The following is a 57,671-nucleotide window of genomic DNA, read 5'->3' as shown; positions in this document are numbered from 1 at the left end:
TCGTAATCGATTCCTTTTAGATTTTTAACAAATGCATCAGCAACTACAACCTCAGCATTCGAACCGCCCTGCGTACGGCCGTTGTCGTTACCGCTTCTGCCTTCAGGCATATAACCGTCTCTTTTGTAAATGTTCAGCATTGCGTTTACAATTTCGGCTTCACGCTTAGGATCTATCAAAGTAATAAGCGGACTTGAACTTCTGAAAGTGTCCCAAATACAATAAAAATCATCGTAATAAGGTTCATCATTTGTCCATAAAGGATTTTCTCCCGTTCTGTCTACGGGTGCGAGCATAGTGTGGTACAAACCGGTGTAAAACATTTTTTTGTGCTCTATAGAAGTATCCGGCGAAAGCGTAATGCGGTTTAATAACTGTTCCCATTTATTTTCTAAACCAGTTAAAACAGTGCTGAAATCCCAATGCGGAATTTCGATATCCATATTATTTTTTGCTTTTAATTCACTTAAAAAAGAAATTCCGATCTTAACATTTAATTCCTGCTTCCCTTCTTTTCCAAAAGAAAGCAACGCTGCCGTTTTTTTTCCTGAATCAAATTGAGAAGACTGATCTGCATAAAATTTTCCGTCTTTCCAAGTCACATATTTTGCAATTGGCTGATCAAAAGCGGCCCAGAAATAAACGGTATATGCACGCCCATTATTCCAGCCTCCGCGGATTCGGCTATAGCCTCTGACTTCATAATCCGAAACAACTTCTATTTGAGAACCAACAAACTGCTGTGCTTCTCTTCCGTCTGGTTCAGGCGATTCTCCCAAGAAAAAACCCGGATCGATTTTTAATTCTTTGGAAGCATTTCTTGGATACGTAATTCGGTAAAAAGATGCTTTTTCAGCTGTTGTTATCTCCGTTTTTATCTGATTTTCTTTGAAAACTGTTTCATAATAGCCCAATTTCACATTTTCTTCGGCTCTATGCGATGTTTGATCTAACTTATCCAAAGCTCCGGAAAAAGGCATGATCTGGATATTGCCATATTTTGGACCGCCGCCGGTTCCGCTGACATGAATCTGGCTGAAACCCGTTACTTCTTTTGGCAATGCAAGCCAGCCGCTGTTTGAATTTACCGTACAGTCCGGACTTGGTTTTACCATCCCGTAAGGATATGAAGGGCCAACAAAAACCCTGCCCACTCCTTCTGACCCAATCATAGGATCTACATAATTGTGAAGCTGGTTTTGGGCATTACTATTTTGAATAAAAAATAGTGATATCCCTAACATTAAAACTTTGGTACACATTTTTACTTGCATATTTTTTTCTTTGCAGTTTTTTTAATCTATTAACTCCTTATCCTTTTTTAGAAACATATAGAAACATAGAATTATAGCATTTGAAAAGAATTTGATTAGTATCTTATTTCACATAATGAATATGTAAAAAGCTGTGGTATTTCTATTCATTCTTTAAATCGTTAGCTATAAATCTATGTATCAAAATGTAATTTCATTTTTATCTAACAAAAATTACATACTATGAGTAAAATTTAGTGACAATCTTCTAATTAACTCAGTACAACATTTACTGTTTTGGCTTATCCGACATCTCTAAAATTAATTTTCCGCCGCTTGTAATATCACTATGAGTAATACTAAACTTTTCTACAGCTGTATTGCTGCGAGTTATTTTGTTTATATAAATATTCTCTGGATTATTGTTTTTGGCTTCAATAACAAAATTTCTGCCAGAATAATATTTTGGTTTCAATTGAATTGTCACTTTGTTAAAGATTGGGCTTCCTATCTGGTATTCAGGATTTGCATCTGTCCCTCCGTTCATCTGAAATAAACCTATTTTTAGAAGCACATTCAGACTTCCCATCAAACCTTGATCTTCGTCCCCATTGTAACCAGTGCTTGGCGATAAACCACTGAAAGTTTCCTTTACTACATTTCTAGTCCAATACTGCGTTAAATCAGGTCTTCCAAGGAGATTAAAAACAAACGATGTCTGTATCGACGGCTGATTTCCAAAATTGATTGGAATTTGGCTAAACTCTGGATGCAGTTCGGCATCATGCGAAGTTCCGGAGGTAAACTTTAATTTTTGGGCAGCTTCAAATTGAGTGTTTAATTTTTCAGCCGCTTTTTCTTTTCCGCCCATCAAATCTGCTAGACCACTTATATCGTGAGGTACAAACCAAGTTGACTGTGCACCATTCGATTCTATAAATCCGGTTTCATATTTATACGGATCATAATTTGCGAGCCATTCGCCATTCACATTTTTTGGGCGCATCCATCCAGCTGTTTTATCAAAAACATTTTGGTAGTTTTTGGATCTGTCCATAAAATATTTATAATCCTCATCGTGATTTAATTTCTTAGCCAATTGTGCCAAAGTCCAATCCTGATAAGCATATTCTAATGTCTGGCTGGCACCGTCCTGATGACTGCCGAAATTACCGTCCGGCAGAGGGTAAGGTACAAAACCTTTTTCCATATAATATTTCAATCCGCCGCCAATGCTTGTATTATGCTCATATCCTGCTTTTCCCATAATCCCATTTAACATGTGATTTTTTTTCAATGCCTGATAAATAGATTCCAAATCATCTTTTACCAGTCCTTTTTGAATAGCACTAACTATAAAAGGCGTTGCCGAAGCTCCCGTCATAACATAAGTATCATTTCCTCCGGAAGGACCACGGGGAATCATGCCGCCGTCTTTGTAATACTGCATTAATGAATGAACAAATTCGTCCATTATTTCAGGATAAACAAGTCCCCAAAGGGTATTTATTGTCCATTGGGCACCCCAGAACGCATCAGAATTGTACTGATTGAATTTTGGTTTTCCATCAGCATCGAGAGGCAATTGCCCGATTCTGAATTTTTCTCCTGTATTATCTGGATATGCTCCATTGGCATCACTGATCATTTTTCGTCCCTGCAGCGCGTGCCAAAGATCTGTGTAAAATCTTCGCTGATCAGTTTCTGTTCCGCCTTCAATTTTTATTCTGCCCAACAGATTATTCCATTCGGTTTTTGATTCTGTAACTGCTTTATCAAAATCCCAATGAGGCAATTCTTCTTGAATATTAATAGCCGCGTTTTCAAGCGAAGTATAAGAAATCCCCGCTTTCATTAATACCACTTTATCTGATTTACCAAAATTCACCAAATAATTACCTGTAGCTCCATCTTTCTCTACCGAAGCAATCGGTGTTTTGAACATGATTTTAAAAAATACCGTTACTGGTTTTGGTCTTCTAAAATTGGTGCTCATTATTAATGATCCTGAAAGCTCATAATCATTGTTCTTTTCTAATGTTCCGTCTGTATTGTCACATGGTCCTAAAACTGTATTTAGGTTAAAAAGAATTGCTTTCTGAGCATTTTCGGGAAATGTATATTTGTGAAAACCTACTCTTTTGGTGCTTGTCAATTCCGAAGTTATCTGATATCTGTCAAGTACCAAAGAATGATATCCGGGCGTTATTTTTTCGGTATCATGGCTGAATTTTGAATAAAAATCTTTGAAAATATTTTTTTTACTTTCGCCAATGATAGTTACCGGCATTACCGAAAGTCCGGAAAGCTGCCATTCATGAATATGACTGAAGCCTTTTATGGTGTCACTTGTGTATTTGTAGCCGCCTCCCCAATCGCCTTTAATTTCCGTATCGGGACTTAAATTCACCATACCGAACGGACGGCTTGCAGAAGAAAAGAAAAACCACCGCGAGTTCTCAGTATCGAGCAAAGGATACACCTTATCCACCAGCTGATCTTTTAACTGATCCTTTGGAAGAGAAGCTGTTTTTTCCGTTTTACATGATACTAACAAAACGAGAGCTAAACTTATTACTATGTTACCGATTTTTAAAATTTTCTTTAGTCTCATATATTCTATGTGTATTGACTGGGCATATATTGTTTATGCTTCATGGCTCTAACTTACCAATTACAATTCTAAAAGATGCTATATTTTGGAAACTTCTCATTCAAAAGCTAAAACATTTTTTAGAACAAAGTCTAAACCAAACTTTTAATAAAAAAAGGAGAAGAAATATAATCTTCTTCTCCTTTTTATGAAATAAAATCTATCAGCAATCTGATTTTAAATTAATTAATATCCTGGATTCTGGTCTAAAGAAGGATTTAAAGCCTTAGCATAAGTTGGAATCGGGAAAATACGGCGATAAGTGTCCGCATTTGTTTTGAATCCCCATTTACCTTCATACTTACCAAAACGGATCATATCGTTTCTATGCCATGCTTCCCAAGCGAATTCACGGCATCTTTCTTTGTAAAGATCTTCTAAAGCTACACTTGTCCATGCTGCAGAAGTAGAACGATTAGTACGTACATTATTCACCAATGTAAGAGCTGTTTGTCCTAATGTTGGATTACCTCCGCGAAGAATTGCTTCTGCTTTCATCAACAGAACATCTGAATAGCGTAAAAACGGCACGTCATTATTTTGGTTACGGCTGGTTGATGTATTGTCAGGATAAAATTTAATATTTCTATAACCCATGTTCCAGGCAATTTCATCATTTCCGCAGTCAAACAAAGCAGGATTCTGACGAAGAACAATGTTTGGAGTTAAATCAACCTGATAAGTATATGCAGCACCGCCATCTGCTCCTGTATAAAACTGATCATATCCTTTCTTAGTAGTAGTAACTTTCACTGGAGTCACACCATCATTCAAGAATTGTAAGCCAGTCAGCCATTGTTTGTTACGAATATCATTTACATCATCAAAATTGGCATAAAATTCAGGCAGAGTACTTCTAGGTGCACTTGGCGTAAAAGGAAGACCAAACTTAGCTCTTTCAGAACGAGGGACATCATAACGCGCATGATACATTTGTCCATTGAAACCAACTGTTGTAGCTGAAGGATCAAAAGGTACAGCAAAAATAAATTCTTTCATTGCAGGACCATTATTAGGATAAAACATCTGAAGATAAGTGCTTCTAGGCTCAACGGCATACAATCCAGAATTAATTACCGCATCACAAGCAGCAATACAATCATTGTAACGCTGTGTTCCTGTATAAACCTCAGCATTCAAGTATAATTTGGCAAGCATAGCATTGGCTGTCTGTTTATTTGGTCTGCCGTATGTTGTAATACCAGATGCAGGATTTAAATTAGGAACTGCTTTTTTCAATTCTTTTTCTATGAAATTGAAAACTTCAGTTCGGCTGGATCTTGCTTTAGAGCTAAATTCCCCATATACCGTGTCCAGCGGTACACCGCCATAAGAATCCATCAGCATAAAATAAGAAATAGCACGCATTGTTTTTAATTCGGCAATCATTGTTGATTTTTCTGAACCGGCCGGCATTGTTTTATCTAAAATTGAAATGGTCTGATTGCTCGTTCCGATAACAGCTTCTGCCCAGCCCCAAGGACCAACTCCATTGTCTGCAGTCCAATCATGGTAATGCTGGCAGGCATAACCTCTATTATCAAACCAGTTCCCGCCACGTGCAGGCATAATGGCTTCATCGGTAGTTATAGACTGTGACCACCACCAGGAAAATGCAAAATCTCCGCGAAAGGCAGTATATACTGCACCAGAAGCTTGAATATATTGTGCTGAATTCTGAGGGAATACATCTGGTGTAAGCTGCGTCGTAATTGGCACATCAAGATTTTCGCAAGAACTTAATAAGCCAACCATAAGTATTGGAAGTCCTAAATATTTTAATATATTTTTCATAGTTTTTACAATTTAGTTTTTAGAATATCACATTCAAACCAAACAAAAAGGTTCTGGTTTTTGGATAAAAGTTATTTGAATCTACACCCGGAGCTGTTCCTCCTTGTTCTACTTCAGGATCAATTCCAGAATACTTAGTAATAACAAACAGATTATTTACTGTTTCATACAAGCGGATTTTTTTGATGTATTTACCAACTTTACCAAAATCATATCCAAGAGTCATATTGTCTAATCGGATGTAACTGCCGTCTTCTATAAAACGAGTCGAATATTTATAAGCATTAAGGTCATTTGGTGATTCATCTGCAGCATCTACTAGAATGTTATTAGTCATTGCAGTACTTGGTCTGAATAAATCAGCACGAGTTGCGTTGAAAATTTTATTACCAAATACCCCACGGAAAAATATGTTCAAATCAAATCTTTTGTATGTGAAATTATTATCCCATCCCATCAAAAATTTAGGCTGTGCACTTCCTGCATAATGGTAATCTACACCAATCTGCGGGTTTGTTGTTAAAGTTCCGTCTTTGGCAACATACTGAGAAACACCCGCTGCATTTTTTCCTGCATATTGAAGCGTAAAGAACTGTCCAAGAGGTTTTCCTTCTTTGAAAATCTGCAAAGTACTTCCTGTTTGTCCGCCACCGTCTGGCTGTACTCTTCGTATTGAATCTCCTCCAATAAAATATGGATTTGTCAATTTAGTAATTTTATTTTTGTTGCGTGAATAATTCAAACTTGTTGTCCAGCTAAATTTTTCAGTTCTAATTGGAGTACTGCTCAAAGCAACCTCAACACCTTTGTTTGTCATATTACCGCCGTTTGCAACAATTGATCCTACTGGAACAAGTACTGGATTTACAGAATAATTATAAATCATATCCGTAGTTTTCTTGCTATACAAATCAACAGAACCTGACAATATACCTTTTAATACTGTAAAATCAACACCAATATTTGCAGTAGCTGTTTTTTCCCAATTCAAATCTGGATTAGCCGCCTGATTTGGTCCATAAGCACCAGATTGCTGTCCGTTATAATAGAATGTTCCTAAACTTCCTGAAATAAATTGAGCAGTATAAGCGTTGAATCCAGAAGAGTTTCCTGTTTCACCCCAGCTTCCGCGAAGTTTCAAATCAGTAAAAAACTTTTGATTCTGCATGAAATTTTCTTTTTCAATTCTCCATGCACCACCTACAGAAGGGAAATAACCCCATTGATTATTGATTCCAAATACTGATCCGCCGTCTCTTCTTATAGATCCTTGTAAAAGGTATTTATCTTTATAATTGTAATTCAAACGTGCAAATTCAGAAATCAAACGTTTTTTCTGATACGCTCTGCTATCTCCAAAATCAACTCTGTAACCAGAAACTGAAGCATAGTTACCTAAAGCAAGGTTGTTATAGCTAACATCATCTACAGGGAAATTTGTGTTTGTTGCCTGAAATCCGTCACCCAAAACATCTTCCTGCCATGAATACCCCACAACAGCTTTGATTTTGTGATTACCAAAAGTTTTATCCCAATTCAAGAAACTTTCAATAATAGTATTATTTGTTTGGTATGAATTTCTTAAAGCTGCTCCATTTACTCCAAAATTCACCAATGAACGTGTATACGGTGGATCTGGGTTATTGTAAAAATTGGCACTATTATATTTTGAATAATAGCTGTCATAAAACTCACCATGCAGTGAATTTAACTGCTGATAAGAAAGATTTAAGTTATAAGAAAATCCAAAAGGAAGTTTTACCTCAGTAGTGAAACTACCAACAAAATTATTTGCTTTCGTATCATCAACACCATGATTAATCATCGCAACAGGATTGAAATAACCTGTTTGAATGAAGTTTTCAAAATAAGTTCCGTCTGCATTTCTTACCGGTGAAACTGGAAGGTGGCTAATTGATTGTAAAAGTACCACGTTACGCTGAGGGACGTTATTGTAAACACTATTCGAATTGGTTACATTCAAACCAAATTTAACATGATCATCGAAAGCATTTTGTTCTATCGCTAAGTGTGCAATTGTTCTTGAAAAGTTATTCCCAATAAGAACTCCTTCTTTGTCCATATAGCTTACACTTGCAAAATAGTTACCATGCTCACCGCCGCCGCTTAATGAAAGGTTATGGCTCATTGAATTAGCATATCCAGGTCTAAGGATTTCTTTCTGCCAATCTGTATTTGCTCCTTTATCATTTTCAGGGGTAAAACTTAAATTATTTTTAGTCGTAAATGCTCTTAACTGATCTGCATTCATCATGTCAATCTGGTTTGAAACCTTTTCGAAACCAAAATAATTGCTGTAATTAACCTGAGTTTTATCTTTGCTTCCTCTTTTTGTTGTTACCATAATAACCCCATTGGCAGCACGATTACCATAAATAGCTGTTGCAGCCGCATCTTTCAATACATCAACAGTAACAATATCCTCTGGCGAAATAATTGAAATATCAACACCAGGAATACCATCTACAACATAAAAAGGTCCTTGAGAACTGTTTAATGTTGAAGCCCCGCGCAAAACCACTGAAGATGTTTTTGTAGGATCACCGCTAACCGAAACATTCAAACCTGCAACTTTACCCTGCAGTAATTGACCAACGTCTGCAATTACACCATTATTTAACTGATCAGCTTTTACAGAAGAAACAGCTGTCGTTAAATTTTTACGTGTTCCTTTTCCATACCCAACTACTACAACCTGTTCTAAATTAGTTGAAGTAGAAGTTAATCTAATTGTGTACTTTGATTTGGCTCCGTCTAATTTGACACGTTGTTCTACAAAACCAACAAAAGAAACAACCAAAACAGCATTTTTATCTGAAACAGATATTTTGAATGTCCCGTCAAAATCTGTCATAGCACTATTTGTGCCACCATTCTCAAGTACATTTGCTCCCGGAAGCGGCATACCCTTCTCGTCCAAAACCGAACCTGTAATTTCTGTTTTTTGTGCCCAGCTGTTAAATGACAAGGTCACAAAAAATGCGAATAATAAAATTTTAAGTTTTTCCATATTAGATTTAAATTAGTTATTTGGTTAATTGTTTGTCAAAATTAATATTAATGATTTATCAGAAGAATGGACAGATTATTCATAAATATGGATGTTTTTAATAAACCCAATGACAATAAGGGATGAGAAGCAAGTTTTTATTTTATTATATGCTTAAAACCTTACTAATATATCCATCTTACGAAGGCTTCCATTGCTGCATAATGTGCTAATCCAAGCTGATGGTATATTGCAGCCGTCTCTCTGTTGCGGTCTTCGGCACGCTGCCAAAATTCCCTGCTGTCTGAACCTTGAAAAACCACTCCGTCTTTTTGTGACTGATGTTTAAAAATGGCTTTTCTTTTTTCGAGCACCTGATCTGGTCCCATCGGAACCGCCATTTCAATTTCATCTATTCCCCATTCCTGCCATGCGCCTCTGTACAGCCAAACCCAGCAGTCTTTCATATATTCTTTTTCTTTTAGTCTTTTCACTGCTTCAAAAACTGCGTCCAAACATACTTTATGAGTTCCATGCGGATCTGCCAGATCTCCTGCAGCATAAATTTGATGAGGCTTTATTTTCTCAATCAAATCCATCGTTTTTTGAATATCTTCTTCTCCTAATGGTTTTTTCTCTATCGTTCCAGTTTCATAAAACGGAAGTTCCATAAAATGAATCTGATTATCCGGCAATCCTACAAAATGACAGGTGGCTTGTGCTTCTCCTTTTCGGATAAGGCCTTTTATGTTTCTGACTTCCGGAATATCGGTTTCGCTGTTTTTTTTATTCTGAATAAACTGAACTGATTTTTTGTAAATATCATCCGCCTCACTGCCCGCAATTCCAAATTTTACATTGTAATCACATACAAAATTGGCAAAACGCAGTGCTTCATCATCAGCTACTGCAATGTTTCCAGATGTCTGATAACCTATATGCACTTCGTGTCCTTGTTCATGCAGACGCTTAAAGGTGCCGCCCATACTTATAATATCATCATCCGGATGAGGACTAAAAATAAGAACTCTTTTCTGCGCTGGTTCTGCCCGCTCAGGACGCTTACTGTCATCTGCATTAGGTTTGCCTCCCGGCCACCCGGTAATGGTATTCTGAAGTTTATTGAAAATTCCAATATTAATATCATAAGCAGGACCTAAGTCTGCAAGCAGATCACTCATTCCGTTTTCAATATAATCAGCATCAGTCAGCATTAATATTGGTTTTTTCAAATGCTGCGCCAGCCCCAAAACCGCTTTTCGGATAAGAGTATCTGTCCAGACTACATTTTCAACCAGCCAAGGCGTATTAATACGTGTCAGTTTTGAAGCTGCAGATTTGTCTAAAACAAAAGTGGTATTATTATGCTCCTGCAGAAAAGTTGCCGGAATCTGATTAGTCACTGGTCCTTCAACAGAGTCTTTGATAATGTTTGATTTACCTTCACCCCAAGCCAGCAGTATAACTCTTTTGGCCTCCATAATCTTTTTTACACCTAGAGTAATTGCTGTTCTTGGTGTATTATCTAAACCCGAAAAGTCTTTGCTTGCTGCCACACGAGTAATATGATCTAAAGCAACTAAACGCGTTTTTGAATTTTGAAGCGAACCTGACTCATTGAATCCAATATGCCCGTTGCCCCCTATTCCCAAAACCTGCAGATCAATACCTCCCAAAGCTTCGATCTTACTTTCATAATTACTGCAGTAATCCCCAATTGCTTCCTTCGATAAAGTTCCGTCTGGAACATGCACATTTTCCGGAAGAATGTCTACCTGATCAAAAAGTAATTCATGCATAAACCGCACATAACTGTTTATTGAATCGGGTTCCATAGGGTAATATTCATCTAAATTGAATGATACTACATTTTTAAAACTCAAACCTTCTTCTTTATGAAGGCGCACCAGTTCCGCATATAAGCTTTTTGGACTGGATCCTGTAGCAAGTCCCAATATGCATAATTGATTTTGGGATTGCTTTTCTCTTATCAAATCAGCTATTTCTTTAGCCACCGATTTGGAACCTATTACCGAATTTTCATAAACTACAGTTCCAATATTTTCAAATCGTTTTTCAAAACTTGTCGCTTTGTCTATTTCACTTTTTAACATTGCTTTTATTTTTATTTATTGATAGATATTAATGATGACATACTAATGCATTTCTTTGTTTTCAGTCCACTTTACTTCCCATTGTTTTATGGCTTCTCTTTCTTTCGTTTCATCAAACGGAATGTTATTGGCTGATGATTTTCTTAAATCCTGTAAAAACATTTTCCATCTTGACCAATAAAAGGATGCATACATACCGCGCCACGATCTTGATGCATAATCATTCAGGTGTCCTTCTCCACCCCAAAGCGTTATTAATGTTTTTGCATTTTTTATATACAATTTGGATTCATCAGGAGTGTTTCCGTAATCAGAAGCCGATTTCACCCAATTATTTAAGCTGTTCAAAGGCTGTCCCAAAAGCATATTATCAATATCCAAAGCATACTTTTCGATTTTTTTAAACAATTCATCGCCTTTTTTTATGTCTTTTGACTGATAAGCTTTGACGCATTCCATCAGCTGTTCATCAATAATAAGTGAATAATAATGTCTGGATGCATCCAGCAGATCATAATTATAAAGGCTCTCTTTACTGAAGTTTTTAGCTTCTTTTTTCAGAATATCCAAAGCCTGTTTCAGCTTTTCCTTATCTCCTGGATTTCCTTTAAATTCTGTAATTTTTAATGTAGGTCTTTTAAAAAAAAGATAAGCTCCTGCCCAGTCATTCCACCAGCGCGTTTCCCAGTATTTAGTGCTGTAAACGGACTCTAACAGCAATTGCCAAGCCTGAAAAACAGGAGCAGAAGTTTTTTTGCCGTATCTGGCTTTTAGATACTGATGCATCCAGTCATTTACAGATTCTTTACCCTGTGACCAAGGAAGGTCATAAATGTATTCGTAAACTATTGAGTTATTGTTTAATCCTTCCGGCATTACTCCGTAGCCGGCAACATTGCCTTTATTTGGATTTTTCAATAAGCTTGTCAGCTCGTTTCTGTAGAAATTTAAATCCCCGTAAACTGGATTGGATCCCCCATAATTATGCACATATCCATAGGTCCATTGCTTTCCATAAAAAGCCTCTTGATTTTCCCATACTTTATATCGGTCATTTGCATAATCCTGAATCATTAAACGACCGTTTGGCACTTTGCTTAAGAAAGCCTTAGTAGCTTCTTTAGTCCAAAATTCTTTATTGTCCCCAAAAAGCCATCCCTGCATAACCCAGGTTGCTTTTGGAGCAGCTTCATTTATGGTTTCAAAAATGGTTTTTCCATAATCTGACAGTTCCTCGTTTTTATGCTCTTTTGAAACTGGCGGTGTTATTTCATTAAATGAATCGGCTAGATAGAAATCAGCCTCTCCATAAACTTTTGTGTAAATTTCTATAAAACGCTTACCAACTTCTTTAAACAAAGGATCTTTAGAATCCAATAAATAAGTACTTTCAAAACCTCCTCCTGACCAGGAATTTAATTCACTAATCTTTGAATTTGGGTGTTTTTCTGCGAATGCTTTAGGTACGTAGCCGCTAAAAGCAGGCACAACAGGATGCATTCCTAATGCCTTCATTCTTTGCAGTATCTGTTTTTGAACGCTTTCTTTTTTATTTATCCAGTCTTGTGGCAGCGGTCCTTCCAGACCATTGATATTTCCCATTCGCTGCCAAGGCAAAAATGCAGGTCCTGCAAAGTGCGCCTGTAACTGACTGTCTGTTAACCCATATTCTTTCCACAACAGCTGCCATACTGCTTCCTGCCCTTCCAATGCTGTAGGCAGATTAATACCATGAAAAGCCATCCAGTCTATTTCCTGTTCCCAGCGTTTCCAGTCCCACCATGGAGTAGTGTATCCAAAAGTACAGGCATTTAAATATTCCCTGTATTTAAAAGGTGTAGACTGTTTTTTTGAATATTTTGGCCAGCTCTTAGGCAAATCGATTCTGTTTCCCTCCCAGCTGACTAAAACTGCTCCAATATCTCTAAGAAAATTATAAGCAGCATAACAAATCACAACATTCGAAGAGGCAGTAATTCTAACTCGGTTTGCTGCTGTTGTTTCCACTTCAAACCAATCTGTTTCATTGGAGTCTTTTTTTTCAGCAATAATTAAGTCAAATTCATTTGCCCGTTTTCCAATAAGTCTTTCCAGTACTGCCGATGCGGTTTTGGTTTCCTTATCGTTTTTACAGTATCCGTTAGTTACAAATAAAAGAAAAACAAGAAAAGAAGCTGCGCTTTTCATAAATCTATTAATACTCAAGGTCATTTTTGTCATTTTACTGTAATTTTAGTTTCTTATATATTTATTTGTTTTGATAATTTTAAAAATACATCTCCATATAGATTTATAGAAACTTAAAACTATCGTTGAATTTGCTAAACTTTTCCAATGCCAAAAATCACATTAGCTTTAGTAACAATTTGTTATTAATACCCGCTTTTATGGCATTTTATTTAAGGATAAAATTATAAATTATTGATTTTTTAATAATGGACGTATCATTCAAAACTATAGACAGACTGCCCAAAATGAAACAGGAAATCAGCATAATCAATACTGCTTCTGGATTATGCTTCTGAAAAACAAAGAGTAGAATTACTTAGAGAAAACGGTTTCAGAATCTTTCTTAAAAAATAAGTGATACTGACAGTTGAACAAAACATACGGCAAAAAAAAAGACCGTTCAATCTGAACAGTCTCTTTATAATATCTAAAAAATAACTTAGGATTTAAACAATCCCTCTTTGTGGGCATTGTATAAAACCAAATCATAAGGAACTAATTTGGGCGCTACTTTTTCTGAAGCAGCATCGAATGTAATTTTGTTATGTTTTCTGAACAAATAAATCTCTTTCAGGCAATTTGATAAACTCTGATGTATAAAACTTGTAAAAATTGGCAGAGGCTTATCTCCTTTCAATAAATCTATCTGATAATTCGAACTGCTTTTTGACAGATTGTTTCCAATGATTCTTAAAGTAAATATTGATGGAACTCCGTTTTGCTCTCCTTGATACTGTACTATCATAATTCTATAATTAAAATGTGGATAAATTAAAATTAATCTTTTCAGCTTCTATTTCAGCTGAATTCTCAATAAAATTAGATAAAAAAAAGAAACTGATATAATATTGAGCTGTAAATTATCAAATTTATAACATTAAGCTATTATTAAAACAACTTCACTTTTCATTTAAGGAGTAAAATTTAAACTTAATTGAAATTACCTCAGCTGTAAAAAACGAAAAACCCTGTAATGTATGAAGTTACAGGGTAAATCTAACTAAGTGTAATTAAAACAAACAATCTTCTTAATCTCTTTACTCTTACGGGATGATTTTATCCTTTTATAGGTAAAGAAATTACATTTCCTATTTCGTTTCTCATGGTCATATTTAATTTATCTAACAGCGATAATTTATTGGATACCTGACCTGAAAACAGATTATAGGATATATTTAATTTTTTTAAACGAGTTAATTTTTCTAATTCTGCAGGCACCTGCCCTTTAAAGTCATTATCAAAAAGATTCAGATTTTCTAACAATACCAGATTCCCAATCGAAGGACTTAATTTTCCAGTGAATCTATTAGTATATAAAGAAAGTGTTCGCAAAGATTTTAACTCGTAAAAAGAAACCGGCAGCGAACCTTGGAAAGAGTTCTCATATAAAGATAAACTCTCAAGCGCAGACAGTTTTCCTATCTGCTGTGGCAGCTCACCAGAAAAGATATTACGGTCAAGCATTAATACTTTTAAATTTGGAAGCGTACAGATAGAAACAGGGATAAAACCAGTCATCTTATTAAAAGAAAGATCTAATACCTCTAAAGCTTTCATGTTACCAATGTTGAGCGGTATTTCGCCATTCAATAAATTGGTGCCTAAATTTAATTCCTGTAAATTCAGTAAAGTAGTAATTTCTACGGGTATACGCCCTGTTAAATTATTGTTTTTCAAATTTATCGAAACCACTTTATCATCAACGACTTTTACTCCATACCATTTATCAATCGGTAAAGAAAGATCCCATTTATTAATCCATTTAGCTCCATTGGTAGCTTGGTTTAATTTTATAAGGACTTCTTTTTCTGCTTTTGAAAAATTTGCAAAAGAAGAGAATGAAAAGAATACAGTAAAAATTAGCAGCGTAATTTTATTACTCATTTACTCGGTTTAAAAATTAGTTGCTCCAAAAATAATTAAAAACTTCGCCAACAAACAAAAAAAATCGACTAATTAACACAAAAAAAATGTTAACAGTAATAAATCCTACAAAAAAAAGTGCAGTATTTTCAAAAAATGAATTACTGCACTTACAAAAAAAAAAATCAAGTAAAATTAACTAACCAAACTAACCAAGTTCAGATTTTAAGCGGGAAGTTTTCACTTCCTGTCTTGGAAATTTTAATCTCCAAAAATATTTTTTACCAGCCTTAATCTCATCAAAAGACAAGACGAACAGACTTTTTTGTGTTTAACTTTTATGCTTTATTATTTTTTATATGACTATCCGTGACTAATACCAAATCGATAAAATTGGCCACAGATTACACAGATTCTCACAGATTTCTAAAAAAATGCATGCAAAATCTGTGAGAATCTGTGTAATCAGCGGCAAAAAAAAGATTTAGTATGCTTTGCGGATAGTCATATTTTTTTAACTTCCAAAGTGTTTCTATGGATACATCCACATCCTGGGTTGTGTCATAAAACACTAATTACTGACGGACAGCAGTTTTTATACCCAATTCTTCTAAAGATTGGCCGTGCACAATGATATCCTATTCTAAAAAAAAATCCTTATTTGCCAAACAATAATAAGGCAATCAGAAGCGTGATTATAATATTGAACAGCTGAGCTGTCAAAAAAGCGTACAATGGCTTTTTGCTATTATTAGTAAACAAATCTTTGAAATTAGTTTCCAATCCAATACTGGTAAAAGCCAGCGCAAACCAAAGCCCCTGGAGATTCTTCAGACTGTCTTTAACCGTATCTCTTGTTTCGGGGGAAATCAGAAAAGAAAAAACCAAAGAAGCGACAATAAACCCAATCACAAACTTTGGAAAACGTTCCCAGATAACTCCTAAAGTTGGTTTCGCCGTAACAGCATCCGATGATTTATTCTGGGCATACGACCAATAAACGGATATCGCAAAAGCTGCTAATCCCAGTAATACATTCTGCGAAAATTTAACAATTGTGCTAATCTTCAAAGCAGTTTCTCCAACTAATGTTCCCGAAGCAACAACAGCTCCCGAAGTATCGATACTGCCACCGAGCCAGGCTCCTGTAACTTCTTCTGCAAAATTGAAGTGCTTGGCAACCATTGGCATAAAAATCATCATTGGAATGGCCGTTACCAATACCATTGAAATGACATAAGACAGTTTCTTCGAATCGCCTTTGATGGCTCCGGATGTTGCAATCGCAGCCGAAACACCGCAGATGGAAACAGCACTGGAAATCATTAAGGCTAATTCCTCATCAACTTTAAGCTTCTTACACACCCAAAAAGCAAAATACCAAACGGACAAAACTACCACTAAAGCTTGAATCAGCCCTAGAGAACCTGCCTTTAGTATATCCGAAAATATGACACCGGTTCCTAACAATACCAAACCGATTTTTACAAAAATTTCGGTTGAAAGTGCGGTGCGGAACCATTCTGGAAGCTTGAAAAAATTACCTATAGACAATCCTATAATCAGGCTGAAAATAACTGCCTCTAAATTGAGCCCCTTGATTACAGTATTACCCGCTATAATCAAGGCCGCTACTGTCAATACAAACACTATTGGAAAACCCAATAAAAATTTCTTAACCGATTTCCCAACCAAAAAAACGCCTAGTATACCAATCCCTAAAAGGTAAATAAATTGCAGAAAAAGTTCTTTTATATTCGTACCGCTGCATACATTATTCTGCAGATCGGCCCCGTTTGACCACTTGAATACAGGAACCGAAGGCAGGTAAATAAAAAGAGAAATTCCAATTATCAAAAAACCTAAAAGCACTGCTGCCCAATCTTCATGAATAGTAAATTGTTTTGTTTTTAATGTCATATCAAATTATTGTTTTCAGCTTTCGTTTTTATTATTTATCCTTCACACAGCGGAAACCTAAGTGATTGCAGGCACTTGTAGTCTCTCCTTTACCGCGGCTTCCCGCCACATAACGAATACAGTATTGATCGCTGCATAAATAAGAACCGCCTCTTTGAACATGTTTTTCTACACCCGGTTCTTCTGGGTCATAACTGGCCGAAGGCCCGGTGGGATTATCAACTGCACTGCTTTTATAATAATCGTCTCGGTATAAATCACTGCACCATTCCCATACATTTCCTTCCAGATCATAAATCCCATATGGATTTTTAGGAAACGATTTTACCGGAGCTGCTCCTGTAAAACCATCTTCGGCTGTGTTATTATCCGGAAAAGATCCCTGAAAAATATTCGCTGCCCATTTTCCGTCTGGCTTGAGTTCCGTACCCCAGTAATATTTTGCAGAAGGTCTTCCGGCTCTTGCTGCAAACTCCCATTCGGCTTCGGTTGGAAGCCTTTTTCCTGCCCATTCGGCATAAGCCTTAGCATCTAAATAACTAACCTGCACTACAGGATAATTTTCCAGCCCAGCAATACTGCTTTCTGGCCCAGCAGGATGCTGCCAGCTGGCACCCGGAACGTACTGCCACCATTGCTGTATATTATCCAAAGCCACCTTTCCTACTGGAGGCACAAATACCGCCGAACCTGGCACTAAATTCTCGAGCGGAACACCTGGATAATCATTTGGATCCAATGGTCTTTCGGCAATGGTTACATAATTAGTGGCCTTCACAAAAGCAGCAAACTGCGCATTAGTTACTTCATGCTCATCAATCCAACAGCCTTTAACACTTACTTTGTGAATAGGTTTTGCATCGGGATAATCATTGGTTCCCATGCTGAATTCGCCTCCATCAACCCAGACCATTCCTCCGGTCGAAGCTGCTGTATGCTCTTCTGAAGTTTTATTAATGGATTGCAGCAATAATGCTTTTTTGGATGTATTTACCTTACACATAGCCTTACAATCAGCTGCTGAAACAACTGCTAACGCTTTATTTTCTTGTCCATAAGCTGAAAAACCTGCAAAACTAATTGCTGCAATTACACTATATATATTTTTATTCATGATAAGTAAGCTCAAAATAATGTGAAAAGTATTCTATTCCATTTTAATTAATCAAAAACAATACATAGGCAAGGAATACCAAGTACCAATAAACCTTGCCTTTCTCCAAAAGAGACGTATTGAGTTGCCATTTTTTTTTTGATATAAGTACAATTTAAATACTACTTATACCATAGAACAAATATATATTAAAAATAGGAACTTCCAAATTTTAAATTATTTTTTATGACTTTCCTTCAACTAATACCAAACAGATTAAATTAGCCACAGATTTTTAAAAAAAACAGTAATGAAATCTGTGAGAATCTGTGTAATCAGTGGCGAAAAAAATACATGGTATTATTTGCGGACAGTCATATTATTTATTGTATAAAATTAAAACATAAATTTATAAAAAACTAAAAAACAAGTTTTTAACTACATAACAATTCATAAATTTATTCTGAATGTTATACTATATTTTTTAATGAGCCAAAGCTGCATCAACATCTTTTTTCAAGTCACCTAAGCCGTCTTTCTTAAAAACAATTTTTCCATTTTGATATAAAATCAATGTTGGAAAAATCTTTACTGTTTTCAAATCTGCGATAACCTTCGGGTTGTCTTCCAGATCAATTTCAACAATTTTCAAATTAGTCCCATTTTCTGCCCTGATAGCTTCCAAAACTGGTTTTACTTTTTTGCAGGCGCCACAATATCTTGAACCAATATCTACTAAAACAGCCTTGTTTTCAGCAATAATTTTTTTGTACTCTGTCAATGTCAATTTACTTTTTGAATTAGTATAAAAAGGTTTTCCAGATCCAATCCATGCGGCGATTCCGCCTTCAAGATCATGCACTTCCAAAAAACCATTTTTTAATAATTCTTTTGCCAGCTGACCGCTTCTTCCTGCACCGATTGAATATATAAAAACAGGTTTTGTTTTATCTAACTGAGCCGCATATTTAGCATAATTTTCTGTTTGCAAATTAAAATTAACTGCACCGTCAATGTGATTAATAGCAAACTCTTCGGTACTTCGGGCATCAATTAACTGCGGTTTCTTCTGCTCCTTAATTTTCGCATAAAAAGCATCTATCTGCAATGTAAATGGATTTTGATTTTGAGCAAAACCGACAATTGCAAAAAGCAAAACCAAAGCTGTAACCCTCTTTTTGAATTTTTTATTTTCCATAACAATTTTCTTTATGGTTCAACTGGTTCGAAGTAATTTTGACTTGCTGGAACTGATTCCTTCTTCTTTTGGGAAATAGGCAAAGCACGGACTCCATCTGCAAGCGGGCTTCCTTCAATTTTAGATTTGAATATCGGCCAAAGGAACTGTGCATACCATTCTTCGCTTTTGTATGTTTTGGTTCCATAGGATTCTGGGAATTTACGAGTGATTAAACCCGTTCCGAAAATAACATCCCAAATGAAAAACATGTTTCCAAAATTTCCTTTAAAATGTCCCACTCCATCTCCACTAGTGTCTGCGTGATGTGCATGATGTGTAGCAGGAGTTGAAATCAAACGCTCCAAAACCCATGCAATAGGATGAAGTACTTTATATTTATAAAATGGTTTGTCCCATGCTATACTGGAATGCGCTCCCAAAGTGATAAAACTTTTCACCACCAAAACAAATAAAGCTGGCAGTCCCAATCCTAAATAGGTCAAAGTGGCCGTCAAGTAAATCTGGGAGAAAAATACCGTATAAATAAAGTTTTGTCTTGACGCCATTGCCATTCCCATGTACGGAGCCGAATGGTGTGTTCTATGAAAACGCCACAAAAACGGCACTTGATGATGTAAACGATGGTACCAGTACTGCGTTAAATCATCGGCAATTGCAATCAGGAAAAAGCCTCCCCAAAAAGGAACCCAAGAAAGCGTATTTGCTAAATTCGGAATTAAATACGGCAACACTGTTAAACTAAAAAATGCTGTTACTGGCGGCAAAAGCAACTTTGGCGCAAGAAAACTAATAATGTCTATTTTTCGTTCCCTTCCAGTCCATTGATCGTCGTATAAACCTGCTGTAAATTCAACCGCTCCCAAAACGAGCATAAAAACAATCAATCCCCAAGTTCTAATGTTTTCGAACGCTGGTTTTACAAATTCTAAAAATGATGGTAATGCAATATGTGATTCTGATGCAGCACCATTATTTAATTTGAAATAAAGGTAAATTGCTAATACCGGCAAAGTATAAATCAAAAGACTGATGCTTATGTCTTTTGTTAATTTTCTTTTTAAATTTTGATCTAATGCCATGATTTCTTTATTTTAAAATATAATTTACTAGTGACAAACCGCCAGCCAAAATAAGCAGCGGGACAAAAAAGACTATCAGTCCTACGATAATCTTCTTTCCTATTATTTGAAAATCTATTAGTTTCATTTTTTTTATTTTAATGATTTGTGCATAACAATTAATCCGAATCAAAAATGAAAATAAATCACTCCTTTCTTCAGATTAGACCTAACAGGTTTTAAAAACCTGTTAGGTCTCCAGTTTTATTAATTACTGCTGCCAGCCTGAGTTGCTTTATGAATCAGTTCCTGAAGATTTTGATTTTTGTCTCCTGAAGGATTGTGTATTTTTCTTCCTAACACATCCTGCCAGTCAATTAACGGATAAACGTTGTTCTCCTTCGCCTGCTCATCGAACAGTTTTTTAAGCTCTTCCAATTTTTCAGGATACTTTTTAGCCAAATTATTGCGCTCGTTAAAATCTTCATTCAGATTGTACAACTCCCAGACATCAGCATCAAAATTACTTTGTGCCGGTGCTTGATTTTTGCTCCCAGCATTTGGGGACGTAAAGGGATTTGCATGCGATGCAGCAGCTTTCCATCCGTCTTTGTAAATAGCTCTGTTCCCAAAGATGTAATAGTACTGCACTTTATGTAACGATTCTGCTTTTGGGTCATTCAAAGAAGCATATAAAGACGAACCCTGAATAATATCCTGTTTAATTTCCTTGATTTTTTCAGGAGCTTTTATTCCAGCAATTTCCAATGTCGTAGGAAGAATGTCTGTTACGTGGCTGTATTGGTTTCTGATGCCTCCTTTTTCTTTGATTCCTTTTGGATAATGAATAATCAAAGGATTACGGGTTCCTCCTTCTGACTGTGCATCTTGTTTCCAGTTTTTGAAAGGAGCATTGGTAGCCTGTGCCCAGCCTAACGGATAATTGGTGTTCAAACCTTTTGCAGTTCCAATCTCTCCAATTTTAGCCAAATTAGACTGAAGATTCTGCTCGTCTGTAACTCCCTGAGAAAAAAGACTCTGGCTAATTGTACCTACCTGACTGCCTTCTTTACTGGCTCCGTTATCGCCAATTGCAACAAAAATCAAAGTGTTATCCAATTGATTGCTCTCTTTCAGATAATTTACCACTCTGCCAATTTCATGGTCGGTATAAGTAAGATAACCAGCATATACTTCCATAAATCTGGCATACACTTTCTTTTGGTCTGGAGATAGTTTTTTCCATTCTGAAATAATAGCATTACGTTCCGGCAATACAGCATTGGCAGGGATTACGCCCAATTTTTTTTGGTTTGCCAATACTTTTTCGCGGTAAACATCCCAGCCTTCATCGAATTTTCCTTTGTAGGCATCACTCCAAGAAGCTTCCACTTGATGCGGTGCATGAGCTGCTCCCGGTGCATAGTATAAAAAGAATGGCTTTCCAGGCGCCGCTTTTTGCTGTGTTTTGATATAACTGATAGCTTTATCTGTAATGAGTTCATTCAAATGACGACCATCTGGTTTTACGTGTGCCTGATCTTCTACTAAATCAGGATTGTACTGATCGGTCTGTGATCCTAAGAATCCAAAAAAGTGATCGAATCCTTTTCCTGTAGGCCATCTGTCAAATGGTCCTGCATCGGTGGCATCTTCATCTGGTGTCACGCCATATTTACCTACTGCAAAAGTATTGTATCCGTTTTCACGTAAAATCTCTGCAATTGTTCCTTTGTCTGATGGAATTCTTCCGTCCCAGCCTGGAAAACCAGCTGATAAGATAGTATGCGAAAAACCGCTAACGTGTACTCTTCCTGAATTTCTTCCTGTTAAAAGTGCCGCGCGTGTCGGTGCGCAGATAGCAGTCGTATGGAAATTGGTATAACGAAGTCCGTTATTTGCCAAAGCATCAAATGTCGGAGTCTGTATCAAACCTCCAAATGCACTGGAAGCTCCAAATCCCACATCATCGAGCAGAATCCAAACCACGTTTGGTGCTCCGGCTGGTGCTTTTACCGGCTCCGGCCAATATTCTTTGGACTCGGCCAATGTTTTACCAATAATGCCTTTATAATCTGCATCTGGCTTATTTTGGGAAATACCCAGCTGGGCAACTAGTAAAGCTGTAAGCAGCAATCCTTTTTGAGGAGACTTCAGCTTTGCATTGAATTTAAAATTTTTCATGTTTTATTATTTTATAGTTTATTAATAAGACCTTTTCCATGGTCTTGTTTTTTTAATAATTATTATTTTAATTCTATAGATTTAGTATGATTTTATTTTATAGCTTTCCGAATAATTAAAACAAAACTATGAATAGCTGTTATTCATTTTACCCTTCAGCAGCTTTTCTATAATTCTTCTCAGAAAACGAATTACAGAAAAAACAGTCATTAAAATAGATAAGGGTATCAGATAAATAACTGTCCAGACTAATTTCATTTTTCTATGATTTCATAGTTTATCTGGCTCACAATTTTTTATTTCTTCTAAATTTCAGAGCTGTTGATTCAAAAATTATACAGCTCTGAAATAATTTATTTGTTTGCTTTGTACAATAACTCTGCAGCCGACTGTCCTTCGGTTCCTTTCGTCTGGTGGATTTTTCTCTGGTACACATCCGACCAGTCAATTAATGGATACAGGTTGTTTTTCTTTGCCTGCTCATCAAATAATTTTTTCAGTTCCGCCAGTTTTTCAGGATATTTTTTAGCCAGATCTTTTCTTTCATTAAAATCTTCATTGATATTGTACAATTCCCAGACATCTTTGTCAAAATCTGCATTCAAAAGATTCGCTTTGGATTTATCTGCCAATGCCTCTTTTACCTCAATTGAATTTGGGTGATGCTCAGCTGCTGCTTTCCAGCCATCGTTATAAATGGATCTCGCTCCAAAAATATAATAGTGCTGGATTTTATGCGAAGAAACCACTTTGGCATCATTGAAAGAATTGTAAAACGAATAGCCCTGAATGGTATCCTGTTTAATCTCTCTAATTGTTTCAGGTGCTTTAACTCCAATAACATCAAGAGTTGTTGGCAGAATATCAATCACGTGGCTGTATTGATTTCGGATTCCGCCTTTTTCCTGAATCCCTTTTGGATAATACACTATCAATGGATTGTGCGTTCCTCCTTCGGAGTTGGCATCCTGTTTCCAAGATTTGAACGGAGTGTTAGTCGCCTGAGCCCAGCCTAATGGGTAATTAGCATACGTTTGAGGCGTCCCAATTTCACCAATCTTGTTTAAATTATTTTGGAAAACCTGCTCTTCAGTTTCACCGGCTTTATAAGTCTGTCTCTCTACAGCTCCCTGCAGCGTCCCTTCCTTACTCGCTCCATTATCACCTATCAAAACAAAGACAACCGTATTATCCAGCTGATTACTTTCTTTCAGATAATTTACCAGTCTTCCGATTTCGTAATCGGTATACGTTAAATATCCGGCATATACTTCCATGAACTTTGAATACACTTTCTTTTGATCCGGCGTTAATTTTTTCCAGTCGGCAATAAGTGAATTACGCTCAGGCAGTTCTGCATTGGCTGGAACAACTCCCAGTTTCTTTTGGTTGGCCAATGTTTTTTCGCGATAAGCATCCCAGCCATCATCAAATTTTCCTTTGTAAGCATCGCTCCACTTCGCTTCTACCTGATGCGGTGCATGAACTGCTGCTGGTGAATAATATAAAAAGAATGGTTTTCCAGGCGCTGCTTTATGCTGTCTGGTAATATAACTGATTGCTTTATCTGTAATCTGTTCGCTAAGATGTCTTCCATCTGGAGTAACATGTGCCTGATCTTCGATCAAATCTGGTTTGTACTGATCGGTTGCAGAACCCAAGAATCCAAAGAAATGTTCGAAACCTTTGCCTGTTGGCCATCTGTCAAATGGTCCTGCATCGGTGGCATCTTCATCAGGCGTTACACCATATTTGCCTACACCAAAAGTGCTGTATCCTTTGTCACGCAGAATCTCAGCAACAGTTCCATTCTTTGAAGGAATTCTTCCATCCCATCCCGGGAAACCTGCAGACATAATCGTATGTGAGAATCCGCCAACATGAACTTTATGAGAATTACTTCCTGTCAGTAATGCAGAACGTGTAGGAGCACAGATAGCTGTAGTATGGAAATTGGTATATCTCAGTCCATTATTAGCAAGACTCTCTAAAACTGGTGTATGTATCAAGCCCCCAAAAGCACTTGAAGCGCCGTAACCTACATCATCTAAAACAATCCAGACTACATTTGGAGCACCTTTTGGAGCTGTAACCGGTTCTGGCCAATATTCTTTGGATTCAGCTAATGTTTTACCGATTACTCCTTTGTAATCAGTATTGGGTTTGTTTTGCGCAAAACCAAATTGAGCAATCAGCAAAGCGGTAACCAAAAGTCCTTTCTGCGGGCTTTTGATAATGCTGTTATATTTTAAATTTTTCATTTTTATATTTTTTATTAGATTAACTTATATTCATTATAATAGGTAATCAGTATATACTATTTTATTTTATTCCAATCTTCAACACCTACTTTTATTGACCATTGCTGATGTAATTCAATCAGCGTCTGGAGCAGTTTTGGTTCTAACTTTGCCAGATTTTTTGTTTCTGTTCTATCTGCTGCCAGATTGTACAATTCCCAAGGCTGATTGTTTTCGGCTACTGCTTTCCACTGCCCTTTTCTTACTGCTTTACTGCCTTCATGTTCCCAAAACAACGCTTCATGTTCATCAGATTGCTGTCCTTCAAATTCTTTTTTTAAACTAATACCTTCTAAAGAGACGAGATTTTTCCCTTGAAAAGAATCTGGGTATTGCAAACCCGCAAACTCTAGACAAGTTGGAAAAACATCAATTAAATGGCTTACTCTATTACTTACTATACCAGCCTTAATATGCTTTGGATAATACGCTATAAAAGGGGAAGCGATACCGCCTTCGTGAGTGTTCTTTTTGAATAATTGAAAAGGCGTGTTGCTCACATTTCCCCACGGACTTTCATAGCTGTCAATCGATGCTGCCGAACCTGCAGTACCATTTTTTTGTGTAACATAATTCCAGTTTTTCACATCATCGGCACTTCCGCCATTATCAGAAAGAAAAAGAACAAGCGTATTTTCTTCTTCACCCAAAGACTTTACTTTCTGCAGGATTTCTCCAATTCCGGCATCCATTCTGTCGACCATAGCAGCGTAAATTGCCATGCGGGTATCCCATTTATGTTTTTCTTCTGCACTTAGTTTTTCCCAATCCGGCACTTTTTCAAAACGATTAGATAAGTCCCAGTTTTTATCAATTATTCCTTGTTCTTTTAATTTGTTAAAACGCTTTGCTCTCAATTTATCCCAGCCTACCAAGTATTTTCCTTTGTATTTTTCAATATCTTCCGGCAATGCCTGAATGGGCCAATGTGGTGCATTATAAGCTACATACAGAAAAAAAGGTTTTTGTTCCCTGCGCTGTTTTTCTAAAGAACTAATAGCAAAATTGGTAATTTCCTGAGTCAGATAAGTAGAAGAATCCGTGCGGATAATTTCTTTATCTCCTTTCAGAAAAGTAACTTTTCTTCCGTCGTTATACAAAGGTTCCGAGTTGAAATAACTGCTGCCATTGTTTTGTAAAGTAAAAGAATCATCAAACCCTCTATTCACCGCCCAAGCTGATGGAACCAAACCTACATGCCATTTTCCAGAAACAATTGTAGTGTATCCCGCCTGTTGGAGCGCCTGTCCAATCGTAATACAATGCTCGTTTAAATATCCCTGATACGCAGGAAATCCTTTATCCTGTACCATGTCACCAATACCTGCCTGATGTGAATACAATCCTGTGAGTAATGAAGCCCGAGAAGGACAGCATCGTCCTGCATTGTAAAACTGATTTAAAATAAGCCCGTTTTTAGCGAGCTTATTTAAATTTGGAGTTTTAATTTCTGAGCCAAAAGCACCAATATCTGAAAATCCTAGATCATCAGCCAAAATGACAATGATGTTAGGCTGCTTTTTCTGTGCAGACAGCTGCATTTGTGCAACAACCAATAGCGCAAGTATGAACAGTTTTTTAATCATTTTATTACGCATTTACGCCTTTTAATTAATAACCTGGATTTTGTGGCAGTCCTACTGGATCAATGTTTCGCTCACTCTGAGGAATCGGGTACAGATTATTTCTTTCGGAAACAGAATTTTTGGCAGTTACCTTTTTAATTTCGGTAACCAAAGTTCCCCAGCGCACTAAGTCAAACCATCTTTGTCCTTCCTGAACAAATTCTTTTTTGCGCTCTTCGCGGATAGCTTCTCTAAGTTGTGGCTCAGTAAGCCCAATTAAATCTACTGTTACATCCGGTGTCGAGATTGGTTTTCCAAAAGCTCTTCTTCTCACCTGATTCACAAGCTCATGAGCTTCCAGAGTTGCACCGTCTTTTTCGTTGATAGCTTCTGCAAGAGATAATAAAACATCAGCATAACGGATTATTGGAAAATTGATCGCGACATTTGACGGTGCAGCCAAATTGGTTAAATCCAGATATTTGCCAAAAATTGGCTTTGGAAAAGTATACAGCGTTCCAGTAGCCGGATTCAATAATTGTTTTTTATAAGTCACATCTCTTCGGGTATCACCTGCTGCATAAATGTCATAAAACAAAGCTACATCCGAAATAATATCTGCCGGTTCTGTTGCGGTAAATCCAGTAAATGAAGTCGCTTGGAAAGTACTTCCGCTGGAACCGTTTCCTGCTTGATTTGGTTCGAACTGAACAGAAAAAATATGTTCTTTTCCGTTCTTTTTAGTTTTGGTAAAAATGTCCTGAAAGTTTTCAAAAAGCGCATATCCATAGCCGCCGTTAATTACTTCTTTGGCTTTTAGAATCGTATTAGGCCAATCTTTCCTAGTCAGATATACTTTTGCCAAAATGGCTTTTGCAGCACCCGATGTAGCTCTTCCAGCATCATTGGCCGGATAAGCTGCAGGCAGGCTTTCAGCGTCTTTTAAGTCTAAAATAATCTGAGCATACACTTCTTCTACAGTGGCTCTCTTGGATTTTAAACTCTCTAATTGAATAGAAGCCGGTTCGTGCAAAACGATTGGAACCCCTCCCCAAAGACGTACAGCCTGAAAGTACAGTAAACCTCTGATGAATTTGGCTTCATTAATCAATCTAGTTTTTATAACATCTGAACCAGCGGCTCTAGGAATATTATCAATGGCTATATTGGCTCTATTGATTCCTGCATAAATTTGTCGCCAAGCCACCTGAACACGGTCTGAAGTAGCATCATGGGTTAAACTGCTCAATGCTCTTACCTGAGGATTCGTTGCCGAAACTCCCGCCGATGCATAATCCGAAGCCATATCAGTAAGGAAATAAAGATTTCTTCCAAATAAACTCTGCTCTCCCGGATCAAGGCTCAATGAAGCATAAACTGCTGTAACACTGGCAACAGCATCATCCTGAGTTTTAAAGAAATTTTCTTCGGTTATAAAAGAGGTTGGTGTTACCTCCAGATCCGTGCACGATACTAATATAACGGCACTTAATATGAATGTTGTTATTATCTTTTTCATTGTTATATTTTTTTACTTAAAAAGTTACATTTAAGCCCGTAATAAATGTTTTAGAATTTGGATAGGATCCAAAGTCAATTCCGGGATATAAATTATTCTGTTCATAGGAACTTACCTCTGGATCATAGCCTGTGTATTTAGTCCATGTAAATAAGTTCTCGGCAGATACGTATACCTTAATGCTCTTAGTTCCAATTTTTGAAGAAATGCTTTTTGGGAAAGTATATCCTAAAGTGATTAGCTTTAATCTCAGGAAAGAAGCATCTTCTACATAACGTTCCGACACAATTCCAAGCGGAGAACTTGAAGCTCTTGGGATTTCATTACTTGGATTAGCCGGTGTCCAGCGATCTAATAAAGTGGCTGCCGCATTAGTTCCAAGAGTAGAAATTTCCAATTGCTGATTTAGAGCGTTAAATATTTTACCTCCATAAGAACCTTGGAACGAAAAATTCAAATCAAAGTTGCTATAAGAAAGCGTATTACTGAAACTTCCAACAAATTTTGGCTGTGAAGTCCCAAGATCTCCTTTGTCAAGCGCAGTAATTACTCCGTCCCCGTTGGTATCTACATATTTTCTATCCCCCACTTTTGTATTGGCAAGACTGTTAATTTTTGGCTGCGTATTAACTTCTTCCTGAGTCTGGAAAATTCCGTTGGTTTTGTATCCCCAAAAAGTTCCCAGCGGTAATCCCACTTTAACAGTTACGGGCTGTTGCTGCAATAAAGAACCATTTGGCACTATCGGGAAAAATTGATCCACTCCATTACCAATTTCCAGAACTTTATTTCTGTTGGCAGAAAAAACAAAGTTAGAATTCCATGAAAACGTTTCTGTTTTTATGTTTTCGGTAATCAGACCAATTTCGATACCTTTATTCTCTACACCGCCAATATTCTGCAGCACTGTAGCAAATCCAGAAGTCAATGGAACTGGCACATTGATAAGCAGATCATTTGTCTTTTTGTAATAGGCATCAAAAACAAAATTTATTTTTCTGTCCAATAATGATAAATCTAAACCTATATTATACTGATCCGTTTTTTCCCATCTCAGATCCGGGTTGGCCAAACGGGTTGGTGCCAATCCTGTCTGCAGTGTCCCGCCAAAAGCATAATTAACAGACCCTATGGAAGCTAAGGAAAGATAATTACCAATTTCCTGATTCCCTGTAGTTCCTGCACTCAGCCTAAGTTTTGCATCACTTACTCCTTTAATATTTTTGGCAAAATCCTCTTCGGTTATGTTCCAAGAAAATCCAGCTGAAGGGAAATACCCCCAAAGTGATTCAGTACCAAATCTTGAAGACCCATCCGCACGCGCAGATACTGTCAGGTTATATCTCCCTTTATATGAATAATTTGCTCTTGCCAGCCATGATTTCAATACGCTCTCGAATGATTCAGTATAAGGCTTTACAGCCACACCATCCTGTAATGCATTGTAAGTATTGGCATCATTTACAAAAGTATTAGCTCCTGCATTCACTACTTCTCCCTGGGTATATTGAAGTGTGTATCCAGCCAAAGCAGAGAATTTATGATCTTCTCCAAAATGAGTATTGTAGTTCAAAGTATTTTCATTCAATACTGAACTTACCAGTCTGTCGCCAGAAGAAGCAAGACCTTTTGTTGGAGCACCAGTAGTAGTATTCGATGGCGCATAATAGTTTTGTTTGGTGTTAATTACGTCACCGCTGACAGCAGCTTTGGCCGTAATTTCTTTGTTGATTTTATATTCACCAAACAAACTGGTCAAAATTCTGTTGATTTTGGTTTCATTTATAGTGTTTTCCAAATCATTAATTGGGTTGGGCACATAACCGTTAACTGATGTCGCATAAGGATTATTGGTTACATTATAGCTTCCGTCATCATTTCTGATTGGAACCACCGGCGCCGTTAGCAGGATACTAACCAATGGATTGGGATTTCTGCCGGCTGCAGTACCGCCATTAGTTCCTACTCCATTCGATATTGAATTGCTATAATTGGCATTCACTCCAAATTTAAAAGCCTGAGAATAATTTCTTTCATAATTGGCACGAAGCGAAATTCGTTTAAAATCTGATCCTATTACAATTCCTTGCTGATCAAAATAACCTGATGACACTGAATATCTGGAGCGGTCATCTCCGCCTGAAAATGTTAACTGATGGTTTTGAACCGGTGCCGCCGAATTAAAAGCTGCTGACTGCCAGTCATATCCTCCTGAAGTTTTAAGAGCTTCAATCTGGGCCGCTGAAAAAGAAGGTGCCTGCCCTATACTTGCCTGAACATCATTTCGCAGGCTTGCCCATTGGTCCGCATCTAATAAATCTATCTTTTTTGAAACATTCTGAATTCCAAAATAGCCTTGATAAGAAATATTGTCCTGCCCTTTGGTTCCTTTTTTAGTTGTAATAAGCACCACGCCATTTGCTCCTCGGGAACCATAAATCGCAGTTGCAGATGCATCTTTCAATACATCAATCGACTCGATATCGGCAGGGTTGATTGTTGACAGTACATTTACTCCAGCACCTGCATAAGTAACTCCGGCCGTACCATTACTGTTGTCATTATAAATTAATACTCCATCTACAACATACAGCGGTTCATTACCTGCTGTAATTGAATTTCCTCCTCTAATACGCACACTGGAAGTTGCGCCTGGACGGCCTGAACTTTGGGTTACAACAACACCTGGAATTGCGCCGCGCAATAAATTATCTGCTGAAGAAGTAACCTGCGCCAAATTTGCTTTTGGAATCGATGATATTGCACCCGTGATATCTTTTTTCTTTTGCGTTCCATACCCCACAACCACCAGCTCATTCAACTCTTGAAGATCCTCCTCTAAGTTGACAATAAGCGGGCTTCCGTCTACAATCACTTCAGCTTTTTTGTAGCCAATGTAGGTTATGATTAAAGTGTATGGGAATTTTTGTCCGGTTTGGAAATAAAATTTTCCCTCTGCATCAGTTACCACGCCGTGGGTGGTTCCTTTAATAGTTACGCTAGCTCCTGCTACTGGTAAATTTGAAACTTTATTAACTACAGTTCCGTCAAGTTTAGACTGAATAAGGGGTTTCGTATCTTGTGCCTGGATTCCAAATGAAAACAGAAAAATACCCAGCCAGGAAAGATTATATAATATTTTTTTCATTACTTTGTTTTGGTTTAATAAATAAGGAGTCTGAAAACTGATTTATCAATTTTCATTTTCCGTTTAACGATACATTTTTTTTTAAGCCTGCCATTTCTGTTGCCGCAGAAATGGCTTTTTTTTTATCTACAACACATTAGTTTTTTCATTTTATTTTATTGCTTATTGATTAGTACTATTTTAGTTTGAGTATTATTTTTTAAAAGAATAAATCAAAGAGTTAAAATAATTTATACTGGATGAAATAAATTATTTTAAGACTGAACATAAAAATGACGGGATGCTATAATTGGAAAACACTAACAGCAGCAACACATTCGACGGAGTGTGCCGAATGATACAAGTTCCTGCATGATCAAAAAAAGAATGTTTTTGATAGTCTTCACAATTTTCAGTATTTGTTACTTATTTTTTTAAACTCTACTATTTCTATAGACAAAAGTATATTAAAAATAATTAACAGCCAAAAAAAATTAAAGTATTCACTAAAGAATTGTTAATTTGGCTAAAGCCAAACGCTTACAACAGATTGAAAATAAACAACAAAACACTATATACCAGTAAATTACAGGCAAATCTATACTTTATGCTTTTTTAAAAACAAAAAAGCATAAAGTAGTTTTTTCATTAAAAACTTTTAAAATTTCTTTTATTTAACAAAAGAAATTTACTGATAAATTAAAAATATTACTTCTGAATTGTATCAATAAAAAAAACATAATTTTTTAAAATTATGGCCCTTTAAAAAAAGAAAAGCTATGTTTACTTTATTCGCCTACGGCTAAAGTTCCTCTGGAAGTATTTTCAACTTCTAATTTAAAAGCTGCACCCGATTCATTTCGCATTGTAGAATTGAAATCATTTTTTTTAGCCAAAAGAGCAGGTACATAACCAGAAAATGAATTATAAGCTAAATTTACTTTTTCTAAATTTTCTAACTTAACAATGCTGAAAGGAATCTGTCCGCTCATTTTGTTATCAAATAAACTCAAGTTTTCTAAGGAAACTAAGTTTTCGATATTCCTGCTGATGTGTCCCGAAAATTCATTACTGCTCAGCGATAGTTCTCTTAAATGTTTCAACTGATATAATGATTCTGGCAGTTCTCCCGATAACTTGTTGTTAAATAAAGAAATCACTTCCAATTCTTTTAAATTTCCAATCTGACTTGGCAATTCGCCGGAAAGATTATTCATAAAAAGCTTTAAAGTTTTTAAATGCTGGATTTCACAAATAGATTTTGGAATGGAACCGGTCAATTTATTAAACGATAAATTTAGCTCCCGCAGTGATTTTAATTTACCAATATTTTGGGGTATTGTTCCCGAAATCTGATTTTTAAATAAATCTAATTCTGTTAAGTTTTTCAAATTAGTTATTTCTAAAGGAAGAGTTCCTGTCAAATTATTATTAGAAAGATTAATGGCTACTACTTTCTCATTTTCAACTTTAATTCCATGCCAGGTAGAAATAGGAGCATTCAGATCCCACTTCACAATCCATTGACTGCCATTTGTTTTCTGATATAACTTAATTAAAATATCTTTTTCACTATTTGAAACATTAGCAAGTAAGGAAAGAGAAAAAGTAACCGTTAAAAATACTGCAGCAATATTTTTCATGATCTCTATTTTTTTATTTTAACATAACAAAATAACTCCAATATTCAGTAAAACGCAAATTTAATCGATAAAACACACTTTTTGTTAATTTTTGTAATCTAACAACTATATAAAACAATCAAACATGGTGATATAACAAAATTTTAGTTAAATTTGAGGCTATACTATAACCTTAAAACCTTAAATTATGGAAATGAATTGGATTGCAGTTTTTGTAAGCGCATTAACAACATTGGTGGTTGGATTTATCTGGTATAATCCAAAAATATTTGGTACCATCTGGATGAAGGAAAACAATCTCACACAAGAAGAACTTCAAAAAGGGAATATGCTGAAGATTTTTGGTTTGACCTATATTTTTTCATTATTTATTGTTGTGATTGAAATGTCATTAACAATTCACCAGTCCGGAGCGGTAGGAATGGTTGGCGGATCACCGAAAATTGCTGAAGCACTTCCTTCTTTTAAAGCCTTCATGGCCGATTACGGAACTGCTTACAGAACCTTCAAGCATGGAGCTTTACATGGATTCATGTCTGGTTTATTTTTTGCCTTTCCAATAATTGCAATAAACGGTTTATTTGAAAGAAAATCATGGAAATACATATGGATACACGCTGGATTTTGGATTCTTAGTTTAACTATTATAGGATCTATTATCTGCGGCTGGCTTTAAAATTTAAATAAACAACATGAAAGCCTTATTTCTGCATAAGATAGAAATAAGGCTTTTTTATTAGAACAAGCTTTCAATCTGGTTTGCCAATTCAATATCTTTCATCGTAACACCACCAGAATCGTGAGTATTCAAGCGTATATTTACTTTATTATACACATTAAAAAGTTCTGGATGATGATTCATCTTTTCGGCTAAGACTCCTACTTGTACTATAAAACCGAGTGCTTGTGTGAAATTCTTGAATTTAAAATCTTTTTCGACCGCATTTTCTTTAAAATGCCAATCTTTCAAATTATCCAGAAAAGGACTTACGGATTCTTCTGTAAATGTTTTCATATCGTAGAATTTAAAGTGATTTGGGCTGCAATTGCAAATAATAACAAAAGGGCTAATGTCAGCCTTTAGACCTGATCGGTCAATTTCCTTTGCTTTTTTTCTTTAAAAAAGCAAAATTACCTGGTTTTATTGCTTAAAAAATAAATAAAAGCTTATTTTTCAAACTATTGTGCCGTAACTACCCAGCAAAACAGTTAAAAGAAAACAATTCAGTAAAAATTTAATTTTATTAGTTAATTTTGAATCATATACTTTCAGAATTGAAAACTGCCATTTCTTATCAAATTTACGAAACTAAAGAACAGCTTCCCAAAAATTGGAATGAACTAGGCTGTCAAAATATTTTTTTATCCAAAGAATACTTTGAAATTCTCGATAAGTCGGCTCCAGATAACATGATTTGTCATTATATTGGGCTTTTTGAAGAGCAGAAGTTAGTTGGCGTTGCAATATCACAATTCTTGGATTTAAACAAGCTGGAATCTTTTGGAGAAAGGGATCGATGCTTAAAAACTACTGCACGGAAATTCATTTTAAAAAATTTTGCATCACATGTTCTGATCATAGGCAATAACATGCTTACAGGCCAGAATTCATTTATTTTTTCGGATAACATTTCAAAATCCGAAGGTATAAAAGCTTTGAAAAAAGCATCTATTGATTTAAAACATAAACTTAAATCAATGGGCAAAAAGGTGCATATCATAACTTTTAAGGATTATACGGAACAGGATATTGAGAAATTTGCCATTGATTTAAACCTTTTTAAAAACAGTTACAAATACAGTACACAGCCTAATATGGTTTTCAGCATTCCGTTCGAATGGAAATCGGAACAGGATTATATTGATTCCTTACTCAAAAAATACCGCGATCAGTATAAAAGAGCCCGAAAAAAGGCCGAAGGAATTGAGAAACGAAAATTACATTTAGAAGATATTATCGCTCACGAAGAGACAATCTATAATTTGTACTATCATGTTGCCAAAAATGCGCCTTTCAACACTTTCTTTCTAACCAAAAACCATTTTAGGGTTTTCAAGGAAATTTTACAGGATAAATTTCTGTTCTATGGTTATTTCCTTGATGGAAAATTAATTGGATTTAATACTTTGATTAAAAACGGCGATACAATTGACACCTATTTTTTAGGTTATGACGATACCATTCAAAGAGAAAAGATGCTGTATCTGAATATGCTGTATGACATGATTGCGTATTCGATTAACAAAGGTTTTAAGGAAATTATTTTTGCTCGAACTGCACTGGAAATCAAGAGCTCTGTTGGGGCAAAGCCAATGAAAATGTTTGGTTTTGCAAAGCACAGCAGCTCTGTTGGAGATCTTGTTTTTGAAAAAGCATTTAATTCTCTTGAACCAAAAATTGTCTGGCAGGAACGAAATCCGTTCAAAGAATAAAGAAGTTATACCAAACCTAAATATAAAAAAGTCCATTTTATTTTCCTCACCCCAACCCTCTCCTAAGGAGAGGAGCAAAGATTGGATTGTTTTATATTTAGGTTTGGTATTAGAATGTATAAAAAAGCGGAATCTAGTCAATCTGACAAGATTCCGCCTCCAATTATATATTCACCGTTTTACTGCATATTATCAATTTCTTCCTGAACAATTTCCCAATCCAAAAGCAGTTTATCTAATTCCGCTTTCTTTTTATTGTAAGCACTGAAAAAAGAAGCGTCTTCAATATGCTTATCATAATTCGAAGCCAGCATTTTATCATCATGCTGAATGTCTTTTTCCAATTGCTTGATCTGGCTTTCAACTTTGCTTAATCTGTTCTGCAAAGCCTTTCCTTTTTTCTGGTCTTCATAGGAAGATTTATTGCTTTCTTTGGAAGCAGATGCTTTTGCAATATCTTTTTTCTCAACTTCGCGCATATTTTCAAGATTGCGCTGTTCCAAGAAATAATTAATATCTCCTAAATATTCTTTTATTTTCTGATCCTTAAATTCATAAACGATATTAGACATTCCCTGCAGGAAATCCCTATCGTGAGAAACAAGCAATAGAGTACCGCCAAATTTCTGTAAAGCCGCTTTCAGAACATTTTTAGATTTAATATCCAAGTGATTCGTCGGCTCATCCATTAATAAAACATTGATAGGCTGCAGTAATAATTTACAAAGTGCCAAACGATTTCTTTCACCTCCGGAAAGCACTTTCACTTTCTTCTCAACATCGTCCCCGCGAAACAAGAAAGAACCAAGCATATCACGTACTTTCATACGATTAGTATCGGTTGCTGCATCTTCCATAGTCTGCAGTAAAGTAATCTCGCCATCAAGATACTCTGCCTGATTTTGGGCAAAATATCCTAACTGAACATTATGTCCTAATTTGATAATTCCATCATATTCAAACTCATTAACGATAGCCTTAATAAAAGTCGATTTCCCCTGCCCGTTCTGACCGACAAAAGCAATTTTACTTCCTCTCTCAACTAATAAATCAATGTTTTTTATAATTACATTATCGCCATACGCTTTTGTAACATTTTCGACTTCAATAACTACTTTTCCTGGTTCTTTAGAAACTGGAAAAGAAATGTTCATCACTGAATTGTCATCCTCATCAACCTCTATACGTTCTACTTTGTCTAGCTTTTTAATTAAAGACTGTGCCATAGAAGCCTTAGAAGCTTTTGCCCTAAACTTTTCAATAAGCTTTTCAGTTTCTTCAATTTTCTTGGCTTGATTCTTTTGAGTTGCCAGCTGTTTTTCACGAATTTCATGACGCAGTTCCAGATATTGAGAATACGGCTTATTGAAATCATAAGCTTTTCCAAGAGAAATCTCTATGGTTCTATTTGTAACATTATCCAGAAACATTTTATCGTGAGAAACAATAACCACAACACCTGGATAATTACGCAGAAAACTTTCCAGCCAAATGATACTTTCAATATCAAGGTGGTTCGTTGGCTCATCCAGTAACAGCACATCATTATTCTGCAGAAGCAATTTAGCCAGCTCAATACGCATTCTCCAGCCTCCGGAAAAAGTTTCAGTCTGGTTATTGAAAACCTCTCTTTTGAAACCTAAACCTAATAATATTTTTTCGGTATCACCTACATAATTATAACCGCCTAACAAATCAAAACGATGTGTATAGTCAGACAGATCTTCAATAATTTGACCATACTCTTCACTTTCATAATCGGTACGGGTAACCAGCTGGTGATTGATCTCTTCCAGTTTCTTCTCAACAATCTTAATTTCAGTAAATGCTTCGTAGGCTTCTTCCAAAACTGTACGTCCGCGTTCAAAATCAATATCCTGACGTAAAAAACCCATTCGAATATCCTTCTCCTGAGAAATAACCCCTGAGTCTGGCGCGAAATCCCTTGCCAGCATTTTTAGCATAGTAGATTTTCCAGCACCATTCTTCCCCACTAGACCAACTCGGTCTCCAGCTCCTAATCGAAAAGTTACTTCTTCAAACAAATAAGAACCACCAAACGAAACCGATAAATTATGTATATTAAGCATGTATTAATTATTTTATTCCTTTATGAATTAGTAAATTTGTTCATCATTAAACGAAACAAATTATTTATTTTGCAAATGTTAAAAAAAGGATCCAAATTATATAGCATTTTAACAGGAACTTGCCCGAAATGCATGAATGAAAGCATGTACACAGATCAAAATCTATTACATATTGGTTCAGTCCTCAAAATGCATGAAAAATGCAGCCATTGCGGTCTAAAATATCAGATTGAACCTTCTTTCTTTTATGGAGCAATGTACGTGAGTTACGGTTTAAATGTTGCAGTGGGAATAGCTGCTTTTATAGTATCTTACTTATTTTTGGGAGCAGATATCCAAACCTCCTTCATTACTATTATTATTACCCTGATTTTATTATTTCCGATAGTTTTGCGTTTGTCCAGAAACATTTATATCAATATGTTTGTCAAGTATGACCCAAAAACAAAAAATAGTTAAATTTTCTTTTTCTTTTTATTGTAATATCTAACAATATCAATTTCCTTATCAAGCGGAATATTGTTTTCAATTTTGTCAAATAATTCTTTAGCCATCGCTGGCCCAAGCATTACTCCACGAGTTCCAAGACCATTCAACACATGCACATTTTTATAATTGCTATGTGTACCAACCAAAGGCCTTCTATCCTTAACAGTAGGCCTCACTCCAGCATAATGTTCTATAATTTCAAACTCACACGAAATTATCTCCTTAATTCTGTCAATTAATTCTATTCTTCCTTCCTCAGTAGGCAAATCCGTTTTATCTTTCACATTATAGGTTGCACCTACTTTAAACATATCATTTCCCAATGGCAAAATAAAAACACTAGCATTCACTATCACATCCAGTTTCAAATCAGGTGTCTTAATAATAAACAATTCACCTTTGGTGCCATCTAAAGGAAGGTCATTAAAAAAAGGATTAGCATGCAGACCAAAACCTTCTGCAAAGACAATATGTTTTGCCTCCATATCTTTATATAACAATCTGTCATCTTCAATAATTAATGCGTCATATTCAAAAGACTCTGCTCTTAAAAGATTTAATGAAGCAAGATACTTTTGGTACTTTGATAATAATAATGCCGTATCAACATATCCAGTGTGCAAAACCTCACCATAACCAAATAGTGAGTCAATGCCGTTATATTTATTGAAACATAAAGAAGTAGATAGAAAAGGCGCCAAGTTTTTTTTGTCAGAAGCTGCAAACCAATTATTCTGCTCTTCAATAGAAAAAAACTTTCTTAATACAGGTGTTTTAAAATTTAACTTATCATCTATTCTATCGCTCAAATTAGAATAAAAAAGAGCCATTATATCTAATTGTTCCTGCGCATTCCAAACTTCACTAAACCGCTTCAAAATAACAGGGTTATATAATCCCCCAGCAATTTTGGATGAATTTTGAGAATCATTATTAAAAACCACAAAACTTTTCCCATGCCGAATAGCAGTCTCACAGAATGAAATTCCGCCCAAACCACAACCAACAATTATATAATCAATCATAAATAATAAAATTTAAAACAAACAAAAAACTCTTACTTGATTAAAGTAAGAGTTTTTTAAAAAAAAATTCATGAAATTAGTAATTCCACATATCGTGTTCGAAGTCACGAATTTTATCTTTAATTCTGTCTGATTCCAATAATTGGTTCAAAGCATTTTCATTAACATACTCAGTAATCAAACGGTCACCATAAACATTTTCTTCTTTGTAAATGACACCGCTAAATTGACGAGAATCTAAAATTCTATCAAAAGAAATTGGCATAGAAGAATTCTTTTCATTGAATGCTAAATACTGATGCAGATAATCACGGATTGATGGATAAAAAATCCAGAATAAATCAATATAATCAGGATTCTCAGTTCCAACTTCTCTTGCCTCAGGAGCAATTGGACAAATACCTAACAAGCGATACTTTAATTCACTCTGACGTTTATCAAAATACCAGTATCCTTTCAATTTATAACCAGTAATATCCTGTGAAGTAAGTTCTCTTTTATCAATAAACTGAGGATCTAAAACCTTAGCAACGGGAACAGTAGCAGGACCAACAACTTTTACTTTTTTACCTTTAACAGTTTTATAAGTAATCGAGGGTTTTGCTTTTGGATAATACAAATCTCTATTGGCATTTACTTCTTCTCTACCAGCATTTGTAGTATCAATATAAGTAAACGAACTGCTCATGTCTTTAAATGATTTTTTGGTATTAAAATAATCATCAGCATACACTTCAGTTATTTTATTAGCTTTAATACCTTTAATTAAAACATCAAATAATGATCTTCTGTCTTTCCCTATATTAGTAGAATCGATTGGAAAATAAAGAGGAAAATTAAATCTTTCACTCAAATCAATTATCTCCCAAGTAGTTTTTCCCATTAATATATCTCTATCATCAACATAACCATAAGCTAAGGGCTTATCATTATCAAGCGATATTTGAGATTTAGTCTTTACACCTATTTGCTCAGGAGTTTTAGCATTAAGCAAATTAGATTGTGCAAATGAAGAAAAACTTCCTGCAACTAATGCAATAACTACTACTAAATTTTTAGTCTTCATTTTATCAATTATTAAGTTATCTAAGCGTTAAATTTCAACTTAAATATTATTGTATTTCATAAATTACCGGTGCCGTTCTAGAAAGCATAATATCAGATCCAACTAACTTGGTTTTGATATCAGAAATCGTGATTTGGTCACCTCTTGTGGCTCTTGCCAAAGCTGCTTTACATTGAGAATTAACTCTATCACCAGAAACAATAACTGCAGCCTGTCCAGTAACTTTTAAAGTAAATCCAACAACATTCAAATTAACATTAAAATCAAAATCAGGTAATTTAGCAGATACTTGAGAAACTTCTAAACGAGATTTAGCTCCTTTAACAATTCCAATTTCTCCACCAATAGCACCAACTGGAGCTGGAATACCTTTAATTCTGAAAGATCTTTTATCAGAAACTTTTGAACCATCAGGTAATGTTCCTGTTACATTAATTACCACTTCAGAACCTTGACCTGGACTCATATTATAGCTGCCCGCTTTACCTGCACGGCTTAATCCTGGCGCAGAAGCAGTTACTTTATCATCAGAAACACCAGCAAAAGAAATAGTCATTGGGTTAATAACGCCTCTATAAACTACATTCATTTTATCTGCAGAAATAGTTGCTGAATTTGGTTTTGGAACAACAACATAGTTTCCTAAAATTGGAATCGCAACTGGTTTTCCATCTTCCATAAAAGTAAAGTTACCATTAATGTCGTGTTCACCAACATTACCAGCACCAAAACTAAAATCAACTTGACCGTCATGCAATGCAGTCGCCAAATTTAAATTACCTCCGTTAACTACAACTTGAGTTGGAACAGTAGATTTATCAAAACGTCCTAAAACGATTTTACCTTTTACAGCTTCACCAGCAAAGAATGCAGATTTTTCAGGTATAACGATAGCAGTATAATTTTTCATTGACGCAGCAGCAACAGCTGTAGATCCAGTCAAAGTTCCCAAAATTTGGTTTTCAATTGTATTAACATCATTTTGGATAGCTGTTAATTTAGCAACAGAAGCAATTAATGGAAAATGCTTAAAATTATAATCTAAATTATTTTTAGTAACACCTTCTTTATCCTTAACATCAGCTGTATTAAATTTAGTATTGAACTCAGCTAAGATGTCTTTAAACTTAGGATCATTTCCTAAAGCAGATTTGATCGCAGATTTATAAGCCTCAACTGCAGCAACAACTTCTTTACCTTTAGCTGATAAACCATCACCGCTAAACCATGACTCATCTAATTTGGATGAATTATCCATAGTTTCATATGGTAATTTACCATCTTTTTCTCTTACAATATCCTTAGTAAAACCTAATTTAAGTGACTCTACATACTTGTAAAAAGTAGTTGTAGCAGCAGCTACTTTTTTACCAATTTCGTTAGGAACTTGATACTGCTCAGGTTTATCTTGAGCTTTAAGATCTAAATCTGCTAAAATAGCTTCATTAGAAGTTAACGCTAAACCATTTGCAGTTTCAAATCTCTCGTTTATTAATCCAAATGCTGACAATACTTCTTTGGACATATTTAATGCTAACATTGCGATGAAAACCAAATACATCAGGTTAATCATCTTCTGTCTAGGGGTTAATTTTCCTCCTGCCATTTTTCTAATTAGTTTATTATTTAATATTAAAATATATAGTTAAAAAACTAATTATCCTTTATTACTCATAGCAGAAAGCATACCACCGTAAACATTGTTCAAAGAAGCAATATTTGCAGTCATTGATTGCATTTGCTCCTTTAATTTACTAGCATTTTCAGCAATTTCTTTATTAGCTTCAGTATTTCTAGAAGCGCTTTCTAATTGAATTTTATATAAACTGTTTAAAGACTCCATTTGAGCAGCTGCCATAGACAATTCTTCGCTGTATTTTTTTGTAGCAGCAATTGAATCAACAGTTGGAGAAATATTTCTTGAAGCATCTTCGAAATTACGGATACTATTACCAAGGCTGTTCATTAATTCACCATCAATTTTTGCTTCTTTTAATAAAGCATCTAATTTTGAAGATAACATTCCGTCAGCATCATCTTTTACAATAGCTTTCTTCTCAGTTTTTACAGCACCAGGTGCCAATTCAGGATACACCAAAGACCAGTCCAATTCGTGATCAACAGGTTCAAATGCTGAAAGAGCAAAAATAAAAGCTTCAGTACAAAGACCAACAATTAATAATGCACTTGCTCCAGGATAATGTTGAATTTTAAAAAGTGCTCCAATAATTACTACTGCCGCTCCCATACCATAGGTAAAATTCATTGCTTTTTTGCTCAATATAGCCATCGTTTAAAAATTTTAAAGTTAATTTATAGGTTATTTTTATTTAAGTGATTTAGGAAATTCTTTTATTATTTTTTACCGTTTTTAGTAGTCTGAGTACCCATGTAATCTTGTACTGTTCTAAATCCGATATAACTTCTTGCTGAATCCGAATATTCAAATGCACGGGTACTTACCTGTAAAAAGTATGACACATCTTTCCAAGATCCGCCTCTTACAACTTTACGTTTATTTGAATTATCAATGACTGCAGGGTTCATTGTAGACATGAATTCGTACGAATTGGAATCATAAGCAGAATCAGTCCATTCAGAAACGTTTCCAGCCATATTATACAAATTATATCCATTAGGCTCATAAGACTGAGCTTCTACTGTGTACAGTGCCTGATCAGCAGCATAATCACCTCTGTTAGGTTTAAAATTAGCCAAGAAACAGCCTCTGTCACTTTTAGTATACGGACCACCCCAAGGGAAAGTAGCAGATTCCAAACCTCCTCTTGCAGCATATTCCCATTCAGCTTCTGTAGGTAATCTGAATGAATTTACATTATCATAATGACCTTTCTTAGATTTCAGCCATATGTTTTTGTTTAAAGTTCTCCATTCACAGAAAGCTTTTGCCTGTTTCCAAGTTACACCTACTACAGGATATTCTCCATATGCTTTATGCCAAAAATAATCATTGTGCATTGGCTCATTATAAGAGTAGCTGAAATCTTTTATCCAAACTGTTGTGTCAGGATATACTTTCACCTCTTCAGTTCTTATAAAGTCCTGTCTTTTACCAACTTTAGCTTTTGCTGCAGCCTGAATATCCATCCAGTTATAACGGAATTTAAGCTTATTCACATCCATGGTTCTCAAACCGTTGTAAGAAGCTTCTAAAGGCAGATACATTGAATCCATTACTTCTACATAACTTTCATCTGGATATTTTTTAACATCTTTTATAAGCTTTGCTTTTCTATTAAGCCTTTTGAAAGCATTTGCATCTTTAGCCGTTCCAATACTATAATAGTTATCATACATATATTTATCATATGCAGTCATTTTTTCAGGATTAGAATCATTAAATGCATAATCAGCAATGCTTCCTGAATTTTTTCCTTTTCCTTTCCCATCTGCGCCACCACCCTGACCGCTTTCTTCTGCCAGAATAGCCAAACGTAAACGTATTGTAGAATCTTTAACCCATTCTACAAACTGACGATACTCGTTATTTGTAATTTCTGTTTCGTCCATATAAAATGATCTAACAGTAACAGTTTTAGTTGGTGCATCACCAACATTAGCGACATCATCATCAGATTTACCCATGATATATGACCCACCAGGTACCAGCGTCATTCCATAAGGTTTTTCTGGATGCCATTTTGCTCCTTTTACACCAACCAACTCACCTTTGTCGCTTGATCTACCACAGCTAATCAACACTGTTAAAATTGCCGTAAATGCAATGAAATTCTTCATAAAAATTGGGGTTATCTATTCATTATTATCAGACTGTAAACCTATTTATTTTTTTTTTAAAAAACAATTCTTTTTATAGCCTTAAATTTTATTGGTCAAATGTATGTTAAAAATTCTTAAAAAAAAATATTTTATCGCCGAAGAGTTAAATAACAACGATAAAAAACACACTTTTGAAAAAAATGTAAGTATTACACAATTATTTCAAATATTCATATAAAATTAACGCTTTTGCTAAAAAACCAATAATTTTAAAGAATAAAAAAAATCACACAACGTTTTTACGCTGGGCTTTCCACCATCTTTCCGGCATTTCTTGATTACAAGCTGCCAAATATTCTTCATATGAACATGGTAATAACGTATTTTTCTTCAATTTATTGTTTGAACTTAAAACATATGGAATCTCAATCCACCACCTTTCAGTTTTATCACTTTTAAAGAAAATTAAATCCTCATCTTCAAGCGGAACAATATACTTTAAATATCTCTCTCTGCTTCCAAATGGATACTCATTAGATCTATAATGATACCCTTCAATAAAATACCAGCATATCTGAGAAATAATCACAGCCTCCTGCCTAGAGTTATTATGATTAAAAATACCAAATGATGTCACCTTATCACTTATTCCAGCATATCTAGCCAAAGAACATATTTCCTTACCATTAAAACCATTCGGATTAAAATCTATAAAATTACCCGAATCCGATGATTTTACAGAGTTCAAATCAATACTTACTAAATCTGCATCTCTAAAAACCGGTTCTGAAATTGATATATTATTTGAAACTTCACCTAGCCGATAAGCATCAAAAAATAATTTCTCTATCAAATCAATCTCCTCCTGAGAATTATAGTATGTCTGATAGCCAATATTACAAAAATTAAATAAATTATTGGGCTCGTCTATAATTATTTTTGTTAAAAAAGAATCACAGCTTATCGCTTCATTTTCTTTCCCAAAATCAAACTTACTATCTATCGCAACTAGGTTTACCATTTGCTCCAAATCATCATAAGCTCTATAAAGTGAATAAGTTATATCCTGAGAACCTCCAATAACTATCGGAATGATTTTTCTTCTTATCAATCCTGCTGTTATTTTTTTTACTGCAAAATAAGTATCTTCTTTTGAATTTCCAGCAAGAACATCCCCTAAATCAGCTATACTTGCCTTCCAGTTACCAGGAAACATACTGTACAATTCTTTTCGGATTGCATTTAAATCAACTTCAGCTTTAGCCTTTTGATCACCTCTATTATCAAGAACACCAATAATAGCAATATTAATTTTATCTAAATCTGGAACTGAATCAGCAGTATGCAACACAACTTTGCTTCCAAAATGCTGTGCAGACAGCTCTTGTATATGCTTTAAAATTTCACTGTCTAATGGCACTAAAAAATCAAATTCCATTTCTTTATCTATTTCTTTATAGTCTTAGTTTCCGCAGCTTCCTGAAACAAAATCAAGATCAACGGAATCAAATTCTTTATTTCTTTTTAGCCACAGTTTTTTTGACTGCCGGTTTTTTTACTGCCGTCGTCTTTTTTGCTGCCACTTTCTTAGCAGGAGTCTTTTTGGCAATCATTTCCTGAACTTCAGCCAAAGTCAATTTTGCAGCATCAACATCCTTACTTAGTTCAATTTTTATTTTACCCTTTGTTATAACTGAACGACCCCAACGCGCTTTTTCCACTAATATACCTTCCTCTTCCCAATTATGAAGCACTTTGTCAATATTCTTCTGCAGTTTATCTTCAATCAAAGCCTCTACATCGGCTTGAGAAAGATTATCAAAATTATATTTCTTACTTACGTTTATAAAAATACCATTCCATTTGATAAACGGTCCGAAACGGCCAGTTCCCTTTTGAACGCCTTCTCCTTTATAAACCGCAATTGGAGCATCAGCAATTGCTTTTTCATCAATTAGTTCCTGAGCTCTAACCATCGATACATCCAATGGATCTTCTCCTCTTGGCAAAGAAATAAAAACACTTCCATGACGCACATACGGCCCATAACGGCCATTACTCACTTCAACTTCTTCACCTTTATATATACCTAAATTTTTTGGAAGCAGAAATAAATTCAACGCTTCTTCCAAAGTTATATTTCCAATATTCTGCTCATGACGAAGACTTGCAAATTTTTTATCATCGTCCTCAGCATTTCCAATTTGAGCCATAGGACCAAATTTACCTAAACGAACTGAAACCTGCTTACCAGATGCTGGATCAATCCCTAATATTCTTTCGCCGCTTTCTCTGTCGGCATTCGCCTCTACGTCTTTTACCGTTGGATGAAATTGATCATAGAACTCCTGCATCATCTTTGCCCATTCGATATTTCCTTCGGCTATTTCATCAAAATCATGTTCCACTTTGGCAGTGAAATTATAATCCAAAATATTCCCAAAGTTCTTCACTAAGAAATCAGTTACAATTGTACCTATATCAGTAGGGACTAATTTTCCTTTATCAGAACCTGTATTTTCTTTGAGCAGCTTCTCTGCCAATTTACCAGACTGCAGAGTCAACTGCGTATAATTACGTTCCTGACCTTCTAAATTTCCTTTCTCAACATAGTTTCTATTGATAATAGTAGAAATAGTCGGTGCATAAGTAGAAGGACGGCCAATTCCTAATTCTTCTAATTTTTTCACTAAAGAAGCTTCAGTGTATCTTGCAGCCGCTCTTGAATATCTTTCTGTTGCAGTAATATAATTATTCTGCAGTTTTTCATTTACTTTCAAGGCTGGCAGCATTCCTTCCTGCTCTTCTTCGTCATCATCGTGTCCTTCAAGATATACTCTCAAAAATCCTTCAAAAAGTAAAACTTCACCTGAAGCAGTAAATACTTCATCATGATTATTGGCTTCAATTTTCACATTGGTTCGCTCCAATTTTGCATCACTCATTTGTGAAGCCAATGTTCTTTTCCAAATCAAGTCATACAAACGTGCTTGATCTCTGTCAATATCAACAGAATGAAGAGACATATCCGTTGGACGTATCGCTTCGTGAGCCTCTTGTGCTCCTTTGCTTTTATTAGCAAAAGTTCTTGGATTTGAGAATTCCTTACCATAAGACTTAATGATTTCTGCCTGTGCAGCATCCATCGCCTCTTTGGACAAATTCACACTATCCGTTCTCATATAGGTAATAAGTCCAGCCTCATACAATCGCTGTGCCAGCTGCATGGTGATTCCAACAGGCAAATACAATTTTCTTGCCGCTTCCTGCTGCAAAGTCGAAGTTGTAAAAGGAGCTGTTGGGGATTTTTTGGTAGGTTTCGTTTCTAAATCTGCTACCTTATATGCAGAGCCAATATTTTTATTTAAAAAATCTTCGGCTTCTTTTTTTGTATTGAAATTTTTTGGAAGCTTTGCCTTAAAAGACTTTCCGGCTTCGTTTGTGAATTCAGCAACAACTGAATAAGATGCTACAGCAGTAAAATTTTGAATTTCGCGTTCTCTTTCAACAATCAGCCGCACAGAAACCGACTGAACACGTCCAGCTGACAAACCTCCTTTTACTTTTCTCCAAAGCACAGGAGACAACTCATAACCAACCAAACGGTCCAAAACTCTTCGCGCCTGCTGTGCATTAACTAAATTATAATCAATTTCACGCGGTTTGTCAATAGCTTTAAGAATAGCAGTTTTTGTAATTTCGTGAAAAACAATACGTTTTGTTTTCTCTTTTTTAAGTTTCAGTTCTTCCGCCAAGTGCCAAGAAATAGCCTCTCCCTCGCGGTCCTCATCGCTCGCCAGCCATACCATATCGGCATTTTTGGCTAACGTCTTTAATTTGGAAACCAATGCTTTTTTATCCGAGGAAACTTCATATTTGGGAATGAATCCATTTTCGACATCAACACCTATTTCTTTGGAAGGCAGGTCGGCGATATGCCCGTAACTTGATTCTACCTGATAATCACTTCCTAGAAATTTCTCGATTGTTTTTGCCTTTGCAGGGGACTCAACTATCACTAAATTCTTTGCCATTTTGCTATTGTTTGAATGGCAAAAGTAATTTTTTTTTTTAAATATCAACCTTTCATTGATTTTAAAAACATATTAAATCGGCAAATGAAGCGTTAAACAACACAAAGTTTCCTAATTATCATTTGTTTATATCAATTCAATTCTAAATTTAACTTTAAAAAAGCAAATTCATTCAACACAAGAAAAAACCTTTAAAACAGTAAAACACACAATTCCATTTGACCTATATATATAGGTATAAAAAAGAAATCCGAATTTAAATTTCCAAAAAGACAAAGCTCTTAAATAATTAGTTAAATTTACTACAAAAGACCCAGATGAACCTGCAAAAAAAATGAACCGAAACAATCAATTAGAAAAACTCAAGAAAAACCAGAATTGGGACATCATTATTATTGGAGGCGGTGCCAATGGTCTTGGGGCTGCCGTTGATGCTTCAAGCAGAGGTTTTAAAACCATAGTCTTAGAAGCTGTAGATTTTGCAAAGGGAACCTCAAGCCGAAGCACCAAATTGGTACATGGAGGTGTTCGGTATTTAGAACAGGGCAATATTCCATTAGTCATCGAAGCTTTGAAAGAACGCGGATTAATGGAAAGGAATGCTGGACATTTGGTAAAAAACGAATCATTTATCATTCCAAATTACAATTGGTGGGGCGGTTATTTTTACACCTTCGGGTTGAAATTATACGATTTATTGTCCGGCAGATTAAGTCTTGGAAGTTCTAAATATCTATCAAAAGAAAAAACCATCAAATTAATTTCCTCCATTGAACCCACCGGACTGCAAAGCGGCGTTCTCTATCACGACGGACAGTTTGACGACTCCAGATTAGCAGTTAACTTAGCTCAAACTGCTGCTGACAATGGAGCCTGCGTTCTTAATCATTTTAAAGTAACACAATTAATTAAGAATAATCAAAACAAAATTACCGGAGTAATTGCGGTCGATCAGGAAACACAAGAAGAACACAGTATATTAAGCAAAGCGGTAATTAATGCTACCGGCGTATTTACCAATGCCATCATGAAAATGAACGATACTGTTTATAAAAAATACATTGTCCCTAGCCAAGGTATTCACTTGGTTTTCGATAAATCTTTTTTACCAGGAGAACACGCATTGATGATTCCAAAAACGAATGACGGAAGAGTTCTTTTTGCCGTTCCCTGGCATGATAAAATTGTCATAGGAACCACCGATACCTTAGTGAAAAAATCGGATATTGAACCAATAGCTTTGGAAGAAGAAATTGAATTTGTTTTGGAAACTGCTAAAAAATATTTGACAAAAAAACCAACACGAGCTGATGTTCTTTCGGTCTTTGCTGGTTTAAGACCGTTAGCTGCACCCGAAAATAAAGGACAAAGCACCAAAGAAGTTTCCAGAAGTCATAAAATAATAGTTTCTGAGACCGGATTAATCACCATCACTGGCGGAAAATGGACAACATACCGGAAAATTGCTGAAGATATTATTGACAAAACAATCGAGACACATCAATTACCCAAACTTAAATGCAAAACCAAATATTTATCCATTCATGGTAACAAAAAAAACAGCAGTGCAGATTTTGAAAACCACTTGTTTGTTTATGGAACCGACAGTAAATCTATTCTTGAATTACAAGAAAATGAACCCGAACTGAAAGAAAAGCTGCATCCAAACTACGATTATACATTAGCAGAAGTTGCCTGGGCTGTTCGAAAAGAAATGGCTGCGACTGTAGAGGATGTTCTAGCAAGACGTGTGCGTTTACTATTTCTCGACGCAAGAGCAGCAATTACCTGCGCAGATAAAGTTGCCCGTTTGCTAGCAAAGGAATTAAAACATGATGAAATTTGGGTTCAAAATCAACTGGTGGATTTTAAAACCGTAGCGAATGGTTTTTTATTGAAAGAGTTTAGGTTAAAATAATATTTTTTGAATCTTTACTTTTTTTTTTGTGAATACTTGCAACAAAAAACAGGAATTAGCTCCAAATGATCTCAGATATTAGATCAAAGATTTTTGATTTTTGACTTTCTGAAAATCGATGAATAACATTTATCTTTTTAAAATTTCAATTCAATTTTTACATCATAAATCTGCAATCGTTAATCTTCAATCTAAAATCGTTTAAAATTTGTTAATTCTTCGGCTGACATCTTGTCATAATCACTGTATTTGCCGTATATTTGCGCTTTGAAAATACCCAATGGAAAAGATAATTGAAGAAAGCAAACAAGGGAACAGCCTTGTACTGGAACATAAACCTGAGAATACCAAAAAACTCTTTATAGAAAGCTACGGCTGTGCAATGAATTTTTCGGACAGTGAAGTTGTTGCTTCCATATTGTCTGACGGCGGTTATAACACTACATCCGTTTTGGAAGAAGCCGATCTGGTTTTAGTAAATACCTGCTCGATTCGCGACAAAGCAGAACAGACGATTCGCAAACGCTTAGAAAAATACAATGCCGTGAAACGCACCAACCCAAAGATGAAAGTCGGAGTTTTGGGCTGTATGGCAGAGCGTTTGAAAGAAAAATTTCTTGACGAGGAAAAAATCGTTGATCTCGTTGTGGGACCAGACGCCTACAAAGACTTACCTAATTTATTAAGCGAAGTTGAAGAAGGACGTGATGCGATTAATGTAATTTTGTCCAAAGAGGAAACCTATGGTGATATTTCACCAGTACGATTAATGAGCAACGGAATTACAGCATTGGTTTCTATCACGAGAGGCTGTGATAATATGTGTACATTTTGCGTGGTGCCTTTTACCCGTGGACGCGAGCGAAGCCGTGAACCGCAAAGTATCATGAACGAAATTCAGGATTTGTGGAATAAAGGTTTTAAGGAAATTACGCTTCTTGGTCAGAATGTAGATAGTTACTTATGGTATGGCGGCGGACTGAAAAAGGATTTTGTCAACGCCAGTGAAATGCAAAAAGCGACAGCCGTAGATTTTGATCAGCTGCTTGAAATGGTTGCTTCAGCTTTTCCTAAAATGCGTATCCGCTTTTCAACATCGAATCCGCAGGATATGCACGAAAGCATTCTGCACGTTATTGCCAAATATCCAAATATCTGCAAACACATCCATTTACCTGTTCAGTCAGGCAGCAACCGTATCCTTAAAGAGATGAACCGTCTGCACACCAGAGAAGAATATATGGCTCTGATTGATAAAATACGTGCCATTATTCCGAATGTTTCTGTTACACAAGATATGATTTCAGGTTTTCCAACCGAAACAGAAGAAGATCACCAAGACACTTTGAGTCTGATGGAATATGTAAAATATAGTTTTGGCTATATGTACAGCTATTCGGAACGCCCGGGAACATTGGCAGGAAGAAAAATGGAAGATGATGTTCCTGAAGAAACAAAAGCAAGAAGACTGCAGGAAATTGTCGATTTACAAAGAGAACACAGCGCGATAAGAACACAGGAATTTTTGGGTCAGACTGTAGAAGTTTTAATAGAAAAAGCTTCCAAACGATCCCAAGATGATTGGTCAGGACGAAATTCACAAAGTATCGTTGTGGTATTCCCGAAAGAAAATTACAAAGTAGGAGATTTTGTGAATGTAAAAATCACTTCCTGTACATCAGGAACTCTGAAAGGGGAAGCGGTGGGATTGAGTAAAATGAATTAAACTAACGATATAAGCCACAAATTACACAAATTTTCACAAATTATTTATGGAATACTACAAGCAAAAAGAAAATTACATAATAATTGGAATTTGTATGGAGGTTCATCGAATTTTAGGCCCTGGTTTATTAGAAATTATTTACAAAGACGCATTAGAAATAGAATTCAAGAACAATAATATCCCTTATGAACGTGAAAAAGAATTTTCCATTGAATACAAAGGACAAATTCTTCCTCATAAATTTTACGCCGATTTCATTCTTTATGATGAAATCATTTTAGAAGTTAAATCTGTTAAAGAAATCAATAACGAACACATTGCTCAAACTCTAAACTATATTAGACTCGCAGATTCCAAAATTGGAATTATTACCAATTTTCAAAATAAATCTCTAATGCATAAACGATTAATTATATAAAAAAGAATTTGTGAAAATTTGTGTAATTTGTGGCTAAACAAAAAATAGATGTCTAAAAAAAATATACTTATCGCTTTAATTACTTTCATCATTGCTTTTGGAACAACGTTCTACATCATCAGAACTTATTTTCCAAAACATAAAACTGAAAAAACTGCTGTTCAAAAAGACACTTTAACAGAGTCAAAACAGTAGAAAATTTTGATTAAGATTAAAACAACGAATTAAAGCAGCTCTATAATTCATTAAGCATAAAGAAATCATTAAAGTAAGCAGTTTAACATTTAAACTATTTTAAACTTTAAACCTTTAAAAATGGATACAGTACAATCAATAAAACAGCGCTTTGAGATTATTGGAAATGACCCAAAGCTCAACCGTGCCATAGAAAAAGCCATTCAGGTGGCCCCTACCGATATTTCCGTTTTGGTGGCTGGAGAAAGCGGTGTGGGAAAAGAAAACATCCCAAAGATTATACATTCCCTATCCCACCGAAAACACGGAAAATACATTGCTGTAAACTGCGGTGCGATTCCTGAAGGAACAATTGACAGTGAACTTTTTGGCCACGAAAAAGGAGCTTTTACAGGTGCTACCAGTACTCGTGAAGGCTATTTTGAAGTAGCCAATGGCGGAACGATTTTCCTTGATGAAGTTGGAGAATTACCTTTGACCACACAAGTACGTTTACTGCGTGTTTTGGAAAATGGAGAATTCATAAAAGTAGGTTCTTCACAGGTTCAAAAAACAAATGTGCGTATCGTAGCAGCAACCAATGTCAATTTATTTAAGGCAATTGAAAAAGGGAAATTCCGCGAGGATCTATATTATCGTTTAAGCACAGTAGACATCAACCTGCCTCCTCTTCGCGAACGAAAAGACGATATTCATTTATTGTTCCGAAAATTTGCAGCCGATTTTGCTAACAAATACAAAATGCCACCTTTAAAACTGGATGATACAGCTGTATTGATTCTGCAAAAGTTCCGCTGGAGCGGTAATATCCGTCAATTGCGAAATGTTGCAGAACAGATTTCGGTATTAGAAACTAACAGGGACATTACAGCGCAGACTCTGCAGACATATCTGCCAACCGAAGACAGTAATTTACCATCGATTATTAAAGACAAAAAAAACGACAGCGATTTCAATACTGAAAGAGAGATTTTGTACAAAGTCCTTTTTGACATGAAAAGTGATTTGCACGATCTTAAAAAACTGACATTGGAATTAATGCAGAACGGGAGTTCCAAAGTTCAGGAAACTAATAAATCGCTCATCAAAAAAATATACGGTTCCGAAAATGAGGACAGCGAAATAGATTTTGAAGAAGAACCAAGAACCTCTTTCTTATCCAATTCAAACATCGAACAGGACTATGAAGAACAGGAGTCAAACAATTATCTTTTGGCAGAAACCATCGAAGAGGAAGAAATCCTAAGGCTAGAACAAAAAGAAATCGAAATGATCAAAAAATCATTAGAAAAAAACAAAGGAAAAAGAAAAGCTGCCGCAGATGAATTAGGAATTTCAGAGCGTACTTTATATCGAAAAATCAAGCAATTCGATTTGTAAGAAAAAATTAAATTTCAAATCACAAATTCGATTTTTGTACATTTGAAATTCAAACCGAATTTAGAATTTGGACTCGAGCGATAGCGAACAGGCATAGCAATTTACACATTATATGAAAAAAACACAGTATCTCTTATTAATAATTAGTTCATTCATCCTAAACAGCTGTTCGGTTTACAACTTTACAGGTACGGGTAAAATTGATGCCAAAACTTATCAAGTTAACTTTTTTCCAAATAATTCTGATTTGATAGAACCGGGTATCGACAGAACATTTACATTGACTTTACAAGATTTAATTCAGAATCAAACGAATCTGCATTTAGTAAAAAACAATGGAGATTTAACCTATGAAGGTGAAATTACTGATTACAGAATCAGTCCAATGACTGCAACTGCCGATCAAAAAGCAGCACAAAACCGATTAAAAATCAGGGTACAGGTTAGATTTTCCAATAAAAATAAAGAAGCAGACGATTTCGACAAATCTTTTGAGTTCTATTACGATTATCCAGCTGCACAGCAATTAACAGGAGCAACAAAAGATGCTGCTATCAAAGAAATTTTTGAAAGAATTACTCAGGATATTTTTAATGAATCATTAGCTAAATGGTAATCTGATAACAGTCAGCAAATAAAATCTAAAAAGAGTTACTATCTTAGTATTAAAATATAAGAATTATAAAAACAAGGAATAAAGAATAAAATGAACATTAGTAGTTATAATTATTTATTAAACCAACCTGAGGAAATCGACGAGATTCAAACCGTGGCTTTAGAAAAAGTACTGGATGAATTTCCATATTTTCAGAGTGCACGTGCGCTGCGCCTAAAGGGGCTTTACAATCAAAATAGTTATAAATACAATTTCGCATTAAAAATAGTTGCCGCTCATACTACAGACCGCAGCGTTTTGTTTGATTTTATAACTTCAGAATCGTTTACAGCAATTCAAAAAAAGACCTACGAGAAAAAAATTGAAGAATTACTCAATATAACTGTAATTGACAGTCAGATTATCGAAAAAGAAGCTGTCCCAATAATCAGGACAACTCCATTGGAACATTCTATTCTTACTTCCATAAAAGAAGCTGCTGCGGCTCACAGCAATTCTCTTTTTATTGACAGAATAGAAATCGATAAAAATACCGAACAGTCAATTCTTAATTCTATTGAAAAATCAGCGCCGGCTAAAATCGAAGAAGAACCAGCTCAAACAGAAGAAAAATCAGATTATAGCCAGCCAATAGATTTCTCAAAATCAGAAACACATTCATTTCATCAATGGCTTCAAATTTCCAGAATACAGCCTATTATAAGAGAAAACCCAAAAAAGGAAACTAATAATACTGTAAAAGTACCAGAACCAGAACAGGAACCAGAACCTGGCATTGATGTAAACAAAAAGAAAAAAGCAGAATTAATAGATAAGTTCATAGAAACCAGTCCAAAAATTCCGCCAATAAAACCCGGAGCAGTATTTACTCCAAATATTGACCTTAATAAAGAGGACAATTCCTATCTGATGACAGAGACTTTGGCCAAAGTATATTTGGAACAAAAAAAATATCAAAAGGCTATACAAGCTTATGAAATATTAATTTTGAAATATCCAGAAAAAAGTAGTTTCTTTGCAGACCGTATAAAAGATATCAGGATAATTCAACAAAATAACAATTAATAATAAATAGTATGTTTTCAATTTTTTTAGTTTTAATTACAATAGTATGTTTTCTATTGATCGTAGTAATCATGGTTCAAAACCCTAAAGGAGGCGGACTTTCTTCTACAATTAGCGGTTCTCAAATGTTAGGCGGTGTTCAAAAAACTACTGACTTCTTAGACAAAAGCACTTGGACATTGGCAACTATACTAATTGCATTAATCTTACTTTCTGGTTTGAGTTTCACAGGAACTTTGAGTGATTCAGATTCAAAAATTATTGACAATACTGAAACTGCAGCACCAAAAACTAATGCTCCAGTTCAGAATGCGCCTGCATCAAACACACCTGCTGCTCCAGCACCAGCAAAATAATTTGTATAAATAAATACATAAAATGCCAGCCTGTCAAAGCTGGCATTTTTTATAAGAAAAAATGTCAGTTTACGAGCAATGGCATAATTTCTGAAAAGAAAAAAACAGTAAATTTTAATATAAATATAAAAATCATGACATTAAACATTAAACCTCTTTCAGACAGAGTTCTTATCGAACCTGTTGCAGCTGAAACGAAAACGGCGTCAGGAATTTTTATTCCAGATACAGCCAAAGAGAAACCGCAAAAAGGAACAGTAGTAGCAGTTGGAAACGGAACTAAAGACCATACCATGACTGTAAAAATTGGAGATACTGTACTTTATGGAAAATACGCTGGAACAGAATTAAAACTAGAAGGAAAAGATTATCTCATAATGCGTGAAGATGATATTCTTGCAATTATTTAATTTTTTTCTGTAAGCAATAAGCCTTAAGCTATAGGCTTTTAAAGCGTACTTCCTACTGCTTAAAGGTCAAAGCCAACATAAAATGAGAGATTTTAAAAAATATGATATTTGGCAGCTTAGCCATTCTTTAACTTTAGACGTCTATAAAATGACTTCTGATTTTCCTAAAGAAGAATTATATGGTTTAACAAGTCAAATTCGCAGAGCTTCTTCGTCAATCCCTACAAACATTAGTGAAGGATGCGGAAGAAACAGCGACAAAGAATTCAATCAATTTCTCAATATTGCGTTAGGTTCTGCCAGCGAAACAGAATATCTATTGATTTTAGCTAAAGATTTAAAATATCTGAATAGCGAAACAGCCGAAAATCAGTTAGAGAAAATCAATAGTATAAAAAGCAAAATTTACAAGTTAAAACAAGTGCTTATTAGCAATACGCTCTAAGCAATAAGCCTTAAAAAGCTTAGAGACACAAAAAACAAATACTAACCTGCAGTAGAAAAAGGCTTATTGCCTAAAACCTACTGCCTAAAGCAATACAAAAATGGCAAAAGATATAAAATTTGATATTGAAGCACGTGACGGATTAAAACGCGGTGTTGATGCATTAGCAAATGCAGTAAAAGTAACTCTTGGTCCAAAAGGCCGTAATGTAATTATTGGAAAATCTTTTGGAGGTCCTACAGTTACTAAAGACGGAGTTTCTGTTGCAAAAGAAATCGAATTGAAAGACCCATTAGAGAACATGGGAGCTCAAATGGTAAAAGAAGTAGCCTCTAAAACTAATGATTTAGCAGGAGACGGAACTACAACTGCTACAGTATTGGCACAAGCCATTGTAAAAGAAGGCTTAAAAAACGTTGCTGCAGGAGCAAACCCAATGGATTTGAAACGCGGTATCGACAAAGCTGTTGAAGCCATTGTTGCTGATTTAGCAAAACAAACAAAAGTAGTAGGAAGCGATTCTGAAAAAATAAAACAGATTGCATCGATTTCAGCTAACAATGACGAAGTTATTGGTGAATTAATCGCTAATGCTTTCGCAAAAGTTGGAAAAGAAGGTGTAATCACTGTAGAAGAAGCCAAAGGAACTGATACTTATGTAGATGTTGTAGAAGGAATGCAGTTTGACAGAGGATATCTTTCTCCATATTTTGTGACCAATCCAGAAAAAATGGAAGCAGAATTAGACAGTCCATACATCCTTTTGTATGACAAAAAAGTTTCTTCTTTAAAAGAGTTATTACCAGTTCTTGAGCCAGTTGCTCAATCAGGAAAACCATTATTGATTATCGCCGAAGATGTTGACGGTGAAGCTTTATCAACATTGGTAGTAAACAAATTGCGTGGTGCATTGAAAATTGCAGCTGTAAAAGCGCCAGGTTTTGGCGACAGAAGAAAAGCAATGCTGGAAGATATCGCAATCTTAACTGGCGGAACAGTAATCTCTGAAGAAAGAGGTTATACTCTAGAAAACACAACTATCGAAATGCTGGGTTCTGCAAAAAGAGTAAATATTGACAAAGACAATACTACAGTTGTAAGCGGAGCTGGTGATGCCGATATGATTAAAAATCGTGTAAATCAGATTAAAGGTCAGATGGAAACTACAACTTCTGATTATGACAAAGAAAAATTACAGGAGCGTTTGGCAAAATTAGCCGGAGGTGTTGCTGTGCTTTACGTTGGTGCCGCTTCAGAAGTGGAAATGAAAGAGAAAAAAGACAGAGTTGACGATGCACTTCATGCAACTCGTGCAGCTGTCGAAGAAGGAATTGTTGCTGGCGGCGGTGTTGCTTTATTAAGAGCAAAAAGCGCTCTTGATGCTTTAAAAGCGGACAATGCTGATGAAGCTACAGGAATTAAAATTATCTCTAGAGCTGTTGAATCTCCTCTAAGAACAATTGTTGAAAACGCAGGTTTAGAAGGCTCTGTTGTTGTTGCTAAAGTTACTGAAGGTTCAGGAGATTTTGGATACAACGCAAAAACTGATGAATATGTTGATATGCTAAAAGCTGGAATCATTGATCCTAAAAAAGTAACCCGTATTGCATTAGAGAATGCTGCTTCGGTTTCAGGAATGATTTTAACTACTGAATGTGCATTAATTGATATTAAAGAAGAAAACGCAGGCAGTGCAGGCCACATGGGCGGAGGTATGCCTGGAATGATGTAATCAATT

Annotated in this window: 41 protein-coding genes (1 of these 41 running past the window's edge); 14 read left to right on the top strand and 27 right to left on the bottom strand. The window is 35.5% G+C overall.

The genetic code is table 11. The features are described 5' to 3' along the window. From IRZ80_RS13445 to IRZ80_RS13360, 18 genes are all read right to left on the bottom strand, one after another. Positions 1-1,274, bottom strand: partial view of a GH92 family glycosyl hydrolase gene (locus IRZ80_RS13445; RefSeq protein ID WP_228520908.1) — the 5' portion only. The gene continues 1,006 nt to the left of window position 1, outside the view; 1,274 of the gene's 2,280 nt are visible here — the first part of the coding sequence; its start codon is at positions 1,272-1,274; its stop codon lies beyond the left edge, outside the window. 268 nt (positions 1,275-1,542) lie between these two features. After that, a complete protein-coding gene (locus tag IRZ80_RS13440; protein WP_194642086.1) occupies positions 1,543-3,867 on the bottom strand; it encodes a GH92 family glycosyl hydrolase in 2,325 nt (774 codons plus the stop codon). A 225-nt stretch (positions 3,868-4,092) separates the two neighbouring features. Beyond that, positions 4,093-5,700: a RagB/SusD family nutrient uptake outer membrane protein gene (locus IRZ80_RS13435; protein ID WP_194642085.1), complete on the bottom strand. Its 1,608-nt coding sequence runs from the start codon at positions 5,698-5,700 to the stop codon at positions 4,093-4,095. A 19-nt stretch (positions 5,701-5,719) separates the two neighbouring features. Beyond that, positions 5,720-8,731: a SusC/RagA family TonB-linked outer membrane protein gene (locus IRZ80_RS13430; protein WP_194642084.1), complete on the bottom strand. Its 3,012-nt coding sequence runs from the start codon at positions 8,729-8,731 to the stop codon at positions 5,720-5,722. A gap of 164 nt (positions 8,732-8,895) precedes the next feature. After that, on the bottom strand, positions 8,896-10,824 hold the full coding sequence (gene nagB / locus IRZ80_RS13425) for a glucosamine-6-phosphate deaminase (protein ID WP_194642083.1): 1,929 nt from the start codon (positions 10,822-10,824) through the stop codon (positions 8,896-8,898). A 42-nt stretch (positions 10,825-10,866) separates the two neighbouring features. Then, positions 10,867-13,044 (bottom strand): alpha-N-acetylglucosaminidase, encoded by a 2,178-nt coding sequence (locus tag IRZ80_RS13420; RefSeq protein ID WP_194642082.1) that lies wholly within the window; start codon positions 13,042-13,044, stop codon positions 10,867-10,869. Between the two features lie 448 nt (positions 13,045-13,492). Continuing rightward, positions 13,493-13,798: a hypothetical protein gene (locus tag IRZ80_RS13415; protein WP_194642081.1), complete on the bottom strand. Its 306-nt coding sequence runs from the start codon at positions 13,796-13,798 to the stop codon at positions 13,493-13,495. A gap of 311 nt (positions 13,799-14,109) precedes the next feature. After that, positions 14,110-14,937, bottom strand: a complete 828-nt coding sequence (locus IRZ80_RS13410; protein WP_194642080.1) for a Two component regulator three Y domain protein — start codon at positions 14,935-14,937, stop codon at positions 14,110-14,112. A 636-nt stretch (positions 14,938-15,573) separates the two neighbouring features. Further along, positions 15,574-16,836: a YeiH family protein gene (locus IRZ80_RS13405; protein WP_194642079.1), complete on the bottom strand. Its 1,263-nt coding sequence runs from the start codon at positions 16,834-16,836 to the stop codon at positions 15,574-15,576. 31 nt (positions 16,837-16,867) lie between these two features. Next, on the bottom strand, positions 16,868-17,950 hold the full coding sequence (locus IRZ80_RS13400; RefSeq protein ID WP_194642078.1) for a formylglycine-generating enzyme family protein: 1,083 nt from the start codon (positions 17,948-17,950) through the stop codon (positions 16,868-16,870). 463 nt (positions 17,951-18,413) lie between these two features. Then, positions 18,414-19,127: a thioredoxin domain-containing protein gene (locus IRZ80_RS13395; RefSeq protein ID WP_194642077.1), complete on the bottom strand. Its 714-nt coding sequence runs from the start codon at positions 19,125-19,127 to the stop codon at positions 18,414-18,416. An 11-nt stretch (positions 19,128-19,138) separates the two neighbouring features. Further along, a complete protein-coding gene (locus IRZ80_RS13390; RefSeq protein WP_194642076.1) occupies positions 19,139-20,209 on the bottom strand; it encodes a sterol desaturase family protein in 1,071 nt (356 codons plus the stop codon). Positions 20,210-20,455: 246 nt separating this feature from the next. Continuing rightward, positions 20,456-22,372 carry an arylsulfatase gene (locus IRZ80_RS13385; RefSeq protein WP_194642075.1) on the bottom strand — a complete coding sequence of 639 codons (1,917 nt, stop codon included), beginning with the start codon at positions 22,370-22,372 and terminating at the stop codon, positions 20,456-20,458. A 353-nt stretch (positions 22,373-22,725) separates the two neighbouring features. Beyond that, a complete protein-coding gene (locus tag IRZ80_RS13380) occupies positions 22,726-24,633 on the bottom strand; it encodes an arylsulfatase (protein WP_194642074.1) in 1,908 nt (635 codons plus the stop codon). Between the two features lie 56 nt (positions 24,634-24,689). Then, positions 24,690-26,258, bottom strand: a complete 1,569-nt coding sequence (locus tag IRZ80_RS13375) for an arylsulfatase (protein WP_194642073.1) — start codon at positions 26,256-26,258, stop codon at positions 24,690-24,692. 25 nt (positions 26,259-26,283) lie between these two features. Next, positions 26,284-27,756, bottom strand: a complete 1,473-nt coding sequence (locus tag IRZ80_RS13370) for a RagB/SusD family nutrient uptake outer membrane protein (protein ID WP_194642072.1) — start codon at positions 27,754-27,756, stop codon at positions 26,284-26,286. 16 nt (positions 27,757-27,772) lie between these two features. Further along, positions 27,773-30,904, bottom strand: coding sequence for a SusC/RagA family TonB-linked outer membrane protein (locus tag IRZ80_RS13365; protein ID WP_194642071.1), 3,132 nt, complete (start codon positions 30,902-30,904; stop codon positions 27,773-27,775). Positions 30,905-31,671: 767 nt separating this feature from the next. Then, complete coding sequence (locus IRZ80_RS13360) at positions 31,672-32,526, bottom strand: leucine-rich repeat domain-containing protein (RefSeq protein WP_194642070.1); 855 nt, start codon at positions 32,524-32,526, stop codon at positions 31,672-31,674. A gap of 187 nt (positions 32,527-32,713) precedes the next feature. Between IRZ80_RS13360 and IRZ80_RS13355 the strand changes: the two genes are divergently transcribed. After that, positions 32,714-33,202 carry a DUF1761 domain-containing protein gene (locus IRZ80_RS13355; protein WP_194642069.1) on the top strand — a complete coding sequence of 163 codons (489 nt, stop codon included), beginning with the start codon at positions 32,714-32,716 and terminating at the stop codon, positions 33,200-33,202. Positions 33,203-33,262: 60 nt separating this feature from the next. On the opposite strand, the gene IRZ80_RS13350 is transcribed toward IRZ80_RS13355, so the two are convergent. Next, the gene (locus IRZ80_RS13350) at positions 33,263-33,541 is read right to left on the bottom strand and encodes a 4a-hydroxytetrahydrobiopterin dehydratase (RefSeq protein WP_194642068.1); all 279 of its coding nucleotides are present in this window, start codon (positions 33,539-33,541) and stop codon (positions 33,263-33,265) included. Positions 33,542-33,801: 260 nt separating this feature from the next. Between IRZ80_RS13350 and IRZ80_RS13345 the strand changes: the two genes are divergently transcribed. Continuing rightward, positions 33,802-34,959 carry a GNAT family N-acetyltransferase gene (locus IRZ80_RS13345; protein WP_194642135.1) on the top strand — a complete coding sequence of 386 codons (1,158 nt, stop codon included), beginning with the start codon at positions 33,802-33,804 and terminating at the stop codon, positions 34,957-34,959. Between the two features lie 179 nt (positions 34,960-35,138). Here IRZ80_RS13345 and abc-f read toward each other — a convergent pair whose 3' ends face one another. Further along, positions 35,139-37,049 carry a ribosomal protection-like ABC-F family protein gene (gene abc-f, locus IRZ80_RS13340; RefSeq protein ID WP_194642067.1) on the bottom strand — a complete coding sequence of 637 codons (1,911 nt, stop codon included), beginning with the start codon at positions 37,047-37,049 and terminating at the stop codon, positions 35,139-35,141. Between the two features lie 75 nt (positions 37,050-37,124). Between abc-f and IRZ80_RS13335 the strand changes: the two genes are divergently transcribed. Continuing rightward, a complete protein-coding gene (locus tag IRZ80_RS13335; protein ID WP_194642066.1) occupies positions 37,125-37,508 on the top strand; it encodes a DUF983 domain-containing protein in 384 nt (127 codons plus the stop codon). On the opposite strand, the gene IRZ80_RS13330 is transcribed toward IRZ80_RS13335, so the two are convergent. The 7 genes from IRZ80_RS13330 to topA all read right to left on the bottom strand — a co-directional run bounded on the left by IRZ80_RS13330 (position 37,505) and on the right by topA (position 47,404). After that, entirely contained in the window at positions 37,505-38,563 is a 1,059-nt protein-coding gene (locus IRZ80_RS13330) for an NAD(P)/FAD-dependent oxidoreductase (protein WP_194642065.1), read from the bottom strand. The genes IRZ80_RS13335 and IRZ80_RS13330 overlap by 4 nt on opposite strands. A 76-nt stretch (positions 38,564-38,639) precedes the next feature. Then, positions 38,640-39,629 carry a gliding motility protein GldN gene (gldN, locus tag IRZ80_RS13325; protein WP_194642064.1) on the bottom strand — a complete coding sequence of 330 codons (990 nt, stop codon included), beginning with the start codon at positions 39,627-39,629 and terminating at the stop codon, positions 38,640-38,642. Between the two features lie 46 nt (positions 39,630-39,675). Further along, positions 39,676-41,235, bottom strand: coding sequence for a gliding motility protein GldM (gene gldM / locus IRZ80_RS13320; RefSeq protein ID WP_194642063.1), 1,560 nt, complete (start codon positions 41,233-41,235; stop codon positions 39,676-39,678). A 51-nt stretch (positions 41,236-41,286) separates the two neighbouring features. Further along, the gene (gene gldL / locus IRZ80_RS13315) at positions 41,287-41,919 is read right to left on the bottom strand and encodes a gliding motility protein GldL (RefSeq protein WP_194642062.1); all 633 of its coding nucleotides are present in this window, start codon (positions 41,917-41,919) and stop codon (positions 41,287-41,289) included. Positions 41,920-41,984: 65 nt separating this feature from the next. After that, positions 41,985-43,388: a gliding motility lipoprotein GldK gene (gene gldK, locus IRZ80_RS13310; protein ID WP_194642061.1), complete on the bottom strand. Its 1,404-nt coding sequence runs from the start codon at positions 43,386-43,388 to the stop codon at positions 41,985-41,987. Between the two features lie 268 nt (positions 43,389-43,656). After that, a complete protein-coding gene (locus IRZ80_RS13305; protein ID WP_194642060.1) occupies positions 43,657-44,808 on the bottom strand; it encodes a formimidoylglutamase in 1,152 nt (383 codons plus the stop codon). 76 nt (positions 44,809-44,884) lie between these two features. Beyond that, positions 44,885-47,404 carry a type I DNA topoisomerase gene (topA, locus tag IRZ80_RS13300; RefSeq protein WP_194642059.1) on the bottom strand — a complete coding sequence of 840 codons (2,520 nt, stop codon included), beginning with the start codon at positions 47,402-47,404 and terminating at the stop codon, positions 44,885-44,887. Positions 47,405-47,738: 334 nt separating this feature from the next. On the opposite strand from topA, the gene IRZ80_RS13295 reads away from it, so the two are divergent. The 11 genes from IRZ80_RS13295 (at position 47,739) to groL (ending at position 57,665) form a co-directional block, all read left to right on the top strand. Further along, positions 47,739-49,322 carry a glycerol-3-phosphate dehydrogenase/oxidase gene (locus IRZ80_RS13295; protein WP_194642058.1) on the top strand — a complete coding sequence of 528 codons (1,584 nt, stop codon included), beginning with the start codon at positions 47,739-47,741 and terminating at the stop codon, positions 49,320-49,322. Between the two features lie 280 nt (positions 49,323-49,602). Further along, on the top strand, positions 49,603-51,048 hold the full coding sequence (gene miaB, locus IRZ80_RS13290; protein ID WP_194642057.1) for a tRNA (N6-isopentenyl adenosine(37)-C2)-methylthiotransferase MiaB: 1,446 nt from the start codon (positions 49,603-49,605) through the stop codon (positions 51,046-51,048). Between the two features lie 46 nt (positions 51,049-51,094). Further along, the gene (locus IRZ80_RS13285) at positions 51,095-51,466 is read left to right on the top strand and encodes a GxxExxY protein (protein ID WP_194642056.1); all 372 of its coding nucleotides are present in this window, start codon (positions 51,095-51,097) and stop codon (positions 51,464-51,466) included. Positions 51,467-51,514: 48 nt separating this feature from the next. Further along, positions 51,515-51,661 (top strand): hypothetical protein, encoded by a 147-nt coding sequence (locus tag IRZ80_RS13280; RefSeq protein ID WP_194642055.1) that lies wholly within the window; start codon positions 51,515-51,517, stop codon positions 51,659-51,661. A 120-nt stretch (positions 51,662-51,781) separates the two neighbouring features. Next, on the top strand, positions 51,782-53,041 hold the full coding sequence (locus IRZ80_RS13275) for a sigma-54 interaction domain-containing protein (RefSeq protein ID WP_194642054.1): 1,260 nt from the start codon (positions 51,782-51,784) through the stop codon (positions 53,039-53,041). A 112-nt stretch (positions 53,042-53,153) separates the two neighbouring features. Next, entirely contained in the window at positions 53,154-53,657 is a 504-nt protein-coding gene (locus IRZ80_RS13270; protein ID WP_194642053.1) for an LptE family protein, read from the top strand. Positions 53,658-53,747: 90 nt separating this feature from the next. Continuing rightward, positions 53,748-54,722 carry a tetratricopeptide repeat protein gene (locus IRZ80_RS13265; protein WP_194642052.1) on the top strand — a complete coding sequence of 325 codons (975 nt, stop codon included), beginning with the start codon at positions 53,748-53,750 and terminating at the stop codon, positions 54,720-54,722. 11 nt (positions 54,723-54,733) lie between these two features. Further along, positions 54,734-55,078: a preprotein translocase subunit SecG gene (gene secG / locus IRZ80_RS13260; RefSeq protein ID WP_194642051.1), complete on the top strand. Its 345-nt coding sequence runs from the start codon at positions 54,734-54,736 to the stop codon at positions 55,076-55,078. A 134-nt stretch (positions 55,079-55,212) separates the two neighbouring features. Beyond that, positions 55,213-55,488 (top strand): co-chaperone GroES, encoded by a 276-nt coding sequence (groES, locus tag IRZ80_RS13255; protein ID WP_100431955.1) that lies wholly within the window; start codon positions 55,213-55,215, stop codon positions 55,486-55,488. A gap of 82 nt (positions 55,489-55,570) precedes the next feature. Continuing rightward, on the top strand, positions 55,571-55,933 hold the full coding sequence (locus IRZ80_RS13250; RefSeq protein WP_194642050.1) for a four helix bundle protein: 363 nt from the start codon (positions 55,571-55,573) through the stop codon (positions 55,931-55,933). Positions 55,934-56,033: 100 nt separating this feature from the next. After that, complete coding sequence (gene groL / locus IRZ80_RS13245) at positions 56,034-57,665, top strand: chaperonin GroEL (protein WP_194642049.1); 1,632 nt, start codon at positions 56,034-56,036, stop codon at positions 57,663-57,665. Positions 57,666-57,671: the final 6 nt, after the last annotated feature.

Origin of the sequence: Flavobacterium sp. HJJ (genome assembly GCF_015351475.1) — a bacterium.
GTDB classification, from domain to species: domain Bacteria; phylum Bacteroidota; class Bacteroidia; order Flavobacteriales; family Flavobacteriaceae; genus Flavobacterium; species Flavobacterium marginilacus.
The sequence above is the reverse complement of the archived record's forward strand: the minus strand, read 5'-3'. Positions and strand labels throughout refer to the sequence as shown.

Coding starts and splice junctions, on each gene's coding strand:
- gldN (WP_194642064.1), bottom strand. CDS start 39,629: ATGAAGACTAAAAATTTAGTAGTAGTTATTGCATTAGTTGCAGGAAGT.
- IRZ80_RS13365 (WP_194642071.1), bottom strand. CDS start 30,904: ATGAAAAAAATATTATATAATCTTTCCTGGCTGGGTATTTTTCTGTTT.
- IRZ80_RS13285 (WP_194642056.1), top strand. CDS start 51,095: ATGGAATACTACAAGCAAAAAGAAAATTACATAATAATTGGAATTTGT.
- IRZ80_RS13420 (WP_194642082.1), bottom strand. CDS start 13,044: ATGACAAAAATGACCTTGAGTATTAATAGATTTATGAAAAGCGCAGCT.
- IRZ80_RS13370 (WP_194642072.1), bottom strand. CDS start 27,756: ATGAAAAAGATAATAACAACATTCATATTAAGTGCCGTTATATTAGTA.
- IRZ80_RS13355 (WP_194642069.1), top strand. CDS start 32,714: ATGGAAATGAATTGGATTGCAGTTTTTGTAAGCGCATTAACAACATTG.
- IRZ80_RS13395 (WP_194642077.1), bottom strand. CDS start 19,127: ATGGAAAATAAAAAATTCAAAAAGAGGGTTACAGCTTTGGTTTTGCTT.
- groL (WP_194642049.1), top strand. CDS start 56,034: ATGGCAAAAGATATAAAATTTGATATTGAAGCACGTGACGGATTAAAA.
- IRZ80_RS13380 (WP_194642074.1), bottom strand. CDS start 24,633: ATGAAAAATTTAAAATATAACAGCATTATCAAAAGCCCGCAGAAAGGA.
- IRZ80_RS13375 (WP_194642073.1), bottom strand. CDS start 26,258: ATGATTAAAAAACTGTTCATACTTGCGCTATTGGTTGTTGCACAAATG.
- IRZ80_RS13435 (WP_194642085.1), bottom strand. CDS start 5,700: ATGAAAAATATATTAAAATATTTAGGACTTCCAATACTTATGGTTGGC.
- IRZ80_RS13350 (WP_194642068.1), bottom strand. CDS start 33,541: ATGAAAACATTTACAGAAGAATCCGTAAGTCCTTTTCTGGATAATTTG.
- IRZ80_RS13360 (WP_194642070.1), bottom strand. CDS start 32,526: ATGAAAAATATTGCTGCAGTATTTTTAACGGTTACTTTTTCTCTTTCC.
- IRZ80_RS13265 (WP_194642052.1), top strand. CDS start 53,748: ATGAACATTAGTAGTTATAATTATTTATTAAACCAACCTGAGGAAATC.
- IRZ80_RS13430 (WP_194642084.1), bottom strand. CDS start 8,731: ATGGAAAAACTTAAAATTTTATTATTCGCATTTTTTGTGACCTTGTCA.
- secG (WP_194642051.1), top strand. CDS start 54,734: ATGTTTTCAATTTTTTTAGTTTTAATTACAATAGTATGTTTTCTATTG.
- groES (WP_100431955.1), top strand. CDS start 55,213: ATGACATTAAACATTAAACCTCTTTCAGACAGAGTTCTTATCGAACCT.
- gldK (WP_194642061.1), bottom strand. CDS start 43,388: ATGAAGAATTTCATTGCATTTACGGCAATTTTAACAGTGTTGATTAGC.
- nagB (WP_194642083.1), bottom strand. CDS start 10,824: ATGTTAAAAAGTGAAATAGACAAAGCGACAAGTTTTGAAAAACGATTT.
- IRZ80_RS13270 (WP_194642053.1), top strand. CDS start 53,154: ATGAAAAAAACACAGTATCTCTTATTAATAATTAGTTCATTCATCCTA.
- IRZ80_RS13385 (WP_194642075.1), bottom strand. CDS start 22,372: ATGAAAAATTTTAAATTCAATGCAAAGCTGAAGTCTCCTCAAAAAGGA.
- IRZ80_RS13440 (WP_194642086.1), bottom strand. CDS start 3,867: ATGAGACTAAAGAAAATTTTAAAAATCGGTAACATAGTAATAAGTTTA.
- IRZ80_RS13400 (WP_194642078.1), bottom strand. CDS start 17,950: ATGAATAAAAATATATATAGTGTAATTGCAGCAATTAGTTTTGCAGGT.
- IRZ80_RS13335 (WP_194642066.1), top strand. CDS start 37,125: ATGTTAAAAAAAGGATCCAAATTATATAGCATTTTAACAGGAACTTGC.
- IRZ80_RS13275 (WP_194642054.1), top strand. CDS start 51,782: ATGGATACAGTACAATCAATAAAACAGCGCTTTGAGATTATTGGAAAT.
- IRZ80_RS13280 (WP_194642055.1), top strand. CDS start 51,515: ATGTCTAAAAAAAATATACTTATCGCTTTAATTACTTTCATCATTGCT.
- gldM (WP_194642063.1), bottom strand. CDS start 41,235: ATGGCAGGAGGAAAATTAACCCCTAGACAGAAGATGATTAACCTGATG.
- IRZ80_RS13415 (WP_194642081.1), bottom strand. CDS start 13,798: ATGATAGTACAGTATCAAGGAGAGCAAAACGGAGTTCCATCAATATTT.
- IRZ80_RS13305 (WP_194642060.1), bottom strand. CDS start 44,808: ATGGAATTTGATTTTTTAGTGCCATTAGACAGTGAAATTTTAAAGCAT.
- IRZ80_RS13295 (WP_194642058.1), top strand. CDS start 47,739: ATGAACCGAAACAATCAATTAGAAAAACTCAAGAAAAACCAGAATTGG.
- IRZ80_RS13250 (WP_194642050.1), top strand. CDS start 55,571: ATGAGAGATTTTAAAAAATATGATATTTGGCAGCTTAGCCATTCTTTA.
- IRZ80_RS13390 (WP_194642076.1), bottom strand. CDS start 20,209: ATGGCATTAGATCAAAATTTAAAAAGAAAATTAACAAAAGACATAAGC.
- IRZ80_RS13330 (WP_194642065.1), bottom strand. CDS start 38,563: ATGATTGATTATATAATTGTTGGTTGTGGTTTGGGCGGAATTTCATTC.
- miaB (WP_194642057.1), top strand. CDS start 49,603: ATGGAAAAGATAATTGAAGAAAGCAAACAAGGGAACAGCCTTGTACTG.
- IRZ80_RS13405 (WP_194642079.1), bottom strand. CDS start 16,836: ATGACATTAAAAACAAAACAATTTACTATTCATGAAGATTGGGCAGCA.
- gldL (WP_194642062.1), bottom strand. CDS start 41,919: ATGGCTATATTGAGCAAAAAAGCAATGAATTTTACCTATGGTATGGGA.
- abc-f (WP_194642067.1), bottom strand. CDS start 37,049: ATGCTTAATATACATAATTTATCGGTTTCGTTTGGTGGTTCTTATTTG.
- IRZ80_RS13410 (WP_194642080.1), bottom strand. CDS start 14,937: ATGAGTAATAAAATTACGCTGCTAATTTTTACTGTATTCTTTTCATTC.
- topA (WP_194642059.1), bottom strand. CDS start 47,404: ATGGCAAAGAATTTAGTGATAGTTGAGTCCCCTGCAAAGGCAAAAACA.